This is a genomic window from Clostridium puniceum (genome assembly GCF_002006345.1).
Taxonomy (GTDB): Bacteria; Bacillota; Clostridia; order Clostridiales; family Clostridiaceae; genus Clostridium; species Clostridium puniceum.
The window spans coordinates 1-57671 of sequence record NZ_LZZM01000152.1 but is presented as its reverse complement, the minus strand read 5'-3'; the positions used below and the strand labels follow the sequence as shown (position 1 = coordinate 57671).

The window sequence follows — 57671 nt, the reverse complement described above, 5'->3', positions numbered from 1 at the left end:
AATGTAATAAATAATTGTTCTTCTTTGAGGGAAATTGCTGGTGAAGGTACTTGGATCACTGGTGATATGAAAAATGCATATATAAATCTATTTAAACATGATTATGCAATGAGTGTAGAAACATATGTTGGTGAAGAATTAGTAGGAGGACTATATGGAGTCAAAATAGGAAAGTGTTTTTTTGGAGAAAGTATGTTTTCTAAAGTAAGCAATGCATCTAAAATAGCATTAATTAAATTAGCAGAAAAATTAGCTGATGAAAATTTTATATTTATAGATTGTCAAATGCACACAGAACATCTAGAAACTATGGGCGGTAAGTATGTTTCTTGGGATGATTATAAATGTATGCTCAATAAAGGAATATATATATAAAATCAATTGTTTTAGTTATGATATTAAATTTTAAAAATAGTTAAAGTTTAATTCGTCAAAAGTCTCTTTCAATTTACTAAGATTACTTATATAGAATATTATCTATTGTATACCTCTATTCTTTGGTTTATAAGTAATATTATATTTGATTCTAAATATATTAATCTAAAAATTTCTACAAAAATAAAATATATTTTTATATTTAAAGGGCTATGAAACTCTATAGCCCTTTAAGTCATGCTATTAAATTCACAAGAAATTAAGATTTGTAAATTCTATTTCTAATGTAAATTAAAACAGAAAAATGAGTACTGCGATATTTACAAAATATTGAGCTCCTATTTAACAAATAAAATTTTCTAAATCTATCTAAAAAACATTGATCTGTGAATGAATATAAAATAATCAAATGCAGATAATAGCATTTATAAATGAAATTTTAATAAGGTATAAAAGGAGAGATTAAATACATGGAAAAAGTTTTGCTGATTACAATAATAAAAGGTGTTGGAATATATATTCTAGCAATATTCTTAACTAGGAACATTGGACGAAAACTCATATCACAAATGAACTTTTTCGATTTTATTATGGGAGTTTCAATGGGATCAATAGTTGCTAATGCAATTATTGATAAGGAATTTCCATCAATATCAGCTACAACTGCTTTAATATTATTTTCTATTCTCACCATTGTAACTGGATACTTAAGTATGAAAAGTGTTACAATCGGAAAATTAATAAATTCAGAACCAGTTACACTTGTTGAAAATGGCAATATTGTTGACAAGAATATGAAAAAAACTAAATTAACAATTAATGAATTAAAAATGAAGTTAAGAGAAAAAAGTGCATTTAGTCTGGCAGATGTAGAATTTGCAATTATGGAAACAGATGGGCAATTATCAGTATTACCTAAAGCTGATAAAAAGCCACTTACACCTTATAATATAAAAGTGAAAGTAACTAGTTCAGGTCTTGAAAAGGACATAATAATTGATGGAACCATAATAGAAGAAAATCTGAGAAGTGCTGGACTGGATAAGGAATGGCTAAAATCTGAACTTAATAAAAAAAATATAAAGGAGAGTTCAGATGTATTTTATGCTGGATTAGATAATAACAAGAAATTATATATATCAAAAAAGAGCCTTAACAAAAAATAAATAATAAATTTAAAAATACCGCATTATTTAGTAATTAACTATATATGCGGTATTTTTCTAAGTAATTTGTAAATCAATTTAGATAAAGACCGATAAGTTTCTGAAATATCAGAATTATAGTTAGAGCAATTTTGAATAAATAGACTATGTTGTGCATGTATTTTGACACCTTTGATATCTCCATAGAAGAGCTTATGTAAATATGTTTTAAATGGTGAAGATTAATCCATATTTGCTTTAAGGTGTATATTCATGATAAGGTATCTCAATCATACCTTCTGTATTAAATTTATAATTTGTACCTTCAAGTGGATCTCTATTGTAAATTAAATTTATGCCAACAGAATAAAGTGCATTAGCAAAGTCTTTAGGATCTTGAATAACAGTACTTGTCATAAAGCCTTTAGTAATTAGTTCCCGTGCTTCTGGGATGGCGTCAACTCCAACAACTGGAATAGTTTTTGTTTTATCCCCTTTGTTGTAGCCATAGGCTTGTAGTGCTTCAATAGCACCTATTGCCATAGCATCATTATTTGCAATTATTGCTTCTATTTTCCCACCATATTTAAGAAATAATGAATTAATTGAATCTTTGGCACAAGCTCGATCCCAATTACAAATTTTTAATGCAAGTTCTTCAGTTTTTATGCCATTATCATTAAGTGTTGAAATAGAATGAATAGTTCTGTTAATTGCAGCCGGATTATTAGTTTTACCTTGTAACATTATATATTGCAATACGTTATCATTATTTTTATCTATGACTTTATTATTATTCCATGAATCTACAAGAATTTTACCTTGCATAATACCTGAAAGTTTAGAATCAGTTGCTATAATAACAACTTTTCCGAAAGCTTTATTTGTAGGTATTGGTAATTCTGTATTAAAGAAGATTAGTGGTATATTTTTTGAATTCGCTTTATTGATAATGTTTAATATAGTACTTTGTTTTGTATCAACCAAATTTACTAATAAAAGGTCAACATTATTATTAATTAAGTTATCTATATCTGCATTTTGTATGGCTTGATTGTCCTTTGCATCATAAAAGGACAATCTAACTTTATCGGGATTTTCTTTTTCAATATTTTCTAGGTTTTGTTTAATGAATGAAATGTTTGGATCATTAAAATTAAATAATAGCACACCAACCTTGGGTGGATTTCCTATAGCATTAATTGAACTAATATAAAGATTATTTTGAATAGTACATATTAATGTAGTAATTACCATAAATGTAATCATAATAATGATTATTTTTTTTATAGTTTCATCTTAAACCTCCATGTTATGATAGCTTGATTTATATTATGTATAAATAGAAAACTTATTCTAATTATAATTGATGAATTTTAATTTTTTTCAAGCTTGAATAATTTAAATTTAAATTCCAAACAATAACTACAAAAAATGTTTATCATTTTAAAGGAGATTTCTATTTATGAAAAAAATATTCATTTTAATTGTTATTATAAATCTTATTAGAACAATAATTGGATGTGAGATATGTAATAGGGGCACTACGATAGCGAATAATTCAATAGAAAAAGATAGATTGGAAATAATAAAAGAAAAAGGGGTAATAACTGTTGCTGGACCACCAAGGGAAACACCATTTTTTTTCAAAAATTCTGAAACAAATGAGATAAATGGAATTGATGCTGATATCGTAACTGAAATTGCAAGACGACTTAAAATTAAGGAAGTTGAAATTAAGGAAGCAACATTTGCAAATTTATTAGAAAAACTTAATAATGATGATAGTGTAGATATAGCCGTTGGAGGTATATTTATAACTCCTGAAAGACAAAAGCTGGTATCATTCACTAGACCATTATATAAAGAAACAGAAGCTGTTATTGTACCAAGATTTTCAAAAATCAATTTTATGAATGATTTGAAAAATTCAGTAGTTGGAGTAGAGAAAGGAACAATATTTGAAGACTTAGCTAAAAAATGGAAGGAAAATAACGCAATAAAGGAAGTGGTGGTTTTAGAAAGTACAATTGAATTATTTAGCGCTATAAGTAACGGAGAAATTGATGCAGGGTTAGCTGATTCTATTATTGTAGACTATTATTTAATAAAGGAAAAAGAACCATTATTAAGACTGTTAAAAGACTATACTCCTGAATTACAAGGAGGCATTGGAATAGCAGTTAAAAAAAATGATATTTTCCTGTTAGATGCATTAAATAAAACAATTAATGATATGAAAGCAGATGGGGCACTATATAGTATTCTTGTAGAAAATGGATTGGATAAAAACAATATAATTGAAAAATAATGACATTACAGTTTATGGGAAAATATAGTATTTAAAAATTAGAAACATAGGGAAAATTGGTAAGAGTAAAAAATGAAATAAATAAAATTAAAGAAGACAAGTCTTTATTGGGCTAGGATCTGTTAGTGTTAGATTAGAAAAAACATAATAAAACTAATAATATAGCTATAAATTCTCTCATTTCTAAAATTACCTTTCATATTTATTATGCCTAGGAGATTTTATAATATGTATAAATATTAAATAATATCAAATATGCATATACAAGCTTTGGAGTAAAGTTAAAGGCAGGAGCTAGGAGCAATACGTGAATACTTCGGAATATAGTATAATCATTATAAATTTTTATTTTACTACTATATTTAATTTTCATTGATTAAAAATCTATAATTTCTTATACAATAAAAAAAGAGTTTAAATTTGTTAAATGAGTATATATAATGGTATTATTATGTGTATTCATTTAATTTAAAAATAAACAATAAGGTGTGTTGAAAAATGGAAGAATTAGAAAAAGCAATTGCTGAAATAATAAAAAAAGATATCATAAAATTAGTTATAAGTAATAAGATTAATAATAATGTTGAATATAATAAAATAATATTTATACTTAAAGAAAATAATAATAAACAATATTATCAAATAGAAAAATTCACTGATAAGCAGGTATTTCATGAAAATATTAGTATAGATATATTAGAAAAAAAAGTTCTAGAATATACAGCTTCAAACTATAAACAAATTTCAGCTTGGTCAAATACTGCTACTTTTAACGTGAAAATATCTAAAAAAGGTAAGGTTTTATTAAGTAAGAAAAAAAGTGATAATGTAAAACTTACAAACAAAGATCATAACAAAGGAAAAAATTATATTTTAAGAGAAGGTATGATTATTGAACCTCTTATAGATTTAGGAATATTCACAAAAGAAGGAAAGGTAATCAATTCAAAATATGATAAATATAAACAAATTAATAGATTCGTAGAAATTATTGATGATGAAATTAAAAAAAATGATTTTAAAGAACTTACTATTTTAGATTTTGGTTGTGGAAAATCTTATTTAACCTTTGTATTATATTATTATTTTGTTAAAATAAAAAAGATTAAAGTAAAGATGATAGGGTTAGATCTTAAAGTTGATGTTATTAAAAAATGTAATGATATAGCTGAACATTATAATTATGAAAATTTGCATTTTGAACTTGGAGATATCAATGGATTTAAATACAGCAATAAAGTTGATATGATAATTACATTGCACGCATGTGATACTGCTACTGATTATGCTTTATATAATGCTATAAAGTGGAATGCTAAAATGATTTTTTCGGTTCCTTGCTGTCAGCATGAATTTAATCAGCAAATGAAAACTGAAGCATTATCTATATTAACTAAGTATGGAATAGTACAAGAAAGAATTGCAGCTCTTATGACAGATTCAGTTCGTGCAAATCTTTTAGAAAGTGTAGGATATAAAACTCAACTTCTAGAATTTATAGATATAGCACACTCTCCTAAAAATATATTAATTAGAGCATCAAAAAACAATATATCTAAAGAGAAAAAACAAAAAGCTTTAACTGAAGTTAAAAATTTAATGAAACAATTTAACTTTAATCCAACGTTATATAATTTATTAAAGGAAGATACTTTAATTTGATAATAACTATTAGATTAACATGATATTTATAAATTAAAAAGTATAGAACAAAAAATAACCGCTCTGTTTAAAAGAGGTTATTTTTTGTTGTTGAAATTTTCATTATTTAAAAGTAGTACGATGAGAAGGTTCATTCTCTTCATATGGGCTATCTTCATTTGCTTTATTTTTAACTTGCTTAGCATAATTTCGTGTTGTTGGATCAGATGCATTTTTTTTAGATAATTTACTAGAATTATTGTTCATATTAAAGCCTCCTTAAGAATAAGTTAATCTCTATTTTAACTTATCCATATTTATAAAAAATATTATTCGTTTTATATAAATTCTAATTAAAATTGTATATAATTATTAAAGCTAAATTTAATTAAAAATATATGTTATTCACAAAAAAATTCATCTTAATATGCATTTTTTTGTGCATATTTTTAATAATACATAAGTATTTATATATCTATGGTAATATTCTTAAGAATAAATATGGTTTAGAATATATATGGTTTCAATTGTTATTCTTATTTAAATTCGATATAATACATTTGAATAAAGATTAAAAAATTAACATATAACTATGTGGTTTAAGCTTTACATAAAATGAAGTTATGTATAAAATGAAGAATAGAAAGGAGGGCATAATATTGAAAAGAATTAATATTTTAAATGAAGATACTGCCAATAAAATTGCAGCAGGTGAAGTTGTTGAAAGACCCTCTTCAGTAGTTAAAGAATTAGTGGAAAATTCTATAGATGCTAATTCTAGAAACATAGTAATTGAAATAGAAGAAGGCGGAACATCACTTATTAGAATTATTGACGATGGTGATGGAATTTATAAAGATGATATAGATAAGGCTTTTCTTCCTCATGCTACAAGTAAAATTAAAGAATCAGAAGATATTTATAATATCCACACTTTGGGTTTTAGAGGAGAAGCACTTCCGTCCATTGCATCTGTAGCTATGGTAAATTTAAAATCTAAACAAGAAAATCAAGAATTTGGTTATGAAATATCTGTTGAAGGAGGGAAAACCTCAAGTGTTACAGAATGTGGTATAAACAAAGGTACTATAATAGAAGTTCGTGATTTATTCTTTAATGTGCCTGCTAGAAAAAAGTTTTTGAAATCTGTATCTAAAGAAGGTTCATTAATAAATGATATAATAACTAGACTTGCTCTAGCTAATCCTAAAATCAGTTTTAAATTATATAATAATCATAAGAAAATCCTTCACACCTTTGGTAATGGTGACCTCAAGGATGTTATACGAACTATATACGGGAAATCTATAACTGATAATATACTTTATTATGATGATACCTCTGATCTTATAACTGTTTATGGTTATGTAGGAACAGAAGAAATAGCTAGAGGTTCTAGAAATAATCAAAGTATTTTTGTAAATAAAAGATATATTAAAAATAGGTCTATTGGAATAGCTGTTGAGCAAGCCTTTAAATCTTTTTCAACAGTAAATAAGTTTCCATTCTTTATACTATTTATAGAGGTATATCCTGAATATGTAGATGTTAATATTCATCCAACTAAGGCAGAAGTGAAATTTAATGATGAAAGAATGATTTTTAAAAAGATTTTTGGTGCAGTACATACTGCTTTAAAAAACGAAGTGTTTGAAAGTTTTGCTATAAAAGAAGAAGAAAAGACTCTTAAAGCTTCTACATCTCCAAGTTTTGAAGAAATAACTTTTAAAATAAAAGAAGAAGAGGAAAAAGTCAAAATTGCAAATTCTTTAGCCAAAACTTTAATTGAACAAGGGAAAGACTTAATGATTAATAATTCTTCAGCAGAAGATAAAAACATAAATACATATATTTCAAATTTAAATTACAATAATCATTCAGCTTCAAATTATAATGATAATTTATCTTCCAATGTTAATGGGTTATATTCAGATTATGACGCTAGTTCATTATCAAGCAGTAGTGATGAATTTAATAAAATAATAGTTGACATTCCCTTAGATTTTAAATCTAATAGGAATAGTGAGATTTTAAATACTGTAAATATAATTGAAAATCCAAGTTCTAATAATTTTATTAAAGAAGATTTAACTGAGAATGCAGAAGTTTTAGTTAATGATGGGAAATATCTTTATACAGAATCAAATGCTTTCAATTCAGAAACGAAAAAGGAAATAAATGTACCAAAGTCTGTTGCTAAGTTTCCACCTATAACAATAATTGGCCAATACAATAAAACTTACATATTAGGAGAATATGACGGAACTTTATACATGATTGATCAACATGCAGCCCATGAAAAAATATTATTTGAGAAGTATTTAAAAGAAATTGAAGAAGGAAATATTATAATTCAACCTCTTATGGTTCCAAGTATAATTGATTTAAGTATAGATGATTATTCTTATTTTGAGGAAAATAAAAATATCTTTAAAACTGCTGGATTTCTTCTTGAAGAATTTGGTGGGAATTCATTATCATTAAAGGAGGTTCCATATTTTTTAGGTAGATTAAACCCTAAAAAATTATTTTTAGATATACTTGATAATCTTAAAAATTTGGGTAATGGAAAAACAAGTGAAGTTAAACACAATGCTATAGCCAGTAAAGCATGCAAAGCTGCTATTAAGGGTAATGATAAATTAGAACTGAATGAAATGATAAAACTAATTGAAGACTTAAGATATATTGATGAGCCATTTCATTGTCCACACGGAAGACCAGTTATAATAAAATTTACAAGTGTTGATATAGATAAAAAATTTAGGCGGATAATGTAATTGATAACCTAATAATAGGCGATTACCTAAAAGAAATGTTTTCATGCCGTTTTATGTCTAGAGAAAGGAATGGATATAATTAATGAAACAAAAATTATTAGTAATTGGTGGTCCAACTGCTGTTGGAAAGACGGACCTTTCTATAAAACTTGCCAAAATACTAAATGGAGAAATTATTTCGGCTGATTCTATGCAAATTTATAAATATATGGATATAGGTTCTGCAAAGGTGACACAAGAAGAAATGGATGGAATTAATCATTATTTAATTGATGTTATAAATCCAGATGTTCCATTTTCAGTTGCAGATTTTAAGGATTATGGTAATAAAGCTTTAAATGATATTTTATCTAAGAGTAAATTACCAATAATATCTGGTGGCACTGGACTTTATATTAATTCTTTAACTTGTAATATGACTTTTACAGAAGCTGAAAAAGATGAACACTTTAGAAAGTATATAGAAAATTTAGCAGTGGAAAAAGGTAATGAATATATACATGAAATGTTAAAAGAATGTGATCCTATAAGCTATAAAGAAATACATTATAACAATAGAAAAAGAGTTATTAGAGCATTAGAAGTATTTAAACTTACTAATAAACCTTTTAGTTCTTATAATGCAGGTGAGGATTTTTATAATGGTGATTATGATGTATATTATTATGTTTTAACTATGGGTAGAGAAAAGTTATATGAAAGAATTAATAAGCGAGTAGATATTATGATGAAAAGAGGTCTTTTAGAAGAATGTATAAGACTAAAAGAAATGGGTTATACTTCTGATATTCAATCAATGCAGGGAATAGGGTACAAGGAAATTTTATATTATTTAGAAGATAAAATTTCTTTAGACGAAGCAGTTAATATGATAAAACAAGGCTCAAGAAATTATGCAAAAAGACAATTGACATGGTTTAGACGTGATAAAAGGTGCATATTTATTGATAAAGATATCATGTGCGATGATGAAATTTTGGATAAAGTTATTAATGACATAAGAAAAAACTAAGGTTATAATAATATTAAAGTTTCTTATGGAGGTGTTATGTTTTGGTCAATAAACAACAAAGCAACTTGCAGGATATTTTTTTAAATAATTCAAGAAAAAACAAACTACAATTAACAATACATTTAATGAATGGGTTTCAGTTAAAGGGTTTTGTAAAAGGGTTTGATAATTTTACTGTTATTTTAGAATGTGATAATAAGCAAATGCTTATATATAAACATTCAATATCAACTATAACGCCAATTAAGCCAATTTTATTTGCAGATAATGAATAATAGTAATGCTGAATTTAGGTGGGTGTAAAAATCCCACCTAAAAACTTTATGTGATATATTTCTTATAAGATATTGACTTAAATTACGCAAAACAATATATAAGATGGTTTATACATTTTTTAAAGTTACAATAGACATTAGTTTATTAATTTATACTAGCTTTTAAGGAGAAAATAGATATGCTAAAGAAAACAGAAGAATTTTTAATTGATAATTATAACATTGGCAAAAAAACATTTGAAATATATAGACAGGCTATTTTAGATACTGAAACTCAGTTTAAGGAATATGATGAAATTAGAGAATTTAATCAGCTTAAAGTTTTAAGAGCTTTTCAATTAGAAAAAATAAGTGATTCTCACTTTACTAATACCACTGGATATGGACTTGATGATTTAGGGAGAGATGCTTTAGATAAGGTCTATGCTAGAATTTTTAATACTGAAGCGGGACTTGTTCGTCCGCATTTTGTCAGTGGGACTCATGCTATTGGTTGTGCTATAGCTGGAAACGTAAAACCTGGTGATAAAATTCTTTGCGTGTCAGGACTTCCCTATGACACTTTACTTGGAGTTCTTGGATTATCAAAAAAGAAAAATCCTGGTTCTTTAGATGAATATGGAATTAAAACTGATATAATAGATTTAGATAATGAAGGAAAATTTCAATTTGATAAAATTAAAGAAGCTTTAATTACTGATAATAATATAAGACTTGTACATATACAAAGAAGCACAGGTTATGCTTCTAGAAAATCATTTTTAGTTTCAGAAATAGCTGAAGTAATAAAAAATATACGAGAGGTTCGAAACGATGTTATAATATTCGTAGATAATTGTTATGGTGAATTTGTTGAAACTATTGAACCTACAGAATTCGGTGCAGATATAATAGCTGGCTCACTTATGAAGAACATAGGTGGCGGAATTGCACCTGGCGGTGGCTATATTGTAGGAAAAAAGGAATATGTAGATGCGGCAGCGAATAGAATGACTGTACCTGGTGTAGGAGGGGAATATGGAGCTACTTATGGACTTATGAGAAGCTTTTATCAAGGATTATTTTCAGCGCCTCATGTATCTATAGAAGCAGTAAAAACTGCAGTTTTTTGTGCACGTGTAATGGAAATTGCAGGCTTTAAGGTATTCCCAACATCAAGTGATAAGAGAACTGATATAATTCAAGCAATAGAATTTGGTGATCCTAAAAAATTAGTCAACTTCTGCAGCGGTATACAAGCTGGTTCTCCGATAGATGCATTTGCAGTATGTGAACCATGGGCTATGCCTGGTTATGATAGTGAAATTGTTATGGCAGCAGGAGCCTTTATTTCTGGATCGACTATTGAATTATCTGCAGATGGTCCTGTTAGAGAACCATATATAGCTTATATTCAAGGCGGATTAAACTTTGATCATGGTAAAATAGGTGTACTTATAGGATTGAGTAAAGTATTAGATGTGCAATAAATATTAAGTGCGCTTAAATTATATTTATTAGTTTATTGTACATAATTTTAATTTAGCAAATTATTATTTTATTAATTTAAAGAAAAGAAAAAATATATATGAAAATAGACTATTTATAATTATCAACAAAATTTTTAAGAAGAAAATCTGATAATCTGAATAGTCTATTATTTGTTAAAGTTTTTTATCAGCAAACTTTATTTAAAAGATCTAAATATTCCAACAAGTTTACCTAATACTTTGCAATCATCTACTAAAATAGGATCCATAGCATCATTTTCAGGTTGAAGTCTAATATGATCCTTTTCTTTAAAAAATCTTTTTATAGTGGCACTCTCATCTATTAATGCTACTACTATATCACCATTTACAGCACGTTGTGTACTTTCTATAATAGCTAAATCGTTATCTCTAATACCTACATTAACCATACTTTGTCCTGAGACTCTGAGTATAAAAAGTTCATTATCATGTTTTATATAATCTAATGGTATAGGAAATGTATCTTCTATGTTTTCAGTTGCAAGTATTGGAAGTCCTGCTGTAATTTTACCTACAATAGGTATATTAATCATTTCCTTCTTTGGAGCTGAAAGTTCTGCTATTTCTAGAGCTCTTGGTTTAGAAGGATCTCTTTTTATCATGCCTTTTTTCTCTAATCTTTTTAAATGACCATGAACAGTTGAAGTTGATCTTAAAGATACAGCTTCACAAATTTCTCTTACAGAAGGTGGATATCCTTTACTTTCAGTATAACTTTTTAAAAATTCATATATTTCTGATTGCTTATCTTTTTCGTCTGTCATTGCAAACACCTCGCTATTCTTCTAATTAGTATAGCACATACTGTGCTATATAGCAAACTTATGTTCTAAAACTTTATAAATACACTTTAAAGTTTTAGATAAGCAGCCAAATCTAATAAATTATTCTTTATTTTCTATAATATAATCTTTGTATATTATTCTTCCCATATTATTAAAATAATAGTATTATATTTACTATAAATATTTAATTTTATGAAATTAAATTATAGTATTAATTTATATTCTTCATATTTTTAATTAAAACTCATTGAAAGAAAAGGTGATATAAATGTTTGATATAAATGTTTTTGAAAATTTAAGCGTGGAAAGCAAGTTAGATAACATGCTTGTTATGCTAGAAGGATTAGTGCAAGGCGAAGATTTACCAATAACCAAACTTTGCAACGCTTCGGCATTAATCAATGCACTTATAGGAAGAATAAACTGGTGTGGATTTTATTTAATAAAAGACAATGCTCTTGTACTTGGACCATTTCAAGGAATGCCAGCTTGTACCACGATAGAAATAGGTAAGGGTGTTTGTGGTTCAGCTGCATTAAAAAGAGAAACATTGCTAATTAAAGATGTACATAAATTTGAAGGACATATTGCCTGTGATGCTGCTTCTAATTCTGAAATGGTAATACCTATAGTTAAAGATGATAAACTTATTGGAGTTCTTGATTTGGATAGTAATGAATTTGATAGATTTACAGAATTGGAACAAAAGTATTTAGAAATTTCAATTAATATTCTTAATAAATATATAGAATGGGAACATATAATTTAAGATTTTTAATGCATATATTATTATTTAAATATTTTAGATAATAATTTTATCTACACTTTCAATTTGTAAATAAATTCAATTTTTGAATTTATAGTTTATAGTAGCAAAATTTGATTTAGTCAATTATTTTTGGTATAATAATAAGTCTAAAAAGAAAAATGAGGTGTTTTAAATGGCATATAAATATACAGATGATGATTATTGTGATATCTATGAAAATAAGATTTGTGATAATTGCGGAAAATGTTTAGAAATGGAAGGAATAGATACTAAAGCTATTAAAATAGAAGATATAGCAAAAACAAAAGAAGAAAACGAATTGTTAGAAGAAGAGTTTTTAAATGACTTAAAATCTTCTTTGAATGAAGATGAACTTCAAGAAATAGATGAAGATAAACTTGAATTAAAAGATATATACAATAAATTCGGAAATTCGCTTGATTTATCTGAAGGTTCTAATTTTGAAGAAGAAGATTACGAGGATGCTTTTAACCATGTAGAATATTTAGATGAAATAGGTTTAGCAAATGATATGGATATTGACGAAATGACAGAAGAACTTTATCCTGGAATTAGAAAGTTAAAAAAGTGAGTAGAGTAAAAGAAATGCATAGATTTTCGATTTTTTCACATAATAATCACGTAATATATTTTTAAAGAGAGGGTGGTTTATTATGAAACGAAAATCCATTTTAGCATTGATTTTAGTTACAGTTATTGTAGTTTCATTATCATTAGTTGGATGTGGTAGGAATCATTCAGGAACAAAGACGGATAATAATATTACTAGAAACAACGCCGTTGGTACTCCTAATACAGAAAATAACGCCACTGGAAATAATGCGGACGGAAGTCCGAATATAACAACTAATCCGGCAGGAACTCCTAATACTGATGCTTATGGCAACGCAAATACAAATGCAGGAAATAATGTTGGTGGAACTGCAAATAATTCTATTGGAACAAATGAAGCTAATTCGCAAGGCATTAGTGATTCATTGAAATACAGCGCTATTAATTTTAGAGATGATATTGTTAATGCAGGTTATAATCTAAAGGAAGCGGCTAATAGAACTAAAAATTATTTCACAGGAAATGAAACGGATTATCTAGCAGGAAATGACGTTGTAAGAGTTTATGAATACAATTCTGCACAAGACTTAGAAGGAGATATTAAAAGAATATCTCAAAACGGATTAACTATCAACGGAACTGATGCCAATTACACCAACAAGCCTTATTATTATAGAAAAGGAAATTCTCTTATAGTATATGAAGGAAATGATCCTGCATATGTTAATCAGTTTAAATCAATGTATGGTAATGCATTGATTCCATAATTATAATTTTATAAATTTATTATATATACTTTAATAAATTTATAAAATTATTATATATACTTTAATAAATTTATAAAATTATTATATATACTTTAATAAACAAACTACATATTGATTGATTATTATATATAGCTTTAATGTTTAAAATTAGTTCTAATTAACAAAATACATATAAATTATTACTGTACATGGCTTTTAGATGACAAATTAATTAGAACTTATATAATAAAAAATAAGTACTTTAAAAATTTGTTTATCAAACAGGGGAGGTTACTGGATATAAAATAAAATTCAGTAACCTTTTAGTCTTAAAGAAAAATATTCAAAAATTATAGTAGGAGAGTAGAGCTTTATAATTTTGAAAGAGGGTTTGATTTCACTGCATCTCTTAACGAATCATCATCTACATGAGTATAAATTTGTGTTGTAGATACATTTTCGTGCCCTAATATATCTTGGAGACTTCTAATATCTACATTTCCATACTTATACATAAGAGTAGCCGCAGTATGCCTTAATTTATGGGGGGTATATTTATCGTCAGTTAAACCCGCGTTTGTTGTGTGCTTTTTTATCATTATTTCAACAGTTCGTTTATTTATAGGAGCACTTCTAGAAGATAAAAACAAAAAATTCTTATTTCTTAATATAGCTTTAGATTCATCTCTGATTTTCAAATAATTTTTTATAGATTTGAGACAAGCTTCGTTTAAATAAACGGTTCTTTCTTTATTACCTTTGCCTATAATTGTAAGCGTATCTTCTTTTATTTTGTCTATTTGAATACTGCAAAGTTCTGATAATCTCATTCCACAGTTTAAAAACAATGTTAGAATACAATAATCTCTAGCGTAATGTTTGTTGCTTTTATCTAACGATTCCAACAGGTGAATACTTTGATTTAAAGTTAAGTATATCGGATGACGTTTATTTATTTTAGGAGACTCCAATTCTAACGCTGGATTCTCGTCTATATTTTTTGCTTTTACAAAAAGATATTTAAAAAATGATTTTAAAGTGGCGATTTTTCTAGCTCTAGCATAAGAACTATTATCTCTATACTTTTCTGCAAATGAAATAAATGCATATAAGTCTCTGAGCTTGATGCTTTTTAAAAATTCGCTATCAATATTGCTTATATCTATGTTTTCAAATTCAACTGAATCAGCTTTTACTTTTCCTCTATAAATTAATATAAATCTAAAAAACAAAACCAAATCAAATCTATAACCGTCAATGGTATTTTGGGAAGCGCTCTTTATTGTTTGGAGATAATTCAAAAAATCATTTAAACTTTCAGGAAGATTGTCATTTTGAAGAACTTGAATATCATATTTCATATTTTTCACCTTTTATATTTCATATTTTTTATCTAGCAAAGACATAAACTAAGTATTTTGCTACTTATGGACATGCTAATTAAATATATTATATCAAATTTATTTAATTAGCACAACAATTTCGCTAAATTTAGATTTAGCGAAATTGTTATACTAAAATTCCATTTGATTACTTTTAACAACACCTTTTCAATTGTAAAACAATAATTAATTTTAAACTCATTTCGTTTTTCATTTTTTTTAAATTCGAACTCATACACAGGACATATTTATTCACTTTCATTTGCTATTCAAATTCATTTCATCTGATTATTAACATTATTTGTTTTATGATATAATGTAACATGTATATATCAAACAGCTGAAATAAAATCTAAACTAATAATATATATATTATTGCTGACAAATCAATTCAATAAGAATTAAAGTAAACTTGATCTATGGAGGAAATCGAAAATTATGGCAAAAGAAAGTAAAACAAATGCTATGAGGATTTTATATACAAATAAAATTGAATATATAACTCATAGTTATGAAAATAAAGACAATAAAATTGATGGGATTGCAGTTGCTCATAAAATAGGCAAAGATACTGATTCTGTTTTCAAGACTTTGGTTACTCAAGGTAATTCCAAAGAATTTTATGTTTTTGTAATTCCAGTAGCTGAAGAATTAGATATGAAAAAAGCTAGCAAAATAGTTGGTGAAAAAAATATAGAAATGATACATGTTAAAGATATAAATTCAATCACCGGATATATTAGGGGCGGCTGTTCTCCACTTGGAATGAAAAAAGTTTTTAAAACATTTATCCAAGAAGAAGCTTTGCTATTTGATACCATAATATTTAGCGGAGGAAAAATAGGAGTTCAAATCGAGATGAAGCCAAACGATCTTGAAAAAGTTATAAAGTGCTCCTTTGAAGATATCATCAAATAATAATTTCCACATTGTATCTTTGATTTTACCATTCTACTCTCCTATTATAATTATACGTTTAAATAATGAGTATTAAATTTCAAACTTAAATAATGAAAAAAATGAATCTATAGCAATGTATGCATAGATTCATTATATTAAATATTATTTAACAACTTCACCAATTAAAGAAAATGAATTTGCTTTAATTATTTTTACATTAATTAATTTTCCTATTAGTTCTTCCCCACCTTCAAAATTCACAAGTCTTGAATTTCTAGTTCTGCCAGTTAATTTTGAATCATCATTTTTACTAGGACCTTCAACTAAAATTTCATATGTTTTTCCTACTGCTTCTTTATTCCCTTTTGCTATTCCTGCATTTGATGCTTCAACCAGTCTATTAAACCTTTCATGTTTAACTTCATCAGAAATTTGATTTTTCATTTTATCTGCTGGTGTGTAATTTCTTCTTGAATATAAATAAGTAAAAGCTGCATCATATTGAACTTCTTTAACTAATTCTAATGTCTCGTTAAAATCTTCTTCTGTTTCTCCTGGGAAACCTACAATTATATCTGTAGAAAATGTTACGTCTGGAATTTCATTTCTAATTGTTTTAGCTAATTCTAAATATTGCTTTTTAGTGTAATGTCTATTCATTTCTTTTAAAATTCTATCCGATCCACTTTGCACCGGTAAATGGATTTGCTCACAAACCTTATCGCAATCTCTTATAGCATATACTACATCTAACGTTAAATCTTTAGGATGAGATGTCATAAATCTAATTCTTTCAAGACCTTCTATTTCATTTATTTTTCTCAAAAGCTCTGCAAAAGTCATATTTTCTTCTAAGCCTTTTCCATAAGAATTAACATTTTGACCTAAAAGAGTTACTTCCTTATAACCATTAGATACTAATTCTTTTATTTCATTTTCGATATCCTCTGGTTTTCTGCTTCTTTCTCTACCTCTAACGTAGGGAACTATACAGTATGTACAAAAATTATTACAACCATACATTATAGTTACAAAAGCTTTTGCATCACTTTTTCTGTCTATTGGAAGACCTTCTACTATTTCTGTTTCTTTATCCATAATTTCTTTAATTTGAACACCTTCAGTTTTAACCCTATTTAAGTATTCAGGGAACTTATATGAATTATGTGTTCCAAATATTATATCAACATAAGGGAATCTTTTTAACATTTCGTCAGCTTTCCCTTTTTGCTGCATCATACATCCACATATTGCTATTATTAAATTAGGATTTTTCTTTTTTTGTTTTTTTAATCTTCCAAGATTACCATAAACTTTATTTTCTGCATTTTCTCTAACACAACATGTATTAAATATTATTATAGATGCTTCTTCATTATTTTCAGTACGTTCATACCCTATTCTCTTAAGCATTCCAGAAAGCTTTTCAGAATCCTCTTCATTCATTTGACAACCAAATGTGGAAATACAAAATAATTTTTTTTCTTCATTAATTTTTTCACTATTTAATTTTTCTATATCAAAATTCATTATTTTTTCCTCCGTTTTTATACAATGTACCTAATATTATAACAAATAATGATTATAAATAAAAGTCTATAACAAATGTATATTCTTATATCTAAAACAAATCTATATCTTTATACCAAGAAAAATTGAATTGTATTCTTTAAAACCAATCTTTTTATATAAGGATAAAGCATTTATGTTTTCTCTTTCAACTTTAATATATACATTTTTAATAGAATTTTTATAACAAAGCTCAATTAAATATTTTATCAATAGTTCTCCATAACCTTGATGTCTATATGGTTCAAGTATGCCTAAGTTAACTATTGTATGAGCATTTTTATTAAGGATAACTTGTCCATAACCAATAGCTTGTCCATTGTTTTTGCATATAAAAACACCAAAATCATTTATATAATATTCTTCATATTCTTCATCACAAATATCGCTTGTACTTAATGGAATTCTATTTTTATCATAGAAAACTGAATTTTGAATTTTGCATCTTAACTCTTCATCTTCGCCTTCTTTAAAATGCTTAAATATAACATTATTTTCATTTGCCATTTTATAAAAATCATCTGTTTTCATATGCATTAATATTTCTTTTTTAGTTACTTTGACTTTTAACTTATTTATAATGTAATAAATTTTTGATTCAGAGAATCTATAGACTTTAAAAGTATTAATATTAAAAAAAAATATTTTTTTGATATTAATACTTTTAATTAATGATATTTTTTCTAAAAAAGTCATAAATATTCCTCATTTCCCCATCGATAATTAAAGCATATTTTGGAAAATAATAAATTGGTAAGATAATAATAATTTTGTCGACTTATTATTTTCTTTTACATGGATAAATTATAATTCTTCTAAATGCTATAGTCAACCGATAAAATCATACTAAATGTAACATAAACTGTATTATGATTACTTATATAATTATACATATAAAAATGTTTCCTTCATAAATTATCGTTATGAAGGAAACATGAAATATATTTAATCCCAATACAATTATATACTTATTTTATACTTTTTATTCATTAACACCATTTACTTTTTGTTATTTGCGACTTTTTTATTTTACCTTCAAATCCTTTGACTGTATAATGCTCTGTTAATTGAGTTGGATCATATGAGATATATCCACCTTGAAAATCATAATATCCATCGTTCATATTATTTTCCTTAGAATAATTTTTATTTTCTTTACTCATAATAATCACTTCCTCTACTTTAGTATAATGTACTAGTTTCTTATTACCTTACTTATTACAAGAACACCATTGATTATTTGTAGCAGTTTTTTCATGTTCGTGACATGATTCTTCTTTGTCATAAGTTCTAGGAACTGAATTCCAATCATTACATCCTTCATTTTTTCTTTCTTTGTCAGTACCATATGAAATACTTAAAGGATTATCTTTATTATTTGATTTAGATTTGTTATTCACATTAAACACTTCCTTTCTATAAGATTATATTGTCCACTAAAGCGTACTTTTATCCGTATATTAATTATCCTAATTTCTCATTATTATCATCTTGTCGATTGTTTAGTATTTCTAATACTCTTAAAAAGCATTTCTAAAAAACATATATACTCAAGTTTTAATTCATAAGGAAACAATCACTAATTTTAATTTACATTATCTTTTTATATAGCAAAATAAATAAAAGGTAGACTAAGCATTTTTCTTAATCCACCTTTATTATTTTGTATAACGTAGAATTTTATAATATAATAGATTTGAAATATTTCTGAATACGCATTTATAAATCAAATTTTAATAATTAGATTTTAATTTAATTAAATATAAATAAATTAAAATACATACGATAATATAATTTTTATTATATATTATTCAACTGTTACTTTTTAATTATTTAAGAGATTAATTACATAACAAACTATCAATATAATTTTGCTTTTATACAATGTGAAAATAGCATTATCTGTTCCAAGGAATGAGGATTTACTAAATCCATTGCTATTTCCATTACTATAAGTAGATAAAAGCTTCTATAGGCTACAGAATTTATTGTTTAACTGTTTTTTTAATTTCTGTATCCTCAAGTCTATTACTACTCGAAATTTGAAGATCTCCAGGGATCAATAATTTATGGTGCAACAGTAAATTTTGATACAATTATTTTTATTTTTAGATGTAAAGTCACCTCCTTTTATTAGCAAACGTGCATAGTTCTAAAGCCAGAATTTTACATACACTTGTATCATATGTATGTTCACGTTTTCATTAAAACTTTAACATTTTAAGTATTTTTTTTCAATAGTTTTTCTCCTAAATAAATATCTTTATACTTAAATGATTATTATTAAGCAACTTTGCATTTTACGATAAAAATTCTAACATATTAAGATTTTATAATTTAGATCTATATAAATTAAGATAAAAAATAAATTCTCTAAGCATTTTTACTTATTTTCATATTAATTAACAATATATTGTATAAATGGATATGAGTTTGGAGAATTAAAGTCTAGAAATTTCTATAAAACTTTTGTTAATTCTCCAAAGTATTCTATATTATTAGGAACCTTAAAAAAATTCAAATCATATTAACTAATAAAAAACAATAATAAATAGAAAGTTACACTTCTAACGTTTTATAAACTTTAATGCATATTAGTTATTCATGTTTTTCACGCTCTAAAGCATTCAATGCTTCTAGAAACATATTATACATTTCTACCTTGTTATCTTCATTGTAAAGAATTTTAATTCCAAAACTCAAGACAAATACAACATATAAAATTAAAAAAAATGGTCCTAACTTTTTTATATAACTATCCATATATGAATAAATACCACTAGCAGTAAGTCCAGCTAGTAATGATGCACCAATTCCACATCCTCCACTAGTAAATGATCCCAGTTTAGTTTTTATATAAATTTTTTCTAAGCTTATATTTATATTTTTTTCTTCCTCATACCACTTCGATACTTTATTATACATTATAAACTTAGTTTTAATCTTATTATCACTCATTTTAAGTATTGTTTTAAATAATTTCTTATATTTTTCAATAATTTCTGGAGTATATATTTTATATTCATTTGTATTAGGTTTTATTATAGAAATTGTTTTTTTTAAATTCTTCATTGTTGATTTTGAAAATTTTATATTTTCCAAATTAAATATTTCCTCCAAATTTATTATGTACATATTTTGCAAGTATACTTCTAAAAACCTAGTCAATATATTAAAAATCTAAAAATTATTCTGTAATATATTTTTTAGTTTAAATAAAAGCAATAATATATTAGCATATCTACATTAATATAAAATATTCAAATTGCATAAAAAAATTGCAAATTAATTTTTTATTAATTCATTTATATTATTTTCATTTTTTATTCTTCTCAGGATTTTTTTTAGAGCAATTCGTATTGTCATCATTTCTAAGCCATGCATTAATTAAAGTTTCAGCTGCTCTAGAAGCTTGTTCTTCTGTAAGTGTTATTTTCTTTTTATCTAGATTATTGCTCATATTTAATATCTCTCCCTTATATATTAAATAAACTTTATGTTTTTATATATTATACTAAATATTTGATTGATATTTAATTTTTTAACATAAAAATAATTACTTAGCCTTTAAAAACCAACAGCTTTTTAACAGAGACTTTTATTAAAGATCTTGATTGCACTACGTGCTTTTTTAGTTGTAAAAAGATCTTAGTTGCACTACGTGCTTTTTTAGTTGTGCATATTTTCTATAAGTCTAATAACATAACTTAATGTATGAAATTCCTTATCAATCTCATATTTTATATAATTAAGGCCTTCCATCAAAGTTTTCTCATCAAAGTTTTCACTTAAAATCATTAAGGTTAATGTATTAATAGTTTTATCTTTTGTATCAAAAACTCTTGATTTTTTTATAAACTGATTTTCATTTAAACTTAAAACTAATTTTTCTAGTTCTTCACTCATTTGAAATTCTGGCATTGATTCAAAAATTCTTATGCCTTTATTATCTTCTTTTAAATTTTTAGCTTTATTTGTATCACAGCCTACGAAGATTGTATTTTTAAATTTTGCATCAATAAAATCTACAGCATCTAAATTTACGCCTTCAAATACTGTATCTTCGAATTTCGCTTCTTTGAATTTACAGCCTTTTAAGTTAGAGCCTATAAATTCAGCTCCTTTAAAATCACATCTAAAAAAATTGCATTTCTTAAAGTGAGCCCCTCTTAAACTTGCATAATCAAAGCTTGAATTTGAAAAATTGCAGTTATAGCATTTGCTTCTATTAAGGTTTTTATAAATGAAATTTTTATTAGTTTTTTCTGCATTATCATAATGAAAATTTTCTGGTGCACTTCTATTTATAGCCATAATTATTTTCCTTCCACTCTTAAATAAATAGTTATTTTAGTTTTATACTAATATATATTATCACATTTATGAATAATTATCACTATAACAAAATAGTCTAGCTTAAATTCATATTATCAATACAGATATTAATAATATGAAGAATTAGTTTTTATTTAAGATAAAAACAAAGATATCTCAAAAATTTTCAATAAATAGTAGATGTTTAAATATTAACTGTATATTGTTAATTATATATTAAATATTTTGAGATATCTAAAATTCTACATTAGCGCTTATGGTTAATTGTAATGTCTCTTCCTCTAGAGACTACTTTATTCTCAACATCTTCTCTTTCAACAAAAGACTTAACTTTTGATTGTGACATATCTCCAGATTTTAAAATAAGTTTTTCCTTTTTGTTTTTTGACAAGTAAATCCCCTCCTTTTTTTTATTTCAACAAAAGATTTCACTTTATATTATTGTTTTTCTAATAAAAGTTATACACCTAAAGTAAAAAATATAATCTATAGTTTGAAGTAAAAGTACAGTCGGTATATTTAAATGAAAATATACTCTGTTAACATAATATAAAATATAATTTGCTAAATAATATTTTAAGATGTAAAATATTATTAAATAATATCAATTATTATACAACGAGAGAGAAATTTAAACTAAAGGAGAGGTAAATATGTTAAGCGAAAAATTATTAAAACATCTTAATGACCAAGTTAATTTTGAAATTTATTCAGCATACGTATATTTAGGAATGGCATCTTATTGTGAATCTATTGATTTAAGTGGATTTGCTAATTTTTTCAAAGTTCAATCGCAAGAAGAATTGTTCCATGCTATGAAATTCTATGATTATATATTCCAAAAAAATGGTGTTGTAACTTTGGAACAAATAGAAAGACCTCATGTAAACTATGAAAATATAGTCAATGTTTTTGAAACAGGATATGAACACGAGCAAGTTGTTACAAGCAGATTATATAGAATTGCTGATATAGCAACTGAAGAAAAGGAACATGCAACTATTAGTTTACTTAATTGGTTTATTAACGAGCAAGTTGAAGAAGAAAATACTTTTAATACTATTATAAAGAAAATTAAAAGAGCCGAAAATAATCCTGCGGCTTTATATATGCTAGATGATGAACTTGCAGCAAGAGTATATACACCACCAACAACTAATGCTTAAAATTTAAATAAGAAAAAAGAAATAGAAGGGACGAAATTATCCTCTATTTCTTTTTTCCTATTTATTTACTTTTTAAAGTTCCTTCTAACCAATTTATAAATTGATTCGCTGTTCTTGGAGAACGTGCATTGTGCCATCTTACCCATTTTAATGCTTCAGCATGAAGATAGTTCATATCAACTTCAAGATTGCGAGACTCAACAATTCCATCTATTATCTTCAAATATTCTTTTTGATCTGGTGAATAGAAAGATACTGTTATTCCAAATCTATCCGATAAAGATAACTTTTCTTCTATTGTATCATTAGTATGCACATCATCTGTAGCTCTTTCGCTAAAAGTTTCTTTAACTAAATGCTTTCTATTTGTCGTTGCATAAATTAATATATTATTAGATCTATTTTCTACTCCGCCTTCTAAAATGGTCTTTAAAGCCGAATAGCTAGCCTCTCCTTCTTCAAATACCAAATCATCAACAAATATTATAAATTTCAAATTTTTATTTTTGAGAATCCTTATTATTTTTGTAAAATCTACAAGTTTACTCTTATCAACTTCAATAAGCCTTAAACCTTCAGTATAATATTCGTTTGTAATTGCTTTAACAGTTGAAGATTTTCCCGTTCCTCTAGAACCATATAATAATATATTATTAGCAGGATATCCATTTAAAAACTGTTTCGTATTTTCAATAATAGTTTCTTTTTGATCTTCATACCCAACCAAATCTTTTAAATTAATCGGATCTGGAGCATCAATTCCTCTAAGATATGTATTATTTTCTTCATGTTCCCAAACAAAGGCTTTATATTCACCAAAAATTCCTGTTCCATATTGTTTAAAAAACTCTATAATACTTTCTAAGGAATTCCCCCAATTATCACAACTTAAAATATTTAATTTCAATTTATCTATAGCTTTATATGAATCGTAATCTTCATCCGAATTAACTTCAAAGTCTATAAGTGAATTTATTATTTCTATTTCAAAGTCCTTTGCCTTGCCTTTATGTATTATAGCTTCTTTAAATTCATAAGAAGCTATACTTGTTATATTTTCAAGTGATTTAAGTTCATATTTTACTTGCTTTATAATATATTTATTGCTTAAATCTTCACGATCAATCATATTTGTAAAAGAATTGTTATCTAAGAAAATCATATCAATTATAAATTTTTTGAACGAAGTTCCATTAGCCTTCTTAAGAAGTTCATAGACAAAATCATTATAAAGAGTAATTCCTTTTTCTATGGAAATTTCTTTTTTGTTTAAATATTTTAATAATGCTTTATAATTTATTAATACATTATCTTGTTTAATATTTGTAAATATACATAGTGAATTTATAAGTATGTTTGCTTTTTTGATTTTTTCAAATTCTGTATTCACACTTGCCGCCCCCCTATAGAAATTAAATTTAATAATAGTTTACTACTATTGTTGCGCTTTTACCATGTTTTTTATCATATAATAAACAATTTATCATTATTTGAAGAAATTTAAACAAATGCTTTACCTTCCCATTTTCTATTTTTCCATCTAAATATTACAAGTACAGCTCTAAAACATTCATCGGAGGCTAGACCAATCCATATTCCAATTAATCCAAGACCACATTTTATTGAAAGTACATACCCAAGACCTACAGATATAACCCACATAGAAAATATTCCTATAACTACTGGAAATTTAACATCTCCTACTGCTTTAAGAGCACCTATTCCTACTACATTAGTAGCACGTCCGATTTCTAAAATTACATCTATTCCAATAACTATAGCCCCTAATTTTATAATTTCTTGATTTTCTGTAAATATTCTCATAAGTGGATGCCCAAGTATTGCGAATAAACCAGCCATACCTGTAGATAATAAAATAGCAATCTTTATTGAATATATTCCAAAGTTCAAAGCTGCCGTATTCTTCTTCTCACCAATTAAACGACCTACTATTATTCCGTTACCTTGAGCAAGTGCTGCTGAAAATAAAACTGCAAAACTGACTATATTATTAACATAACTTCTTGTTGTAACGGTCTCAACACTTATGGTATTAATAAAACTCATTAATGCAAGCTGAGCTAAACTATAAGACATATTTTCTCCAGCAGAAGGAATTCCTATAGTCATAACATTTTTTAAATGTTTAATTGGTAGTGGCCATAGTAACTTAATAGAATAACCTCTAAGTATTTTTACATATATAACCGCTCCTAAAATACATAATCCAATAAATTTACTTATAGTTGTTCCAAGAGCAGATCCGACGACGCCAAGCTCTGGTGCACCAAATTTCCCAAATATAAGAATATAATTAAGAATTGCATTTATAACATTTATAAGCAATGTTACATACATGCATATTTTAACATATCCATGTGGTCTTAATATTGCAGTAATTGTCATTGATATTGCTTGAATAAATATAAAGCCACCAACATATTTTAGAAAATCATTAGCTAAATATAATATATCACTAGATGTATTAAGTAATTTTAAGAATCCAATTCCAAAACATGATAAAACTAAACTTAATAGTAATCCAATTAAGGCATTAAATCCTATTGACATGCCGCAAAGCTGAAATATTTCATAATTTTTTTTTCCATCCTTATTAGCGCCTATATATTGTGCTACTAAAATTGAAGTTCCCGATGTTATTACTACAAATAATAAATTTATCATGTTTATTATTTGATTTGATACACCAACAGCTGCAACTGCACTATCAGAATATCTACTTACCATTAAAGTATCTACAGTTCCAAGAGTTGATAATAACAAACTTTCAACGAAAATTGGCCATGTTATTCTAAGTAATTTTTTCTTTATTCTTTTGTTTTCACCCATTTTTAATACCTTTCTAACTTATCTTTATTTAACAAAACTAATTATAGTCTCAATAAATTAATTATACTATTGTGAGATATACTAAAATGCAAATAAAGTTGAATATTAAATGATAAGCTCTATTTAAAAAATTAAGGTATATTGAAAAATCTTAGACTTATTATTTGTCTATATTTTTTCAATGTACCTTAATTTAATACTTATTCAATAAATAATTTTTCACCAAGCAATGAAAAGCTTTGAAGAACTAAAAAACATTTAATATCAAACTTTTCTCTTTTTTGTATAAGTTCTATAGCTTCTTCTTGAGAAATTAGAAGAGGTTCAATACATTCATCCTCCTCAAGATTTTCATCGCTTATTTCGCCTGTACAAGTACAAAAAACAAGTGCCAACGCTTCATCTGTCATCCCGGCTGAAATATAGACTTTATCTGCACACCTATTTTCTATAATATCCACTATTTCAAGGCCTGTTTCTTCCATTAATTCTCTTCCAATCGTACTTTTTTCATTTTCACCCGAGTCGATGAGACCAGCTGGTAGCTCATATACATAATTGTTAAGTGGAATTCTAAATTGTCTTATTATAACAAGTTTATTTTTCTCTTTATGATATGCTGCAATTATTACACCATCATTAGTATCTTCCTTATTTTCAAAGAATTGCTTTTGAAGTGTTTCATTATTTTTTCTTGATGCTATAGTCCAAGTTTTAATATTTCCAACTTTATTTTCATATTCAGCTTCATATAAACTCAAATATTGGGTCTCTTTTAATTGATTTATTTTAGTAACTTTATTTTGTTTCATAATGTATGTTCCCCCTAATCTATTTTTATATAGTAAATTTAAAATTAATTTACGTGTTAAATCTTTCTGTAATTTCAACTTCTAAATAGAATTATACTTCAACTTTTTATTTCTTTCATCTATATAAAGGAATTATTCAGTTTAAAGAGAACATATCTAGAAGATTGAGATATTCTTTATTAAAAAGTTTCACACTAAAATATTAAAAAAATAACAAGTTAGTATACTAGCTTATAAGTCAAATATCTAGATTTATTAAAATTTATGCTATATTAGCATATCTAGACACTTCAGCATATACGCATTGCATTCTCTAACTTGTTATTTTGCATAAATAAACTCAATTAAATATCTTTTATACTTAAGCTTATTCTCTTATTTTCTTCATCAACACTTAAAATTTTAGCTTTAATCTCTTGACCAATTTTTAATGCTTCTGATGGATGTTCTATTCTGTTATGTGATATCTTTGAAATATGAACTAAACCATCAACTCCTGGTTCTAATTCGACAAAAGCACCAAAATCATTTAGTCTTACAACTTTACCAAGAACTATAGATTCTTCAGGATATTTTGCCGCTGCATTATCCCAAGGTTTATCTTGAAGTTCTTTAATACTTAACGATAATTTTTTAGCTTCTCTATCTAATCCTATAATTTTAACATCAACGATTTGACCTTCCTTTAATACATCACTTGCATTTTTAACGTGATTCCAAGAAATTTGTGATAAATGTAATAACCCATCTATACCATTAATTTCAACGAAAGCACCGAAGCTTGTGAATCTCTTTACTTCACCACGTACTGTCTCTCCCAGGTTAAAGCTTTCCCAAGCTTTTGCATCTTCTGCATTTTTAACATCTTCTAATAATATTCTTCTTGATGCTACAACTTTTACTGGATTTTTTAAAGAAAAATCTATTAATTTAATTTCTAAATTTTTATCTACATATTCATTTTTATCTTCAGTAAACTTAATATCAATTTGAGATCCAGGAACGAAAACTCTAACTCCTTTATAGTCTCCAACTAACCCTTTTTCTTTAGCTTCTTTTATAATTATTTCAAAAGTCTTTCCTTCATTGAAAAGTACTTCTAGTTCTTTGAAAGCTTCTTCTCTTTCATATTCTAATCTTGATAAAACTACATATCCATCACTATTTTGTAACTTTATAACCTTAGCTTTTATCGAATCGCCTGTATTAAGTTTTTCAGCAAAAGTTATTGGATCTTCTTTTGCTGATAACTCTGTATAAGGAATGACACCATCAGCTTTATAACCTACAAGCGAAACTAAAATAGAATCTCTTGTTTTTGAAAGAATTTCTCCTTGTACTTCATCACCAATAGCAAACCTTTTATCTAGTTCATTCATTAATGATAATTGATCTTCAAAATTGTTGTTTTCTGTGTTCATAATATCAAGTACCTCCTTAATAATCCAATCTGGCGTAGATGCACCAGCTGTAACGCCTATTTTTTTTATATTATTATTTTTAATAAAATTAAACGGCAATTCTTTAGCATTTTCTATATGAATTGTACTTATGCAATTTTGCTTTGATATTTGATATAGTTTAGTAGTATTTGAGCTGTTTTTCCCCCCAATAACTATCATAGCATCTGCTTCTTTTGATATTTTATTTGTACTTTTTTGTCTAGCCTCAGTAGCTGAACAAATTGTATTAAATGCCAATACTTCTTTTACAGAACTTAAATTTTTCAAGGTATTTTCCCAATTTTTAATTTTTTCAGTAGTTTGAGCTACTAAACATATCTTTTGAGGAATTGGTTCTTCAAAAGTACCATCCTTAGTAATGATAGCTTTGTCTTCACACCATCCATTAATTCCTATTACTTCAGGATGGTCTTTATCACCTAATATTACTATATGATAACCTTCTTTTGAATATTTCTTAACCTTTTTTTGAATATTAGTTACAAAAGGACATGTTGCATCTAATACTTTTAATTGTTTTTCATTAAGTACATCTAAAACGGCTTGAGAAACACCATGAGATCTTATAACGATTACGTCATCAGAATTTAAAATGTGTATATTTTCTAATTCTATTGAAAATATATTATTTTCTTCCAAAAACCTTACTACATCATTATTATGTATTAAAGGTCCTAAAGTATAAATTTTTGAATTATGTTCTTTTTGAATTTTCAAAGCTTCATTTACAGCTCTTTGAACTCCAAAACAAAAACCTGCATTTTGGGCTAAAATAACTTCACTCATTATGCTCTCCTTATTTAAGTGTTACTTTCCTTTTTCTATATACTCATTAATGACATTTACGACTCCATTAATATCTAAATTAGTAGTATCGATTTCTATAGCATCATCAGCTTTTCTTAGTGGATCTGTAGCTCTATGAGTATCTTTGTAATCTCTTTCTATTATATCCTTTAAGATTTGATCATAAGAACATTCTAGATTTCTTTCTTGTAATTCTCTAAATCTTCTTTTAGCTCTTTCTTCTGGACTCGCTGTTAAGAAAAATTTAAACTCTGAATCTTTAAGCACTACTGTTCCAATATCTCTCCCATCCATTATTACATCAAATTTATTTGACATATCCCTTTGAAGTTTTACAAGTATAGTTCTAACTTCCGGAAGACTTGCATATCCAGATACAATACTGCTTATGCTCGGCATAGTAATTTTTTCTTGGATGTTTTCACCATTTAAAATCAAATCATCATTTTCAAAATGCATTTCCATACTGCTAATCAGATTACAAATTTCATCAACGTGTTCTGGCAATAAATTATTTTCCGAAGCTTTTAAGGCTACTGCTCTATACATTGCTCCTGTATTTATATACATAAGGTTATATTTTTCTCCAACCAATTTTGCGATGGTACTTTTACCAGCTCCTGCTGGTCCATCTATTGCTACTGAAATTTTCAAAATTTTCTCCCCATTTCTCAGCCTCATTAATTTTGTCTTCTATAAGATTATATAATTTTTTATCAATTCAAACAAGAAAATATTTATTTATTCATCATACTATATTAATCTACTATTTTTCTATAATTTTTATAATGATCGTATATGCAGCATATCTGCTTTTTTATAAAGTGTATATATTATTCCCTGCTATAAAACCAGTTGAAAATGCAATTTGAACATTATACCCTCCTGTAAAAGCATCTACATCCATTACTTCTCCAGCGAAAGAAAGATTTTCTATTATTCTTGACTTCATAGTAGAAGGATCAATTTCTTTTATATCCACACCACCAGCAGTTACAATACCTTCTTCTAATGGTCTTAAGCCTTTAATCTCAAAGGTTAAATTTTTAATTACATTTACCAAGTTTTTTCTTTCTTCCTTTGTTATTTCATTTACCTTTTTAGTTTCTGAAATTCCAGATAAATCAATAATCATAGGAATCAATTTTTGTGGCAATAATTCATCTAATGAGTTTTTAAAATCTTTATTTAAATACTTACCAAAATCTTTTTGAATTCTTTTATCTAATTCTCCTAAGTTTAATGCTGGCTTTAAATCAATATATAATTTATATTTTTTATCTTTTCTTATAAATCTGCTTCCACTTAATATAAGTGGTCCTGAAACTCCAAAATGAGTAAATAACATTTCTCCAAAATTCTTGTAAACTGCTTTTTTGTCATTTTCTTTAATTATAACTTCTACATTTTTTAAAGATAAACCCATAAGTTCTTTTGTTTTTGCATCTGTAACTTCTATAGGAACAAGTGCAGGTATCAAAGGTACTATTTTGTGTCCAAGCTTCTTTGCAAATTTTTGACCTTCTCCTCTTGAGCCTGTAAGTGGATATGATGCTCCACCAGTTGCTATAATAAAATAATCTCCATTTAAAATTTCATCATTATTTATTTCAACTGCTGTTATTTTTTTATCTTTAGATTTAATATCTGTAACTTTTGAATTTAATTTAATTTTTACTTTAGTCCTACTTAAGGCATTTGATAACCCTCTTATTATATCTGAAGATTTATCTGATTCAGGAAAAACTCTGTCGCCTCTTTCTACTTTTAATTTAACACCTTCACATTCAAAGAAATTAATAGTATCTTCATTAGTAAAACTATATAATGCACTATATAGAAAATGAGGATTACCTGGTATGTATTCAAAAAACTCAGATATATCTTTTGCATTAGTAACATTACATCTTCCTTTGCCAGTAATAAATAATTTCTTTCCAATTCTTTCATTACCATCTAATAGTATTACTTCATGTTTTTTTGCAGCTTGAAGTGCTGCCATCATACCTGCTGGTCCTGCACCTATAACAATAACTTTACTCAATTTTAAAAACACCCCTTAATTTAATTAAGAGTTATTAATTAAGAGTTATTAATTAAAGATGAAAGCCCTTAGGATTTTTCTCCTTAACTACTAACTCATAACTTTGAACTCTTAACTGTTCTGATTATCTGTTGTCAACTTTTTCTGGATACATATCGTGATTCATCATTCTGTAATTTGCCATTTCTTCAAATTTAGTACCTTTCATCCCATAATTACAATATGGATCTATACTTATGCCACCTCTTGGAGTAAATTTCCCCCATACTTCTATGTATTTTGGTCCCATAAGCTTTATTAAATCCTTCATTATTATATTTATACAATCCTCATGAAAATCTCCATGGTTTCTAAAGCTAAATAAATACAACTTTAAAGATTTACTTTCTACCATTTTTATATTTGGAATATAGCTTATATAAATTGTGGCAAAATCAGGTTGGCCAGTAATCGGACAAAGACTAGTAAACTCTGGACAATTAAATTTTACAAAATAATCATTGTCTGGGTGTTTATTTTCGAAAACCTCTAAAATTTCAGGATTATATCCATAATCGTATTTTGTTCCTTGATTTCCAAGAAGGCTGATTCCTTCAAGTTCTTTAGATTTTCTTCCACTTTCACTCATTATTTTTCTCCTCTTTAACAAATAATAAAATATTAAATATAGAATCTTATTATTAATAATAGCTATAATTGTTTAATATATATGTTGCGGTTTAAATTCTTCAGTTAAATTGAATTACTGCTGCATACTTGTATAAATTATTTTTAAAACAGATATATCATTTTAATAATTTAAATTTTATATATAAAAGTTCATAAATTATTGCTACTTGTTATTCCTACTTAACAAATAATTATCAAGACCTTTTTTTCTTAGAATACAAGCTGGACATGTTCTACATCCATCACCAATTACTCCATTATAACAAGTAAGAGTCTTTTCTCGTATATAATCTAATTTTCCAAAGCTATCTGCGAGTGCCCATGTTTCAGCTTTATCAATCCACATAAGTGGCGTATGAACTACAAAATCATAATCCATTGCTAAATTTAAAGTAACATTAAGAGATTTTATAAAAATATCTCTGCAATCAGGATATCCACTGAAGTCTGTTTCGCATACTCCCGTTACAATATGCTTTGCACCTTTCACCTTAGCAAGAACTCCTGCAAAAGTTAAAAATAGCATATTGCGACCCTCTACAAATGTTGATGGAAGCGAACCATCTTTACTCACCTTTATTTCTATGTCATCTCTAGTAAGAGCATTTGGTGCTAATTGATTAAGTAATGCCATATCCAATATATGATGCTCTAAACCTAATTCTTTAGCAATACTTGTTGCACATTCTATTTCTTTTCTATGCTTTTGATTATAATCAAAAGTAACCGCTATAACCTCTTCAAATTCCTTAAGAGCCCAAAATAAACATGTAGTGGAATCTTGACCACCACTAAATACAACAACTGCTTTTTTATTCATATTAAATTCCTCCCAATTTTCTAATTAACAAGTTATAGTATATAGTTAACAGTTTCAGAAACAAATCCAAAGGAGTTACTTAAACATATATCTTTTAAAACCCAAAGAGTTTTATTCCTTAACTCTTAATTCTAACTCATAACCGAGTTACCTATTTCATGATTAATAAAGCTTCCTGCCTTAACATATCATTAGACTGAAATTGTCCAGTAAATGTTGTTGTGGTTGTAAGTGTTCCAGGTTTCTTTATACCTCTAGAAGTCATGCATCCGTGTTCGCCTGTTATAAGAACACCAACATCTTCGCTGCCTGTAGCCATAGAGACAATTTCCGCAATATCACTGCCAATTCTTTCTTGAAGCTGAAGTCTTCTTCCAACCATATCTGCTATTCTTGAAATCTTACTAAGACCTATAATTTTTTCCTTTGGCATATATACTACAGTAACCTTCATATTATACATAAGCGCTAAATGGTGTTCACAGTAACTATGCATTGGTATATCTCTAACAACAACCATATTTTTATGAGTTTCCGACATAAACTCTTCATTTTCAAAAGTCGTTCCAAACATTTTTGCTATTTCTTCATTTGAAAGTGTCATACCTTCAAAAACTTCCTCATACATTTTAGAAACTCTTTTAGGTGTATCTAATAAACCTTCTCTATTTGGGTCATCTCCTAAGGCTATTATAATTTCTCTTATACATTCTTCTATTTTTTTAGTATTTATCTTCTTTTGCATATCCAATCCTCCTCATCTTTTTAAACTCCTCTTGCATTTTTATCCCAAATTATTTTATGAAGCTGTATTTGCAGCCTAACTTTATTTATTTTCTTTTCTTTCATGAATTCTACAATTTCTTCCATATCTATATTCCCCGAAACTGGACTTAAATACACTAAGCAATTAGACGCTAACTCATACTTAATTATAAGATCATAGGCCATTTGTAAATCTTCATTACTTCCTACAACAAACTTATAAACATCATTTTTTTTTACAATCTTTAAATTATTTAAATTCATTTTATCAGACATTTTGCTGCTTGGTAATTTAAAATCAATTATGTAACTGATATTATTTTTCTTATGTCTATTTTTGAAAGGTTCTATATCAACTGCTCCATTAGTCTCTATATGAATTTTCAAAGTATCATCTGAATTTAAAAGAGTTAAGAGTTCATCTATATTTTCTTGAATAAGAGGTTCTCCCCCTGTCAATGTAACATTGATTACACCTGTTTCCTTTATATAATCATAAATTTCTTTAGCATTTAATACTTCACAGATACTTTCCTTATCCCATGAATATGTAGTGTCACACCAAGAACATCTTAAATTACAACCTTGAAATCTTATAAAGGCAGCCAGTTCACCAGAACTTGGTCCTTCTCCATCTATTGATAAAAATTTTTCAACTATATTAAACATTTTTAAGCCTCCAACTAATCTTCTGTATATATGCAGCTATTTTTAGGTGTTTCAAATAATTCTACTTCACATACTGCTAATCCTTGAACTTTTAATCTATTAAAAATATCTCTAGACATTTCTTCTGCTGTTGGTCTATAATTTACAAAATATATATCAAAGTTATTTGGAAGTTCTTCAATTTTTTTTGCTAAAGCTTTTCCTTCACTATTATCTTCAATGATTAATTTATGGTCAAAAATATCTCCAATCTCTTTTAATGCATCCTTAAAATTAGAAAAATCGTCAACCATTCCTCTAAGCTGACCTTCTAAATGTAAAGTTTCTGCTTTTAATTTTGCAATTAACTTATATCTGTGACCATGAATATTAGAACACTTTCCATTATATCCGCTTAAATAATGTGCCATATCAAATTGTATTTCGCTCTTTATTGTAAACATATTTTTACTCCTTATATAATACATAGTTTATTTTTTGTAGTTTTAAAGTAATAGCTTATATTTAAAAATGCAAAGTTAATTTAAATTTAATATTTCTATGCATAAAAAAAGTTAATTTTGTTATCCTAAAAAACTAGCACAACAAAACTAACCTTAAATTTCCACTTAATTTAAAATTAAATTGCCTAGTTTTGTTTAAAGACAGGATGGTCTAACGAACTGTCTATTATTCAATTAATACACGTAATGATAACATATTTCATTTAAATATGCAAACATTCTGTCACATTCTAAATCAATGTGTTATAATTATCATTATTCATAATAAATATACATCAATTGAGGAGGTCTTTCTTTGAACACTAAAATGGGATTTAGGCACAAATTTGCATATAGCTTTTTTGATTTTGCAGCCTATAAAGAATTTTTAGTACAAGGACTTGGAAAAGCAATTTTATATATTTTCCTAGTCACTTTAATATTTTCTACTATAACTAACATGAATACAATAAATAAATTTATATCTGAAACGTCAGATATACAAACAACCTTTACAAAAACTGCTCCAAAATTTGAACTAAAAAATGGCTTATTTACTATAGATTCAACTGAACCTATTTATTATAAAAGTGATGGCCAAACACTTATTGTTGACACAACTGGTAAAACTAATAAATCAATTGTAGAATCCTATAGTGATGCTATATATATAGATTCAAATGAGCTTATATTAAAACAGAATTATAAAACAGTTCAGGTTATGAAATTTTCAGATATTCCTGAATTTAATGTAACAAACAAAACTATACAAAAGATGTTGTATTTATCGAAAATAATTATTCCAGTAATACTACTAATACTTGATCCAATAATTTCATTCATATTAAATTTAATTTCAGTATTTTTGATATTGGGTCCAATAAGTTTATCTATAAGTTCTTTTATGAATGTAAAATTAAATTATTCTAAAGTTTGCATTTTAAGTTTTTATTCTATGACAATGCCATTATTACTTCAAGCTTTATTGGATATATCCGGTATATTTTTGCCTGAATTTTCTATTATGTTCTATCTAATTACATTGATTTATTGTGGCTTAGCTATTAGAAAACTAAAAAATACAGACAAATCTAATTTAAATATTATGAACTAACCTTATTATATTAAAAGAGAGCCGCATTTTTAGATGCTGCTCTCTTTTAATATAATAAGGTTAGATACTATTTCAAGAGTTTCAGTTAAAATTTTTAGATCGGTATCCAATTAGAGTATTATATGGTCATTAAAAAAATCTTCTTATGAATATACTCTAATATTGATATTTTATTTCTGAGTAAATGTAAATACTGAAGTTATATGAAGTATGTCAAGCACTATAACTATATTTACACATGTTAAAATTCCACATAAGATATCTTCTAGCTTACTATTTGTTTTTATCTTACTTAAAGAAAATTTCTTTTTACTTAAAGGATAAAACCAAGGTAAACCGCCTACTGTAAAACTATCTAAAACTAAATGAGATAATATACCTAAGAACAATCCATTCAATCCAATTAATAATAGATTATTGGTAACCATTCCAAGCACTATTGAGTATAAGAACAAATAAAAAAGTGGTGCATGAAATAATTTTCTATGTCCTGCAAATTTATTTATTGCTTTAGATGCTGTTTTAACTTTTTTTCCAATATAACTATTTTTATGATCAATATCAGGAAGTAAACTTCCAACAAATGCTGTGGTTAAAAACATTCCTGTGGACATTAAAGATTTATTTGTCATTTGTATGGTCACATATAGTCCTACTAATATTCCTCCATTTATATGTGTTTTGTAATTCATTTTTTATACTCCTACTTAATTTTATCTTTTATTTGAATATGCCTATTATACTATATATTTGTTCTCTGTCAAAAATAAAGTCCATTTTTAATTTCAGTAAAAAATCTCATTAAAAACAAAAGCTTCTAATGAGATTTAAAATTAATTTGAATCATTATTTTTTTCAGAGCAACTATTTTTAGCTTTACAGAGGTCACATCCACAATTACATTTTCCATTTGAAGAATTTCTTACTGATTTCATTATTATAGCTCCAGCTAAAACAACTATTATAGAAGCAATTATTATTTCTATCATTTAAGCTTCACCTACCCATATTAATGAATTATAAAGGCAAATATATTGTAATTTATTACCAAAATATTAAGCTACCTATATTAAAAACTAAGAAAGCGGCAATCCAAGCTATAATTAGTTGAAAGAATATTGAAAATAAAGTTAATTTTATTCCATATTCTTTTTTCATGGTTCCAATTACAGATATACATGGAGTATAAAGTAATATAAACACTAAAAAAGCATACGCTGAAATATTAGTAAAATGTTCTGGTAAAATAACTGATAAATCTCCAGCAAAAATCACTTGCATGGATGCTAAAACTGATTCTTTAGCAAGCAAACCTGAAATAAGTGATACTGCTGATTGCCAGTTTCCAAAACCAAGAGGTTCAAATAATGGAGCTATTACACTACCTATAGATGCTAATATGCTTTCGTTAACTTCATTTACCATACCATGTATATTAAAGTTTGATAAAAACCATACCACTACACTCATTGCAAATATAATAGTTGCAGCTTTTTTTAAGAAACCCATAGCTTTATCTTTTGTTTGTTTATATATTGAAGAAAGCTTTGGCATTTTATATTCAGGAATTTCTATTATAAAAGGCTCTTCATCTTTTTTTAAATATGTATTTTTAAATAATATTCCGAGTAAAAATGCAACTACTACTCCAAGTAAATATAAAGATGATACTACAAGACCTCTATGTGATTCAAAAAATACTGCTGCAAAAACTGTATATACTGGCAATCTAGCATTACAAGACATAAACGGTACCAGTAACGCTGTTAATTTTCTATCTTTTTCACTTTCTAAGGTTCTAGCGGTCATTATTGCTGGAACAGTACAGCCAAAACCTATTATCATAGGTATAAACGCTTTACCCGAAAGTCCCATCTTTCTCATAAGGTTGTCCATCATAAAAGCCACCCTAGCCATATACCCGCTATCTTCTAAAATAGTTATGCACATAAATAATACTAAAATTATTGGTAATAATACGATTATACCTCCAACCCCTGAAATTATTCCATCTACAATAAGAGATCTAAACCAAGGAGAGGTGCTTACAAGTATGTTTTCTACACTAGGTATAAATGCATCATTTAAAAATCCGTCTAATAAATCTGATAAAGGTTGTCCAACCCATGAAAATGTTAATTCAAACATTAAAGACATTAGCAATATAAATATAGGATATGCTAAAATAGGATGTAATATCCACTTATCCAATTTTTCTGTTATGGTTTCTTGTATATTATCATGTCCCCTAACGCTTACACTTAATACTTTCTCAATAAATTTATAAGCTTCTTTTTCAGTAGAAAAATTATATTTATGAGAATCTAAAGGTGAATTAAAATTTCCTCTTTTTAATCTCTCTTCAATTATATCAAGACCTTTATTCTTACCTGCAATAATTGGAATTACTTCTACATTCAATTCCTTAGATAATTTCTTATAATCAATATTTATTCCTTTAGAATCTGAAATATCAATCATATTTAATGCTAATATAATTGGCTTATTAAATTGCTTAAGCTGAGTTGTTAAATATAAGTTTCTACTAAGATTAGATGCATCTACAATATTTAATATTAAATCTACATCTCCTTCTTCTAAAAAATTTTTAGATACTTTTTCTTCGTTTGAAAAAGTATCCATAGCATATATTCCAGGTAAATCTACAATTTTAATATTATTATCTAGAAATCCTTCCTTTTTATCTACAGTAACACCTGGCCAATTTCCCACATATTGATTAGAGCCTGTAAGTGCATTATACAATGTGGTTTTCCCTACATTAGGATTACCAAGTAAAGCTACATTTATCATAAATTTAAGTTTCTCCTATTCTCATTAATAATTTCGCTTCAATATAACTTTATTTAATTTCTTCGTAAGTCATATATAAATCTACTTATAATCTTAGTGATTTATTTTTTTAGCATTATATTCTTAGCATCATTTTTTCTAATAGCCAAATCAAAACCTCTAAAATTTATAATTATTGGATCTCCAAGAGGTGCACGCCTTCTAAGTTCCACTTCAGTTCCCTCTATACATCCTAACGCAAACAATCTTTTTATTAATTTTGAATCTCCATTAATGGATGAAATTATTCCTTTTTCCCCCAGTTTTAAATTGCATATACTCATAATGTCATCTCCTAATTGAAACTATTTATCATATAGTTAAGAATATCATTATTATATGTATTTATCAAGAAAAAAATGATACTTTTGGACACTGATACTTTTCCAGAATACAACGCATATCTAAAAAATAATCTTCGGCACTTTTTAACTAAAGAATATATTAATAGCAGACATAATTTAAAATTTTCTTTGAATAATACATACTTTATTTTTATAGCACTTAAAATTAAAGCAAATTAGTGAAGATCTATAATATGCTTTAATATATTTCAAGCCCACGTTGAAGTTATATTCAACGTAGGCTTTAGCTTTTGAAATTAATATTAATAGCTAACTTTTATTATCAGCTGTATTTTTGACAACAAGCAATCTATCATATTTATTTTGTATCAATTTTATAACTGGCACCCCAACCATTGTAACAACAACAAATTCACCAATTGCAACTTCTCCAATTGATACTATAAGTGGTAATTGATAAAGAAAGTTAAGCATATATCCAATTATTACACCATTAAAAATAGTAGGCCAAAGCGATGCTATTGTTAATGAAACCTTATTATTTTTAATAAACTTTCCTGTAAGTGAGATAGCATAAACACTAATAAATGTCGCTAACGTACCAAATATAGCATCAATAACTCCATTAGGTCCAACAATATTGGCGATAAAACATCCAAGGGTAAGCCCTCCAATATAGAACGGGTCAAAAAATGCTAGTAATATCATTATCTCTGACACTCTAAATTGTACTGCTCCATAACTTATAGGTGCTAATATAAGTGTTATAACTACATAAAGAGTAGCGATAATAGCTGTTCGTACTAATCTGTTCACTGTATTGTTATTGTTCAAATAAATTCCTCCATTTACTTAATGATATTATCAAAATTAATAATACCTCCCCAAATTTCCAAAGATTTTTTAATAAAAAAAATCGTAGGAAATATCCTACGATAAATAAATTCAACAAAAATAGAAGATCTTATTAATAAAAAATTAAATGAAATCTTTATTGACTATTTAACCGTAGTTTTATTTTAAGTCAGGAGGCTTTCGAACTGACTAAATATTAATTTTTATTCATAAAATTATATCAGATAGATAAAAATATTACAAGTTATACAGTTAAAAGATACTTAATACTAGTTCCGGATCATTGTCAACTTTGTGGATATAGATTCAACTAAGATTAGCAATGTACACCTAAAACGACGTTACAGTGGATGTATATAACTTAATTTTACATTTCTTTAAGTTTTTCAATGACTAATATATCTGCAGGTACCCACTTCAATTCATCTAGTTCTTCTAAAGCTGTCCATTTAGTATCATTATGAGCATTTAACCGTAATACTCCTCCACAGATGACACATATAAAACAGTGCATTTTGAGATGAAAATTTAAATAATCATAATCAATTGTTGTAAAATAACTTAATATATCAATATCTAATTCCAATTCTTCCTTGATTTCACGTCTAAGCGCTTCTCCTCGAGTTTCTCCTAGTTCCATTTTTCCACCCGGAAACTCCCACATATTTTTAAACTTACCATCACTACGACGAGTAGCCAATATTTTATCATCTTGCTTTATAATTGCTGCAACTACTTCTATTGTTTTCATCTTTCTCCCCCTTAGATTAATACATAATTATACTACAAATTTCTATAAATTAACATTCCTTTATACCTTACATCTGAATTCTTTCAATATGTTTGCATTATATATAGTAATATTTTTCACAAATAAATTCAAATTAAAAATAATATTTAGGCACAATTAAAAACCAGCAATTAGTTTATTAATTTAACTAATAAATCCTAACCCTTTGGTAAATTGAATTGGTTCTATATTAAATATTTTGAATATCAATATCATATTCCATTCTTTTAGCTGTAATATTGGCAATTTCTTTACCTAAGAGTTTCTTAATAATGTAAAATAACATATTATTCCAGTTGATATACCAGCTGAAGTAACGATAGGGTATTCATCAATAAACTTAACATTACGCTGAACATTAATTTTAGTATAATCCTTTTCTAACTTATTGATCTCCATCCAATGTGTTGTAGCTCGTTTTCCACCTAATAAACCAGCTTCAGCTAATAAAAATGCACCAGTACATACAGACGCCATTATATCAACATGATTCATACTATCTTTAATCCAGTTTATAATCTTTGGATTATGAATTTCAATTTCTTCTGCTCCATATCCTCCAGGTATAATTAAAATATCAAACTGTGGAGTGTCACAGAAATCATAATCAGGCTGAATTTTCAATCCATTACGAGCCTTTATTAAATTCTTTGTTTGAGTAACTGTATGTACTTTGAATGGTTTTTCATTACATCCGATATATGTAGTAATTGAAAACACTTCAAATGGACCAGCAAAATCTAACACCTCAACTTCATTAAAAAGTAAAATACCAATATTTTTTTGTTCTAACATTTTCTTATCCTCCATATATTTTTGACTTTAATTATATCTTCATATTAGCTCATAAAATTACGATTATTTATTAATTACAACATATTATGTGAATAAATTTCTGGATTTTGAACAAAAATAAGCAGTAGTGGATTACTCCTACCTACTACTTTCTAATAACTTTTTATATAAAATAAAAGGTAATGGAACGCGTACCATTTATTTAGTGCTTATTTCATCTTATATTTGGAATAAAACTAATCTGAATTACTTTAACATTTTTTATCTTTTGGTACATTTGTAGGATCTTCAATTAAAGTAGCAAAATAATAATCGTGGTCATGTCCAGCATCAAAAGTTGTTTCACCTTTTACTAAATGAATGTGTTTTCCACCTGGAAGAAAAAGAGCTGGACCAGTAGTATCGCAAATCTTATGAAAATGATCGCCAAAAGTATCTGTTAACACAGCTATTTTGTGAACATGCGATTTACCATATTCAATTGGAGGACCAGTTACACCAGCAATACGATGGTTGTGCACTACTCCTTCAAAGTAGTCTGTACTTGATTCGAATTCATGATTATGATTTTTTACTTTATAGTGATGTTCTTCATACTCATCATTCTCTTTAGAATAACGACTACATTTATCATAATTGTATCCCATTTAAATTTCCTCCTTAGTTATTTAGTATACTAATATACTATGTTTAGTTACATATTTATGTGAATAGAACAATTAATTATTTCAATATAATAGCCATTTGAGTATTTATTTTTTCTATATATGTTAATGGTGTATCTTCATAAATAGGAACATTTTGTATTACTGTCGTATCTATTTTAGTTTCTATTTTTCCTTCAGGAATTTCCACTTCTAAAAATTGAATACCACCTTAAGGTATTCTGTTTTCTAAGCCTCCTATTTGTAAATATATATAACCAGTGTTATAATATATTATCATTGTTTTCATATAATAACCTTATGCTGGCTTCTTTGTTTAAGTTGCTCATTTGTTTTTCACTCTTTCATAAATTGAACTTTATTCAACAAATTCCTTAAAGTTTTCAGCATACTTTGTTGGTTGGAATTCTACTACCTCATAATTGGCAATACTATTTCTATTAAAAGGATCTTCACTAATAATTTTCTTTACCTCTTCTATATTTTTTGCATTACATAAAATTACTCCACCAGTTCGAGGATTTTTTCGCCCTGAACAGACAAAATTGTTCCTAGCATAGTATTTATTTAAAAATATAATATGCTCCGCCAAATACTTTTCAACCTCTTCCAGTGGTTTAACATAAGTTAAATTTACTATAAACATCTGACTTACGGACAGTTATTTGTATAAAGCATGTTTATTTTCTAAATAGTTTACATATTTCATTATAATTACAATGGTAATTAATGAAATGAGAACCTTACAATCATATTTCTTTATAAATATGAAGTTTATTGAAGTAAAAATAGACATACGTCCCCTTTGAATCTTCAAAGGCACGATTTTCCAATTGAATAAATTATATATCGTAAAGTACAAAATCAAATCTGAGCTTGTACTTCTTGGCTGAAGAATCATAACATCTATTAAACCATTTAATACCCGAAGTAAATAAGCTATATATCCTAACAATTTTGTTCTTTATATTTTTTGTGGCTCCTATAATTTTACTTTTTTCCGTCCTAGTCAACAAAAAAAGATTTAAAATTTTTATCAATTCTCCTAATAAAAATAATCTTCATTATAATTCATTTATTATGGATTAGTTATAACATATATTGTAAATATCGCATTATTCAATTTTCAAAGAGCATTTTTTCATTATTCACTAAATCAAATTTACATATGATGTCTAAAAATTACTCCTATCTTGCAAGAAGTGGTACAAACATATTTTCCATTTTTACTCATTATAAAATTCCTCCTTAATTTTGATTTGTAATATTTACAAAATTTCTTTTTTGTTAACATGTAATAAAAACACTCTTTCTATTTCTTTTATTGCATGTTCAATTGTGATATCATTATATTCATCATTTAGAATAAAACTTAGTCCTTCTATTTGTTCATCAACTCCTAGTCCTGCATTAGCTGTAAACAATTCAGCTTCTAACTTATATTTTTCTAATATTTTATCTATATCTGATGTTATGGCTGAAACTTTAGAAACTGCTTTTGTAATTGTCTTAATTTAACCTTCATCTTATAAGGCATTTTATCCATTATATTTTCTCACCCTAATTAATGCGTCAATTATCTTTAGTGAGAGAGTGTATTATAAGTACCAAACTCTCACTAACACTAACTTTATTTCATACTAAACACTTTTCAGTGTTTACTATGTTATATTTCACTAATTTCTGATAATTTTTCGTATCTGTTCAAAAATATCTTGTTCTGTATACTCTTCAGGTTCGGGTTCTTCTCCCAACTTTTTAAGAATAAGTTTTTCTTGTTCTTTAGATATATTGAAACCCGATTTTTCTCTTAATCCTTGTATATATTCCTTGGTAGCAACCATAGTATCCCTCCTAACATCGCTTCATTTTTTCTAGGTTTTTTCTTAATTTTTTGTTTTCATCTTTAAGTTCTTCCATTTCGACTAATTGAATAATTAAGTTTTTCTTATCCTCTTTAAGTTTTTTTATTTCTTGGTAAAGTCTTTTTATCTTATCATCTTTAACCTGCATTTTATCCTTTGGAGTTATGATAATATCATCGTTATTGATACTCTTTTCAATGGCTCTAAGACTTAATATGCGTTCTTTAAGAATGGCATTATTATACAAAGTAACCTTAGATACGCCTGCTTCCTCAGCTACAGTTTTAAAGTTAATTTTCTTAGTTTTAGAACGCTTTAGTTTATCTATTATTCTATTAACTTTTTCAATAGTTTCTTGGTTCTTTTTTTCAGCAAATTCCTTTAAGCCTTCAGTATTTCTATTATGATTCCTTACCATCCATTTGCACCTCCAAACTATCTACAAGTGGTTTTAGATATTGCCATTTAACATATTGTCTTTGCCAATCTCTTTCTTTACCTAATTCTTTAAACCTTGTCATTTCTTTTTCCATAAGATCTAATTCTTGCTTTAAAATAGGGTGGAACTTGACCTCGGTAACGTAGTTAGGACAGTTATAGAAGAAACAGCCATCACCATCAGAACAGTTCCCCCTTCTAAAATCATATAGGCATACGCCTGTCGGTAATGGATTGAAACTCATAGATTTAGATAAATTAGATACAATATCATCAATCTCTTGCTCCGTTTTTCCACGAAACTGTTCATTAAGTTTATACTTAATTTCCTTTGCTCTAAGTCCAGCAATTTTAGAATCTCTGCTAAGTATCATATCTGAATATATTTCTTTAACTTCTTCCTCTTTCAAGGTAAGGTAGTGTGAAGTCATTTCAATAGATACGTGAGAAAATTGTTTCATAATATGTGCTATTGGAACCTTTTGCTTAATAAGTTCTCTGACAAATGTTGCTCTAAATTGATGAGATTTTAAAGAATACAAATTACCTTTTTCATCTCTTATATCCCATTTTTTTATAAAATTTTTCAATTTAACATTTGACCAAGCTGAAGCTTTTAAAACTCCAATTCCAGTTTTATGATTTTGGGATATGAATAACTCTTTTAGCTTACTCTCTTCTCTTAGATTTTTTGTGTGTTCCTCAAGTTCAGCAACAGTTTTCTTTACTAAGTCATTGATAAATACTTTATGAATTATAGGTTCACCCTTTTCAGTTTTTCCCAAAGCAACTTCAATATAATCGTATCCATCACTTGTTGCATGAACGCATCCCTGCCTTATAGATAATATTTCATTGATTCTTAAGCCCGTTTGACTTTGAATTATTATCCCCGCTTTAGTCAATATATTAGTTTCTTTATTAACTGCATGGCAAAGTATTTTATCGAATATATCTTCAGGTATAGGCTTGATTTTATTAATGCCAAGTTCTTTTTTATATTGCCATAATTCTAAAGAATTGATTGTTGCAAATATATCGCTTTTAGATACATTCCAACCTTTTATTTGCCCTATTTTTATTATTTGTTCAATGACTCTTAAATTAGCATATCCACTTATCGTAGCATATTTTCGTTCTTCTTTTAGCCACATATAATAATCTAAAAATACATCTTTATTAATTTGATTAAAACTTTCAATTCCATTTAGTTCTGCATATTTGATAAATACTGTTAATCTAGTATTTATATCTGTTACAACAGTCTGTGGTTTTACTATTGCAAGTCTATAATAAGCATATAATTTAGCAACCAGTCTCATATCTATGTTTTTAATATAATCAAATTGCAGTATTTTCCTACATTTGTTCAACGTTTTTTCTTGCATAAATGGTGATAAATCCCACACATCATCAATAAATTTAGAATTTCCGATTGTTATATTACTATAATCACTTTTAGTATTTACCGGTGATAATTGTAATTTAGTTATTTCCATATTACATTTCCTCCAATCTCTTCACAATTTCCTTTAGAATTTCAATTGTAGGGAGGAAATGCTCCGCATAATGATCGCCATAAATATTTTCTTCTAATTGCTTTTCTAACTCTGCTAAATTATTCTTATGAGCCTGTAAATACTCTGGAGTTGTAATATATCTACTGCAAGTATAGCATTTCTGTCTTTTTAATAATCTGTCGCATATCTTTCCATCAGTACAAGGCTTGGTGCAATAACCATCTTCCATTCTTGCTCCTTTATCCTTGTTTTCCTTGAACCAAATTAAATCTTGCTTATCTGATATAACTGTTTCATCAACTTTGTTGATGTTGCCGATAATACCTATATTCTTAAATATTTCAGCTCTTTCTTTGTCTTTAACATCTGCATAATATAATTTAGTAGTTCTAATATCAGAATGTCCTAAAAATTGTTGTATAACTTTTAAATTTACATTTTTCGAAAACATATCAGTAGCAATTGTTTTTCTAAACTGATGAATTTTTATTTTATACAATTCACCGTTTTCATCTCTAATATTATGCTGAAGTGAAAAATTGTTAATCCAACTTTTAAATGTTTCACATGAGATATTTGAGACTTTATTTTCCTTTATAAGATTTATCGATTTATAGATAAATAAGTATTTTTTTATATTTGATTCTGCTTCATATCTAATTTCATCTGTATATTCTAATAATTCTTGTATAGCATTGTAGCAATTATCATTTATAGGTAATGGCACTCTTTCTTTTCTATTTTTATGATCATACCAGGTTAATGTATATCCACTTATTAAATGCGGCTTAACGCTATCGATAGTTAATCTAAGCATATCTCCAACTCTCATACCGGTTGATTGAAGAATAATTATTCCACATTTAACATAAGGATTTTTTTCATTTCTTAAGGAATCATTTATTTTAATAACGATGTTATCGGGAATGAAATTATAAGTAATATTTCTTGAAATACGTGGAAAATAAACTTTTTCAAAAATCTCAGTTTGTGGACTATTTTTAGGAATATATATTCTTGTCCAATCAATTATTGATTTTAAACTAATAAAGTGAAGTCTTTGAGTCTTATAAGCATATTTCTTATTAGTTAATGGACTTATTAACGTTTTTAAATATGAAACAAAATTATCTATATCACTATTAGTAATTTGTTTTAGTGAATTTATATTATTTAAAACAAGAAAATTATTAACTACTTTAAAATCAGTTCTTACTTGACCATAAAGATAGCCTAATGTTTTTCGACTTTCTTTATAATTTCTCCAAGTATAAAATTTTATTATATTTTTAATTTCTTTACTTTCTATATAAGAGAAATCAAAATTATATTTTCTACCAAAATTTTGAGAGTTATCATCATTTTCTATTAACTCCCATACATCCTCATTAGGAATTTTATTTGCCACTAGCTCCACCTCCGATTAATATACTCTTACTCCAGTATTTACTCAAACTATCTTCAAGGTACTGATTGGAAATATGAGTATATTGCTGTGTAGTAGTAATATGTTCGTGTCCTGCAATAATCTTTACAACACTTATATCCATACCATTCTCAACTAAATGGGTTATATATGTATGTCGTAAATCGTGAAAATTAAATTCAATTCCTACTTTCCTTTTTATTGTATTAAATACTTCATATATTGCTCTATAAGTTAGTGGTTTACCTAAATTTTGCTTTTGTTGTGATATAAATATATAACTATGTTCTGTATCTGTATCATTTCGTTCTTCCATAATAAAATTGTCTATTTCTTCAAGCAAAACCATAGGAATATATAAATTTCTCCTTTTACCTTTGGATTTTATATTTTCTAATATTCCAATTTCTTTTGAAGTATCAGGATAAGGTATATCCTCAATTTGAAGTTCCAATACTTCACCTATTCTCGCCCCTGTAAGGTACATTATCTTGAAGATTAATTTATCTCTCCAAGTTAATAGATTATTTAAAATTTTTTCAGCAGTAGCATCTGATACAAGTTTAAATATGGTCTTACTTTCTTTAACTTTGAATATAGATTTCCTAGTCTTATTATTACTTCTTGTGTGGTATAACAGACTTTTAAACATATCAAATGGTCTATTAACATTTTCCATTATTATAGGGTTATTTATTTCTTTAATCATTCCACAATATTTATAAAAATTATAAACTGTACTAAGTATTCTATTTATAGTCTTTCCTGTGCGCTTACTTTCAATATATACGCTAACTACGTTGTCGGAAGTGTTAGGATCTCTTAAATATTCTATAAAATCACCAATTATATTTGGACTTATTTGGTCATAATCATAACCACTTTTATTTAAAAAAAACCAGTATATCTTTAGATCTCTTCCATTGGCGTTCAGTGTATTTAATGCTCTGTCTTTTAATCTTAAATATTTTAAATATTCATATACAGGCTTCACTACTCTCATGTTATCATCTAACAAAACAACAATATCTTTATCTCTATTTTTTAATATTTGTAATTCCACTTCTTTTGTTCCTCCATACTTGTTTTATATATTCAATAAGTTAACATCATTAGTATAACTAATGATTAGCCATATTATTTATGGCAATTATTTCTTATTAATATTCATATCAAGTATGGTACTTACTCTCTCTCAGCTATCCTCTTTCTATACTCTCTAATACTCCTATATAACTGTTATTTCTTATGCTTACATTAGTTATTACAATCTATACTATAATCACTAAAGATAACGTACTTTCTACATCTTGAATATTTATTTTTTTAATTCACATAATAATAATGTTTTTATGTTGAAACTGATCCTCTAATTTTGCCTTTTATTGTTTTTTTAATGCTTTGTTAGCATGATTAATTATATTTAGTATATTTCGATACAAACTTCTCAAAATATTATATAGCGAGGTGTATATAATGAAATTAAAAGCATTCATAATAATTTTTTTAATGTCAACATTGACATTTACAGAAATTCCAAAGGCACAACCTATATCAAATGTTTATAAGCAAGGTATATACACTGTTTCTCAAAAGGGTTCTTTCACTGCTACTGCTAGCCTCATAACACCAAACAACATCACAACTTTAATAGTAATAGATCCTAATAGTATCCTGAAACTCTATAAAAGATTTGATACTATAAACCAATCAGTAAACCTAGATACTATTGAATATGGAGACATTGCAATAATAGTTGGAAGTGGTGAGCTTTCTCTTCTAAACGTTAAATTATCCGGCAGTTAATTCATAGAATTTACAGTTCATCTAAATTTACTATATTTGCAGTATATGCAACATCTTGAATTTATTATATATTAATTTTATAGAAATATATGTGACTTAGAGACACATATATAATATAACTAAAAAGAAATCGTAAATCATTTTATAAAATTACTTCTTAAAACAAATAATAAATTATAAATCTTATATCATCAAATAAATAATATAAAAATATACATATTATTATAACTCAATTAATTTTAATAAAATTAGGGATAATTATTTAGATATTGAGAGTATTAATACGGAGGATTTAAATGGAATCAAAATATCCAACTCCAGACGATTTTTTGAAAAATCCAGATTATTTTAGTTATCTAGTTAAATATCAAGGAAATATTAAAGAGGAAGTTTCAAAATATGCTGGTTATTATGTAGTAATACTAAATGATACATATGCTATAGTCTGTGTACAAAGAGAAATTATAGCAAAAGGTATAGATATTAATACAGGTGCACCCTATTTTTCAACTATTGTTTATGTACAGCCAGCTGAATTTTTTACACTTCAGGAAGTTTCTCCTATTGAAGCTTCTGGTGTACAGTTTTTACAGCTAGAGTTACCGCTAGCACTAACTGGGAAAGGAGTAAATATAGCAGTTGTTGACTCAGGTATAGATTTTTTAAGTGATGAATTTATAGATTCTAATGGTCAAACACGAATTGAATGTATTTGGGATCAAACAATAAGCTCAAATAAAAAAGCTCAAAATAGTATGGTTAACTTTGGAACCTTATACACAAAAGATCAAATACAAGAAGCTATAAATGCACAAAAAGAAGGAAAGTTGCCATATGATATAGTTCCAAGCAAAGATGAACTTGGACATGGAACAAATATGTCTGGAATAATTGGAGCAACTGGCAAAAGTCCTAATTTAAAAGGAATTGCTCCAGACTGCAATTTTGTGATTGTAAAATTATTAATAGATCCCGCATTTAAAAAATGGTTTACTGTAGAAGTTCCAGAATTTAATATAACCAGTGTTTTTGCTGCTCTAGAATTCTTATATAGATATGCTTTAACAAATTATAAACCATTAGTTATATATCTTCCTGTTGGAAGTAGTTTAGGTAGTCATAAAGGAAATGGAATCTTAGAGCAGTATGTAGATTTTATATGCTTAAATAGTGGCATTGCAGTAGTTACAGGTGCTGGAAATGAATGTGTAAATGGTGGACATGCATCTGGTATATTATCTAGTGTTGATAGTACAAGTTCGATGCAATTAACAGTCTCCCCAGAACAAAAGGATTTATGGCTTGAAATTTGGATTGATGCTCCAAATATAATGTCCTTAGACATTATTTCTCCATCTGGTGAAAATACCGGCATATTAGCTGCTTTAATTAACGCCACTAATTACTATACATTCACATTTGAAAATACAAAAATTAAAGTCAATTATTATTTGCCTGAAGAAAATACTGGTGATGAATTAATACGCATTCGATTTTATGATTTACAACCGGGTGTATGGAAACTGAGACTAAGTGGAGATTCTATTTTAGATGGCAAATATAATGCTTGGATACCTCAAAAAGGAATATCAATTGGCGGCACTAGATTTATTCCATCAGATATTTATGGAACAAACACTAATCCAGCCACTTCTAATCTTATAATTACAGCTGCCGCCTATAATCAAAATAATAAAACTCTTTTAGATTATTCAGGTATGTCATTAATTGATAATTACGTTAATATAATAAATGTTGCCGCCGGTGGTGTAAATGCAATCACAGTAGCTCCTAATAATAATACTGCTATTGTTAATGGAACTAGTGTATCTGCTGCTATTGTAGCCGGTGCTTGTATTCTGCTATTTGAATGGGGAATTGTTGATGGCAATGACCGATTTATGTATTCTCAAACTTTAGTAACATATCTCTCAAGAGGAACTATCAGAAGAGTTGGCGATATATATCCTAATCCACAATGGGGATATGGAATGTTAAATATATTAACCATGTTTCAAAATATGAAATAGTATATTTTACTACACATTTTTATATTAAAAATTTTAATTGCATTCATTTTTATATTAAAAATTTTAATTGCATTCATTTTTGTGTTAATAACATTTGAAAAAATAAAAATAGAAGCATATTCTAACCAAGCTACATATGCTTCTATTTTTATCTATGTTCGTTTACAGTATTTCCTTTTTGTTCCTACATATGATCCCATTCCACCAGAGACATTTATAACATTAAAGCCTTGATTTATTAGGTTATTGCATGCTCTTAAACTTCTTCCACCAGATTGACACATTATGTAGTATTCTTTACTTTTATTTAAATATTTATCTGGATCATTTAAAAGTTCACCCATAGGAATATTTTTTGCACTTTTTATGCTTCCACCTTTATATTCATAGTCTTCTCTAATATCGATTAATTCAATTTCACCTATTAAACTATCAATATCATTAACATTTATAACTTTTTCACTATCTCCTTTTAAAAAATTAAACATATCTTATCCTCCTAAATTTTTAATTTAAATTTATTTAAGTTTTAAATTTTTCCTAAACTAGTGTTTGCCATAATAATTCAATTATGTCCTTATATTCCTATATTATATATTATTTTTCGCGAACATATGTGACTTAGTCACATATAGAATTTTAAATCATACGATTATTCCCCAATATTTATATTATTATATATGTTCTAAAAAATTTTGTTCATTAAGATTTAATTTCTATATTAGAGTGATTGGATACGACAACCAACTAAATTATGAACTTTCTTAATTAGAACTTATATACATAAAAAAGACTTAAAAATGATTAATGCTCACTTTAAGTTTCTCCTTTATCACTAAAAAATAAGCTGTCCAAACCAAATTTTTATTTCCAACTTTAGACAGCCTTACTATAATCTATTTTATATTTTTATATTCTAAGCTTGAAGAAGCAATTCAATTTGACTTTCTAGCTCTTCTTTAGATAGTACTCCTGCTGGATTATCTTTAAAAATATATCCATCTTTATCTATAAAAATTGTTCTTGGTATAGATGTTATATTATATTTATTCGCAGCATCTAATTTTGTATCGAATAAAAGTTTCATATCATAATTGTTGCTCTTTATATATTTTTGAGCTTTATTAGTTGTTTCTTGCTCTCCATCCGTTAAGTTTATCATTAAAATAGCTATTTTTTCTTTACTATATTTCTTTGACATTTCATTAAATCCCGGCATTTCTTCTTTACAAGGCGGACACCAGCTAGCCCAAAAATTTAATACTACAGGTGTTCCTATATAATCTGATAATTTCACTTCTTTAAGATTTTCATCATATATAGTAAAATCTTTTGCTTTAAGTTTTACTTTAAGTTTATTATTTTTTGAATTTTGATTTTGACTCTTCTCGCTTTCATTTATTATATTTTTATTGTTATATTTATAAGCTAAAGTACCATACCCTAAATATGCAGCAACCAAAAATATTGAAAAAGTCAAAAAACCCACTACAAGTATAATTAATTTTTTATTATTATTCATAAATTTCTCCTTATGTGTAGTATTTGAAAATTTTATATTTTTTCTAGAAATATATAAAAATATTGAGCTTAATATTTCTTTGAAATCTCTAAAATGTCAATATAGAAAGGAATTTATTTAAATGACCTGTCATAATTAAACTTCCTATAATAACAAGAATTATTCCCGATATGATATTTATAATCTTATAATTTTTCTTTATAAAATTTAATGTTTCTTTTAATTGTTCTATTAGGATGGCACATACTATAAAAGGTATACCTAGTCCTAAACTATAAATTAAAAGCATTATAGTTCCTTTAACAGTTTCTTGTGAGTTAACTGCAATCATTAAAGCAGTTCCTAGAAAAGTGCCAACACAAGGTGTCCATCCTATTCCAAAAATCATTCCAAATACAATTGATGAAAAAAATTTAAATGTTTTTATTTCAGTTTTTAATTTTAAACTTTTTTCAAAAAGCGAAATTTTAAATATTCCTACATAATTAATCCCAAATAAAATAACTATAAGCCCACTAAAAATATTTATAATGAAACTTTGTTCCTTTATAAAACTTCCAAAGGTTCCTGCAAGTGTTCCTAATAATGTAAATATTATTGTAAATCCAAGTACAAACCCTAATGAATTTATTAAGGTTCTATATTTAAATTTCTCATTATCACCATTTCCGCCCATAAAATATGATATGTATAATGGCAATAACGGCAAAATGCATGGTGATATAAAGGTTATAATCCCTTCTAAAAATAATAAAAGATATTGCATATATATCATTCCTTTTTTAAATCTAATTTTATAATATATTTTACTACATCAATTTGATTCCTGCACATACTTTCAATACAGAAATTTAATTAAATCTTATATATATTTTAAAGAATGCTCTATATAATTGTATGTTTGAATATTATAAATGATTTCTTAAAACAAATATGTGATTAAGTCACACATCAAACCATTTAGCGTTCTAATTGATAACTATTTTCATTTACTTTTTATTTTTCATATGTTATATTGTCTTTAGTTTTAATTTTATTGTAAAAAGATGTTTTTACAAGTGGCATGCATATCTAAATAAAACCTAATTTATAAATAAACTCACTTTATATATTAGGGATTTACAACATTTATAAATCTTTTTGTGACAATTTCAACTAAAAACTACATTATTTTAAGTAAAGGATTGATAAGATGATAATAGATATTGAAATATATCATGATATAATAGAAAGCTTAGCTGCAGCCTTGGATGCGAAAGATGTTTATACCTCTGGCCATTCTACTAGAGTTGGTAATATGGCATATGATTTAGGTACGCAATTAGGACTTGATGAAAATAGTTTACAAAGGATTCATATTGCTGGTCATTTACATGATATTGGCAAAATTGGAGTTCCAGATAATATATTGAACAAAAAAGATAAACTCACTTCTTCGGAATGGGAACTTATGAAAAGTCATCCTAAGATAGGCTTTAATATACTAAAAAAAGCGAATAGCTTAAAAGAAATTTCTCATATAGTTTTGCATCATCATGAAAAATGGAATGGTACTGGATATCCTAATGGCTTAAGTAAAGAAGAAATTCCACTAGGCTCTAGAATAATTGCAATATGTGATTCTATTGATGCTATGAGAAGTAACAGACCATATCGAAAAATAATCACTAACAACGATTGTTATAATGAAATATTGAACAATAAAGAAATAATGTATGATCCTAAAATCACTGATTGTATAATTGAAAACTGGACTAATATAGTAATTCCCTATTATTCTTAATAAATCAAATAAAATACTATAGAGTATAAAAAAATATTATTAGGAAATAAATATAAATAATACTTGACAAAATTAATCAGATATTGTATTCTCTAATTGAGAATGATTTTCATATTTATTCAAAGAATATAAGGAGTGGTAATTAAATGAAAATAGTATATTGGTCAGGAACAGGTAACACAGAGAAAATGGCTGAATTAATAAAAAAAGGAATTGTAGATTCTGGTAAAGATGCAGAAACAATATCTGTGTCTGATGTTAATGTAGAAGATTTACTAAAAGAAGAAGTAATTGTTTTAGGTTGTTCAGCAATGGGTGATGAAGTCCTTGAAGAGTCAGAATTTGAACCTTTCATAGATAATCTTTCAACTAAAGTATCAGGGAAAAAAATAGCTCTTTTCGGATCTTATGGCTGGGGAGATGGAAAATGGATGAGAGATTTCGAAGAAAGAATGATAGGTTATGGTTGTACTTTAATAGATGCACCATTAATAATTCAAAATGAACCAGATGATAATGAAGAAGATTGTATAAGTTTAGGGAAAAAAATAGCTCTTGCATAAAATAATTTTGGCGGTGATATGAATTGAGACATCTAGATTTTTATAATAAATTAAATTCAATGCATAGTAAAGAATATATAGAAACTTTTTTAGTATATAATTTATCCTTAGTAATTGCAGGAATCAAACCAGCTGTTACACTAACAATTAAAAAGAATAATCAGAAATTATATAATAGTTGGAATGATTTTGGTATTAGTTTTATTAATTCTACAGATTTAAAATTTATAGAATTAAGGGAAAGTAATGAATCAATTATAATTATGATTTATGATGAATTTATACTAAAAAAAGAATTATATAAAAAGTCTCACAAGAATTTCTTATTAAATATAGGATATCCTGAAAATGAATGCGTTAATGATTATATAAATGCTTTAAAATCTAGATATGAAAAATATCACTGTCCTCATGAACTTGGATTATTCCTTGGAATACCATTTAAAGATGTTAAAGATTTTATGGAATGTACTACAAAGAAATGTTTATTATGTGGATATTGGAAAGTATATAATGATAGTAAACAGGCAAAAAAAATTTTTACTCAATATGATAAAGTAAAAGAATATACGATGAAGAATATGCTCGAAGGGAATTCATCGCGTGACCTCGCTTTAAGCATAAAAAACTACTTCTATCAAAATTCTAAATGTATGTAGCTCCTCCAAATTATATATGTTTAGTTTAAGTATAAATAGATAATTTGCCTATTATTTTAAAAATATATTTACACACTACCATGAATATAAGTAATTAACCACCATAAATATTTTCAGTCCACACACGCTGAAAATAAAAAACAAATTAAACTTATTATTATAATTTTTCTAATTAAGCATAAAAAATACATTCTATAAAATTCATATAAATTGGCTGTTGCAATATTAAATTACTTAGTTATGCAACAGCCAATTATTATAATTTATATATACTAACTACTACTTTCTTCTCTTGATATTTTCCATAGCTTATCTAAATTTTTTAATTTAACTTTGTTGTCTATAAATGTGAATTTATCTTATTTGCTATATTTTGCTCCGGCATAAATCCTGCTAAGCTTTCTACTGGAACTCCATCCTTAAATATAATCATAGTTGGAACAGCAGATATTCTATATTTTTGAGCTATATTCATATTTTCATCTATATCTAGCTTAAAGAATTTAGCTTTGTCTCCCATCTTATTACTAATGCCTTCAAATACAGGTGATAGCATCTTGCATGGACCACACCATGTTGCAAAGAAATCAACAACTACAACCCCTTTAGTATTTTCAACATTTAGAATAAATTCATTACTATCTAATGTTTTAGCCATATTTAACTCCTCCTAATCATATTTTAATTATAATTTTATCTCTATACTATTTCTGTGACTTAGTCACTTGAATAGTAACTCCATTTGATTTTTAAAGTGTCCTTTATTGATTAACCATTAAAATTTCTTTTAAATTTTTAATTATTATTATTTTCCCTCTTTCTAATTTTATATATCCTCTTTTCTCAAGGCTTTTAAGTTTCCTACTTACAACTTCTCTAGCTGAATCAATTTCAAATGCTAATTCGCTATGGGTTCCATAAATTATATTACTATTTCTATTAATGAGCATTTTTACAAGTCTTGTTTCTAAAGATTCATGTATCCTTTCTTCTTTATTTTCTATAACTATATTAAATTTATTATATAAATCTTCATATATATATAATAAAAACTCATTATCTTTCATGAAATATAATCTTGCTATATCTAATGGTATTATACAGATTTCTGAATCTTGAATTGCTTTTCCTGTTATATTTAGTGATTCAAAATTTGATAAACAGCTTAATACTTCATGGCAAAACTCTCCCTGCCTTATATTATATAAATTAGTTTCTTCTCCTTCCACATTAACTCTCTGTATTTTTATAATTCCTTTTATTACAAATAAAATTCCAACACAAGTTCCTTCGGTAGATTTTATATATTCATCTGCATATACAGTTTTAAAAACTGCTTGTTTATTAATTATTTCATTATTTTTTTGATTAATTTTATTGAGTATAGGATAAGTTTTATATAAATGCTTTATCTTTTCCATTCTTTCATTGGCTTTTTGATTATAACTAGTCATTACTATTCCTCCATGCTATTATTCTATGCTAAAACTTTTAAATTTTGTGTAACTAAGTCACACACTTATTAATATTATTAGAATTTATATTTTTATAAATAAACTTTTAAGCACCTAATTACTATACTAAATTCCTGTCATCAATTAATATAGCAACTTATATATAATTTCCCATATTAATATAAAATTAAAAGATATAAAACCTTTTAATTTTAAAACGCTTTATATCTTTTAATAATATTAGGTTGTTGAATAACTAATTTTGACAAATAGTTATTTAAGAAAATATTCTTAGGAATCAAAGGTTCCAAGGATATTTTCTTGATTTTATTCCTTGCTGTTTTTTATTAAATTCATCTATTAAATAAGCTAATAAAACCCATTTTATATGACGTTCGTATCGGACTTGCCCATAGAGTCTTGGATTTTCTAAGTTATATAAACCTTTAATACGGAGAATAATTGCTCTATTTTCAATCTATTTTTATATAGGTTCACCCCTATAGGAGATTCGAAAAACAAAGCATTTTCATATCGTTTATCAATGAATTCCTCAATGCTTTTAGCTTTAC

63 protein-coding genes (1 of these 63 running past the window's edge) are annotated in these 57671 nt (G+C 26.5%); 19 read left to right on the top strand and 44 right to left on the bottom strand.

Annotated features, from left to right (window positions below):
* Positions 1 to 375 carry the 3' portion of a leucyl/phenylalanyl-tRNA--protein transferase gene (gene aat, locus CLPUN_RS11690; protein ID WP_077847454.1) on the top strand. It extends 279 nt beyond the left edge of the window, so the window shows 375 of its 654 coding nt (coding positions 280-654); its start codon lies beyond the left edge, outside the window; it ends in the stop codon at positions 373 to 375.
* A gap of 470 nt (positions 376 to 845) precedes the next feature.
* Positions 846 to 1541: a DUF421 domain-containing protein gene (locus tag CLPUN_RS11685; RefSeq protein WP_077847453.1), complete on the top strand. Its 696-nt coding sequence runs from the start codon at positions 846 to 848 to the stop codon at positions 1539 to 1541.
* Between the two features lie 237 nt (positions 1542 to 1778).
* Here the strand turns inward: CLPUN_RS11685 and CLPUN_RS11680 are convergent, their stop codons facing one another.
* On the bottom strand, positions 1779 to 2789 hold the full coding sequence (locus tag CLPUN_RS11680) for a galactose ABC transporter substrate-binding protein (protein WP_077847452.1): 1011 nt from the start codon (positions 2787 to 2789) through the stop codon (positions 1779 to 1781).
* Positions 2790 to 2985: 196 nt separating this feature from the next.
* On the opposite strand from CLPUN_RS11680, the gene CLPUN_RS11675 reads away from it, so the two are divergent.
* Together CLPUN_RS11675 and CLPUN_RS11670 are read left to right on the top strand one after the other, a co-directional pair.
* The gene (locus CLPUN_RS11675; protein WP_077847451.1) at positions 2986 to 3831 is read left to right on the top strand and encodes an ABC transporter substrate-binding protein; all 846 of its coding nucleotides are present in this window, start codon (positions 2986 to 2988) and stop codon (positions 3829 to 3831) included.
* A gap of 498 nt (positions 3832 to 4329) precedes the next feature.
* A complete protein-coding gene (locus tag CLPUN_RS11670) occupies positions 4330 to 5493 on the top strand; it encodes a class I SAM-dependent methyltransferase (protein WP_077847450.1) in 1164 nt (387 codons plus the stop codon).
* A gap of 102 nt (positions 5494 to 5595) precedes the next feature.
* On the opposite strand, the gene CLPUN_RS28055 is transcribed toward CLPUN_RS11670, so the two are convergent.
* Positions 5596 to 5739: a hypothetical protein gene (locus CLPUN_RS28055; RefSeq protein WP_198944324.1), complete on the bottom strand. Its 144-nt coding sequence runs from the start codon at positions 5737 to 5739 to the stop codon at positions 5596 to 5598.
* A gap of 392 nt (positions 5740 to 6131) precedes the next feature.
* Here CLPUN_RS28055 and mutL point away from each other — a divergent pair, with 392 nt between their 5' ends.
* From mutL to CLPUN_RS11650, 4 genes are all read left to right on the top strand, one after another.
* On the top strand, positions 6132 to 8252 hold the full coding sequence (mutL, locus tag CLPUN_RS11665) for a DNA mismatch repair endonuclease MutL (protein ID WP_077847449.1): 2121 nt from the start codon (positions 6132 to 6134) through the stop codon (positions 8250 to 8252).
* An 82-nt stretch (positions 8253 to 8334) separates the two neighbouring features.
* Positions 8335 to 9264: a tRNA (adenosine(37)-N6)-dimethylallyltransferase MiaA gene (gene miaA, locus CLPUN_RS11660; protein WP_077847448.1), complete on the top strand. Its 930-nt coding sequence runs from the start codon at positions 8335 to 8337 to the stop codon at positions 9262 to 9264.
* 41 nt (positions 9265 to 9305) lie between these two features.
* The gene (gene hfq, locus CLPUN_RS11655; protein ID WP_077847447.1) at positions 9306 to 9539 is read left to right on the top strand and encodes an RNA chaperone Hfq; all 234 of its coding nucleotides are present in this window, start codon (positions 9306 to 9308) and stop codon (positions 9537 to 9539) included.
* Between the two features lie 179 nt (positions 9540 to 9718).
* A complete protein-coding gene (locus CLPUN_RS11650) occupies positions 9719 to 11008 on the top strand; it encodes a methionine gamma-lyase family protein (RefSeq protein WP_077847446.1) in 1290 nt (429 codons plus the stop codon).
* Between the two features lie 197 nt (positions 11009 to 11205).
* Here CLPUN_RS11650 and lexA read toward each other — a convergent pair whose 3' ends face one another.
* Positions 11206 to 11814, bottom strand: a complete 609-nt coding sequence (gene lexA, locus CLPUN_RS11645) for a transcriptional repressor LexA (protein ID WP_077847445.1) — start codon at positions 11812 to 11814, stop codon at positions 11206 to 11208.
* A 289-nt stretch (positions 11815 to 12103) separates the two neighbouring features.
* On the opposite strand from lexA, the gene CLPUN_RS11640 reads away from it, so the two are divergent.
* From CLPUN_RS11640 to CLPUN_RS11630, 3 genes are all read left to right on the top strand, one after another.
* Positions 12104 to 12604 carry a GAF domain-containing protein gene (locus CLPUN_RS11640; protein WP_077847444.1) on the top strand — a complete coding sequence of 167 codons (501 nt, stop codon included), beginning with the start codon at positions 12104 to 12106 and terminating at the stop codon, positions 12602 to 12604.
* A 172-nt stretch (positions 12605 to 12776) separates the two neighbouring features.
* The gene (locus tag CLPUN_RS11635; RefSeq protein WP_077847443.1) at positions 12777 to 13196 is read left to right on the top strand and encodes a hypothetical protein; all 420 of its coding nucleotides are present in this window, start codon (positions 12777 to 12779) and stop codon (positions 13194 to 13196) included.
* 82 nt (positions 13197 to 13278) lie between these two features.
* A complete protein-coding gene (locus tag CLPUN_RS11630) occupies positions 13279 to 13944 on the top strand; it encodes a hypothetical protein (protein WP_077847442.1) in 666 nt (221 codons plus the stop codon).
* Positions 13945 to 14294: 350 nt separating this feature from the next.
* On the opposite strand, the gene CLPUN_RS11625 is transcribed toward CLPUN_RS11630, so the two are convergent.
* The gene (locus CLPUN_RS11625; protein WP_077847441.1) at positions 14295 to 15284 is read right to left on the bottom strand and encodes a tyrosine recombinase XerC; all 990 of its coding nucleotides are present in this window, start codon (positions 15282 to 15284) and stop codon (positions 14295 to 14297) included.
* Positions 15285 to 15743: 459 nt separating this feature from the next.
* Here CLPUN_RS11625 and ybaK point away from each other — a divergent pair, with 459 nt between their 5' ends.
* Positions 15744 to 16223 (top strand): Cys-tRNA(Pro) deacylase, encoded by a 480-nt coding sequence (gene ybaK / locus CLPUN_RS11620; RefSeq protein WP_077847440.1) that lies wholly within the window; start codon positions 15744 to 15746, stop codon positions 16221 to 16223.
* 144 nt (positions 16224 to 16367) lie between these two features.
* Here ybaK and miaB read toward each other — a convergent pair whose 3' ends face one another.
* The 8 genes from miaB to CLPUN_RS28040 form a co-directional block, all read right to left on the bottom strand.
* Positions 16368 to 17735, bottom strand: coding sequence for a tRNA (N6-isopentenyl adenosine(37)-C2)-methylthiotransferase MiaB (gene miaB / locus CLPUN_RS11615; protein ID WP_077847439.1), 1368 nt, complete (start codon positions 17733 to 17735; stop codon positions 16368 to 16370).
* A 102-nt stretch (positions 17736 to 17837) separates the two neighbouring features.
* Positions 17838 to 18470: a GNAT family N-acetyltransferase gene (locus tag CLPUN_RS11610; RefSeq protein WP_077847438.1), complete on the bottom strand. Its 633-nt coding sequence runs from the start codon at positions 18468 to 18470 to the stop codon at positions 17838 to 17840.
* 293 nt (positions 18471 to 18763) lie between these two features.
* Positions 18764 to 18937: a hypothetical protein gene (locus tag CLPUN_RS28050; protein ID WP_198944323.1), complete on the bottom strand. Its 174-nt coding sequence runs from the start codon at positions 18935 to 18937 to the stop codon at positions 18764 to 18766.
* A gap of 48 nt (positions 18938 to 18985) precedes the next feature.
* Complete coding sequence (locus CLPUN_RS11605) at positions 18986 to 19174, bottom strand: hypothetical protein (protein WP_077847437.1); 189 nt, start codon at positions 19172 to 19174, stop codon at positions 18986 to 18988.
* Positions 19175 to 20372: 1198 nt separating this feature from the next.
* On the bottom strand, positions 20373 to 20876 hold the full coding sequence (locus tag CLPUN_RS11600; RefSeq protein WP_242954118.1) for a hypothetical protein: 504 nt from the start codon (positions 20874 to 20876) through the stop codon (positions 20373 to 20375).
* Positions 20877 to 21090: 214 nt separating this feature from the next.
* Positions 21091 to 21234 (bottom strand): hypothetical protein, encoded by a 144-nt coding sequence (locus CLPUN_RS28045; RefSeq protein ID WP_198944322.1) that lies wholly within the window; start codon positions 21232 to 21234, stop codon positions 21091 to 21093.
* A 209-nt stretch (positions 21235 to 21443) separates the two neighbouring features.
* Positions 21444 to 22088 carry a pentapeptide repeat-containing protein gene (locus CLPUN_RS11595; protein ID WP_077847435.1) on the bottom strand — a complete coding sequence of 215 codons (645 nt, stop codon included), beginning with the start codon at positions 22086 to 22088 and terminating at the stop codon, positions 21444 to 21446.
* A gap of 268 nt (positions 22089 to 22356) precedes the next feature.
* The gene (locus CLPUN_RS28040; RefSeq protein ID WP_198944321.1) at positions 22357 to 22500 is read right to left on the bottom strand and encodes a hypothetical protein; all 144 of its coding nucleotides are present in this window, start codon (positions 22498 to 22500) and stop codon (positions 22357 to 22359) included.
* 262 nt (positions 22501 to 22762) lie between these two features.
* On the opposite strand from CLPUN_RS28040, the gene CLPUN_RS11590 reads away from it, so the two are divergent.
* On the top strand, positions 22763 to 23275 hold the full coding sequence (locus tag CLPUN_RS11590; RefSeq protein WP_077847434.1) for a ferritin: 513 nt from the start codon (positions 22763 to 22765) through the stop codon (positions 23273 to 23275).
* Positions 23276 to 23336: 61 nt separating this feature from the next.
* On the opposite strand, the gene CLPUN_RS11585 is transcribed toward CLPUN_RS11590, so the two are convergent.
* From CLPUN_RS11585 to CLPUN_RS11535, 11 genes are all read right to left on the bottom strand, one after another.
* The gene (locus CLPUN_RS11585; RefSeq protein ID WP_077847433.1) at positions 23337 to 24665 is read right to left on the bottom strand and encodes an ATP-binding protein; all 1329 of its coding nucleotides are present in this window, start codon (positions 24663 to 24665) and stop codon (positions 23337 to 23339) included.
* A gap of 110 nt (positions 24666 to 24775) precedes the next feature.
* Positions 24776 to 26125, bottom strand: coding sequence for an MATE family efflux transporter (locus CLPUN_RS11580; protein WP_077847432.1), 1350 nt, complete (start codon positions 26123 to 26125; stop codon positions 24776 to 24778).
* A gap of 200 nt (positions 26126 to 26325) precedes the next feature.
* Complete coding sequence (locus CLPUN_RS11575; protein ID WP_077847431.1) at positions 26326 to 26937, bottom strand: NUDIX hydrolase; 612 nt, start codon at positions 26935 to 26937, stop codon at positions 26326 to 26328.
* Between the two features lie 344 nt (positions 26938 to 27281).
* Positions 27282 to 29186 carry a bifunctional 4-hydroxy-3-methylbut-2-enyl diphosphate reductase/30S ribosomal protein S1 gene (locus tag CLPUN_RS11570; protein ID WP_077847430.1) on the bottom strand — a complete coding sequence of 635 codons (1905 nt, stop codon included), beginning with the start codon at positions 29184 to 29186 and terminating at the stop codon, positions 27282 to 27284.
* Between the two features lie 21 nt (positions 29187 to 29207).
* Complete coding sequence (gene cmk / locus CLPUN_RS11565) at positions 29208 to 29888, bottom strand: (d)CMP kinase (RefSeq protein WP_198944320.1); 681 nt, start codon at positions 29886 to 29888, stop codon at positions 29208 to 29210.
* Positions 29889 to 30024: 136 nt separating this feature from the next.
* A complete protein-coding gene (locus CLPUN_RS11560) occupies positions 30025 to 31251 on the bottom strand; it encodes a BaiN/RdsA family NAD(P)/FAD-dependent oxidoreductase (RefSeq protein ID WP_077847429.1) in 1227 nt (408 codons plus the stop codon).
* Positions 31252 to 31375: 124 nt separating this feature from the next.
* Positions 31376 to 31879 carry a preQ(1) synthase gene (queF, locus tag CLPUN_RS11555; protein WP_077847428.1) on the bottom strand — a complete coding sequence of 168 codons (504 nt, stop codon included), beginning with the start codon at positions 31877 to 31879 and terminating at the stop codon, positions 31376 to 31378.
* 204 nt (positions 31880 to 32083) lie between these two features.
* Positions 32084 to 32740 carry a 7-cyano-7-deazaguanine synthase QueC gene (gene queC, locus CLPUN_RS11550; RefSeq protein ID WP_077847427.1) on the bottom strand — a complete coding sequence of 219 codons (657 nt, stop codon included), beginning with the start codon at positions 32738 to 32740 and terminating at the stop codon, positions 32084 to 32086.
* 151 nt (positions 32741 to 32891) lie between these two features.
* Positions 32892 to 33485 carry a GTP cyclohydrolase I FolE gene (folE, locus tag CLPUN_RS11545; RefSeq protein ID WP_077847426.1) on the bottom strand — a complete coding sequence of 198 codons (594 nt, stop codon included), beginning with the start codon at positions 33483 to 33485 and terminating at the stop codon, positions 32892 to 32894.
* 20 nt (positions 33486 to 33505) lie between these two features.
* Positions 33506 to 34174 carry a putative 7-carboxy-7-deazaguanine synthase QueE gene (gene queE, locus CLPUN_RS11540; RefSeq protein ID WP_077847425.1) on the bottom strand — a complete coding sequence of 223 codons (669 nt, stop codon included), beginning with the start codon at positions 34172 to 34174 and terminating at the stop codon, positions 33506 to 33508.
* Positions 34175 to 34188: 14 nt separating this feature from the next.
* Positions 34189 to 34617, bottom strand: a complete 429-nt coding sequence (locus CLPUN_RS11535; protein ID WP_077847424.1) for a 6-pyruvoyl trahydropterin synthase family protein — start codon at positions 34615 to 34617, stop codon at positions 34189 to 34191.
* Positions 34618 to 34972: 355 nt separating this feature from the next.
* On the opposite strand from CLPUN_RS11535, the gene CLPUN_RS11530 reads away from it, so the two are divergent.
* Positions 34973 to 35770, top strand: a complete 798-nt coding sequence (locus CLPUN_RS11530; protein ID WP_143329039.1) for a DUF1189 domain-containing protein — start codon at positions 34973 to 34975, stop codon at positions 35768 to 35770.
* Positions 35771 to 35940: 170 nt separating this feature from the next.
* Here CLPUN_RS11530 and CLPUN_RS11525 read toward each other — a convergent pair whose 3' ends face one another.
* The 16 genes from CLPUN_RS11525 to CLPUN_RS11460 all read right to left on the bottom strand — a co-directional run bounded on the left by CLPUN_RS11525 (position 35941) and on the right by CLPUN_RS11460 (position 48345).
* Entirely contained in the window at positions 35941 to 36462 is a 522-nt protein-coding gene (locus tag CLPUN_RS11525) for a metal-dependent hydrolase (RefSeq protein WP_077847423.1), read from the bottom strand.
* Positions 36463 to 36603: 141 nt separating this feature from the next.
* Positions 36604 to 36759 (bottom strand): FeoB-associated Cys-rich membrane protein, encoded by a 156-nt coding sequence (locus CLPUN_RS11520; protein WP_077847422.1) that lies wholly within the window; start codon positions 36757 to 36759, stop codon positions 36604 to 36606.
* Between the two features lie 55 nt (positions 36760 to 36814).
* A complete protein-coding gene (gene feoB, locus CLPUN_RS11515; RefSeq protein ID WP_077847421.1) occupies positions 36815 to 38584 on the bottom strand; it encodes a ferrous iron transport protein B in 1770 nt (589 codons plus the stop codon).
* A 101-nt stretch (positions 38585 to 38685) separates the two neighbouring features.
* Positions 38686 to 38907: a FeoA family protein gene (locus CLPUN_RS11510; protein ID WP_077847420.1), complete on the bottom strand. Its 222-nt coding sequence runs from the start codon at positions 38905 to 38907 to the stop codon at positions 38686 to 38688.
* 330 nt (positions 38908 to 39237) lie between these two features.
* Positions 39238 to 39762 (bottom strand): QueT transporter family protein, encoded by a 525-nt coding sequence (locus tag CLPUN_RS11505; RefSeq protein WP_077847419.1) that lies wholly within the window; start codon positions 39760 to 39762, stop codon positions 39238 to 39240.
* Positions 39763 to 40150: 388 nt separating this feature from the next.
* Positions 40151 to 40534 (bottom strand): (deoxy)nucleoside triphosphate pyrophosphohydrolase, encoded by a 384-nt coding sequence (locus CLPUN_RS11500; RefSeq protein WP_077847418.1) that lies wholly within the window; start codon positions 40532 to 40534, stop codon positions 40151 to 40153.
* A 294-nt stretch (positions 40535 to 40828) separates the two neighbouring features.
* Complete coding sequence (locus CLPUN_RS11495) at positions 40829 to 41368, bottom strand: DJ-1/PfpI family protein (protein ID WP_242954117.1); 540 nt, start codon at positions 41366 to 41368, stop codon at positions 40829 to 40831.
* A gap of 251 nt (positions 41369 to 41619) precedes the next feature.
* A complete protein-coding gene (locus CLPUN_RS11490) occupies positions 41620 to 42015 on the bottom strand; it encodes a YmaF family protein (protein WP_077847417.1) in 396 nt (131 codons plus the stop codon).
* 76 nt (positions 42016 to 42091) lie between these two features.
* On the bottom strand, positions 42092 to 42223 hold the full coding sequence (locus CLPUN_RS29180) for a hypothetical protein (RefSeq protein ID WP_278281626.1): 132 nt from the start codon (positions 42221 to 42223) through the stop codon (positions 42092 to 42094).
* 168 nt (positions 42224 to 42391) lie between these two features.
* Positions 42392 to 42679 carry a YciI family protein gene (locus CLPUN_RS11485; RefSeq protein WP_077847416.1) on the bottom strand — a complete coding sequence of 96 codons (288 nt, stop codon included), beginning with the start codon at positions 42677 to 42679 and terminating at the stop codon, positions 42392 to 42394.
* 622 nt (positions 42680 to 43301) lie between these two features.
* Positions 43302 to 43457, bottom strand: coding sequence for a hypothetical protein (locus CLPUN_RS27655; protein WP_158078756.1), 156 nt, complete (start codon positions 43455 to 43457; stop codon positions 43302 to 43304).
* A gap of 252 nt (positions 43458 to 43709) precedes the next feature.
* Positions 43710 to 43877: a hypothetical protein gene (locus CLPUN_RS28035; RefSeq protein ID WP_198944319.1), complete on the bottom strand. Its 168-nt coding sequence runs from the start codon at positions 43875 to 43877 to the stop codon at positions 43710 to 43712.
* A 10-nt stretch (positions 43878 to 43887) separates the two neighbouring features.
* Positions 43888 to 44316, bottom strand: coding sequence for a DUF6262 family protein (locus tag CLPUN_RS11475; protein ID WP_077847415.1), 429 nt, complete (start codon positions 44314 to 44316; stop codon positions 43888 to 43890).
* On the bottom strand, positions 44300 to 45835 hold the full coding sequence (locus CLPUN_RS11470) for a tyrosine-type recombinase/integrase (RefSeq protein ID WP_077847414.1): 1536 nt from the start codon (positions 45833 to 45835) through the stop codon (positions 44300 to 44302). Before CLPUN_RS11470 ends, CLPUN_RS11475 begins: the two co-directional genes overlap by 17 nt.
* Position 45836: 1 nt before the next feature.
* The gene (locus CLPUN_RS11465) at positions 45837 to 47264 is read right to left on the bottom strand and encodes a tyrosine-type recombinase/integrase (protein ID WP_077847413.1); all 1428 of its coding nucleotides are present in this window, start codon (positions 47262 to 47264) and stop codon (positions 45837 to 45839) included.
* The gene (locus CLPUN_RS11460) at positions 47254 to 48345 is read right to left on the bottom strand and encodes a tyrosine-type recombinase/integrase (RefSeq protein WP_077847411.1); all 1092 of its coding nucleotides are present in this window, start codon (positions 48343 to 48345) and stop codon (positions 47254 to 47256) included. The genes CLPUN_RS11465 and CLPUN_RS11460 overlap by 11 nt, the downstream gene beginning before the upstream one ends.
* A 413-nt stretch (positions 48346 to 48758) precedes the next feature.
* On the opposite strand from CLPUN_RS11460, the gene CLPUN_RS11455 reads away from it, so the two are divergent.
* A complete protein-coding gene (locus CLPUN_RS11455; RefSeq protein ID WP_077847410.1) occupies positions 48759 to 49088 on the top strand; it encodes a hypothetical protein in 330 nt (109 codons plus the stop codon).
* Positions 49089 to 49384: 296 nt separating this feature from the next.
* The gene (locus CLPUN_RS11450; protein ID WP_077847409.1) at positions 49385 to 51118 is read left to right on the top strand and encodes a S8 family peptidase; all 1734 of its coding nucleotides are present in this window, start codon (positions 49385 to 49387) and stop codon (positions 51116 to 51118) included.
* A gap of 152 nt (positions 51119 to 51270) precedes the next feature.
* Here CLPUN_RS11450 and CLPUN_RS11445 read toward each other — a convergent pair whose 3' ends face one another.
* The 3 genes from CLPUN_RS11445 to CLPUN_RS11435 form a co-directional block, all read right to left on the bottom strand.
* Entirely contained in the window at positions 51271 to 51606 is a 336-nt protein-coding gene (locus tag CLPUN_RS11445) for a rhodanese-like domain-containing protein (RefSeq protein ID WP_077847407.1), read from the bottom strand.
* Positions 51607 to 52034: 428 nt separating this feature from the next.
* Positions 52035 to 52640: a TlpA family protein disulfide reductase gene (locus CLPUN_RS11440; protein WP_077847404.1), complete on the bottom strand. Its 606-nt coding sequence runs from the start codon at positions 52638 to 52640 to the stop codon at positions 52035 to 52037.
* Between the two features lie 88 nt (positions 52641 to 52728).
* The gene (locus CLPUN_RS11435; RefSeq protein ID WP_077847403.1) at positions 52729 to 53406 is read right to left on the bottom strand and encodes a cytochrome c biogenesis CcdA family protein; all 678 of its coding nucleotides are present in this window, start codon (positions 53404 to 53406) and stop codon (positions 52729 to 52731) included.
* Between the two features lie 426 nt (positions 53407 to 53832).
* Between CLPUN_RS11435 and CLPUN_RS11430 the strand changes: the two genes are divergently transcribed.
* The 3 genes from CLPUN_RS11430 to CLPUN_RS11420 all read left to right on the top strand — a co-directional run bounded on the left by CLPUN_RS11430 (position 53833) and on the right by CLPUN_RS11420 (position 55645).
* Positions 53833 to 54423, top strand: a complete 591-nt coding sequence (locus tag CLPUN_RS11430) for an HD-GYP domain-containing protein (protein WP_198944318.1) — start codon at positions 53833 to 53835, stop codon at positions 54421 to 54423.
* A gap of 146 nt (positions 54424 to 54569) precedes the next feature.
* A complete protein-coding gene (locus CLPUN_RS11425; RefSeq protein ID WP_077847402.1) occupies positions 54570 to 54986 on the top strand; it encodes a flavodoxin in 417 nt (138 codons plus the stop codon).
* Between the two features lie 23 nt (positions 54987 to 55009).
* Positions 55010 to 55645, top strand: coding sequence for a DUF3793 family protein (locus tag CLPUN_RS11420; RefSeq protein ID WP_077847401.1), 636 nt, complete (start codon positions 55010 to 55012; stop codon positions 55643 to 55645).
* A 340-nt stretch (positions 55646 to 55985) separates the two neighbouring features.
* On the opposite strand, the gene trxA is transcribed toward CLPUN_RS11420, so the two are convergent.
* A complete protein-coding gene (gene trxA / locus CLPUN_RS11415; protein ID WP_077847400.1) occupies positions 55986 to 56303 on the bottom strand; it encodes a thioredoxin in 318 nt (105 codons plus the stop codon).
* Between the two features lie 103 nt (positions 56304 to 56406).
* Entirely contained in the window at positions 56407 to 57099 is a 693-nt protein-coding gene (locus tag CLPUN_RS11410) for a Crp/Fnr family transcriptional regulator (RefSeq protein ID WP_077847398.1), read from the bottom strand.
* Positions 57100 to 57671: the final 572 nt, after the last annotated feature.

Bases quoted from the DNA above. Each gene is read 5' to 3' on its own strand.
- CLPUN_RS11685 (WP_077847453.1), top strand. From the start codon at position 846: ATGGAAAAAGTTTTGCTGATTACAATAATAAAAGGTGTTGGAATATAT.
- CLPUN_RS11680 (WP_077847452.1), bottom strand. From the start codon at position 2,789: ATGATTACATTTATGGTAATTACTACATTAATATGTACTATTCAAAAT.
- CLPUN_RS11675 (WP_077847451.1), top strand. From the start codon at position 2,986: ATGAAAAAAATATTCATTTTAATTGTTATTATAAATCTTATTAGAACA.
- CLPUN_RS11670 (WP_077847450.1), top strand. From the start codon at position 4,330: ATGGAAGAATTAGAAAAAGCAATTGCTGAAATAATAAAAAAAGATATC.
- CLPUN_RS28055 (WP_198944324.1), bottom strand. From the start codon at position 5,739: ATGAACAATAATTCTAGTAAATTATCTAAAAAAAATGCATCTGATCCA.
- miaA (WP_077847448.1), top strand. From the start codon at position 8,335: ATGAAACAAAAATTATTAGTAATTGGTGGTCCAACTGCTGTTGGAAAG.
- CLPUN_RS11650 (WP_077847446.1), top strand. From the start codon at position 9,719: ATGCTAAAGAAAACAGAAGAATTTTTAATTGATAATTATAACATTGGC.
- lexA (WP_077847445.1), bottom strand. From the start codon at position 11,814: ATGACAGACGAAAAAGATAAGCAATCAGAAATATATGAATTTTTAAAA.
- CLPUN_RS11640 (WP_077847444.1), top strand. From the start codon at position 12,104: ATGTTTGATATAAATGTTTTTGAAAATTTAAGCGTGGAAAGCAAGTTA.
- CLPUN_RS11635 (WP_077847443.1), top strand. From the start codon at position 12,777: ATGGCATATAAATATACAGATGATGATTATTGTGATATCTATGAAAAT.
- CLPUN_RS11630 (WP_077847442.1), top strand. From the start codon at position 13,279: ATGAAACGAAAATCCATTTTAGCATTGATTTTAGTTACAGTTATTGTA.
- CLPUN_RS11625 (WP_077847441.1), bottom strand. From the start codon at position 15,284: ATGAAATATGATATTCAAGTTCTTCAAAATGACAATCTTCCTGAAAGT.
- ybaK (WP_077847440.1), top strand. From the start codon at position 15,744: ATGGCAAAAGAAAGTAAAACAAATGCTATGAGGATTTTATATACAAAT.
- miaB (WP_077847439.1), bottom strand. From the start codon at position 17,735: ATGAATTTTGATATAGAAAAATTAAATAGTGAAAAAATTAATGAAGAA.
- CLPUN_RS11610 (WP_077847438.1), bottom strand. From the start codon at position 18,470: ATGACTTTTTTAGAAAAAATATCATTAATTAAAAGTATTAATATCAAA.
- CLPUN_RS28050 (WP_198944323.1), bottom strand. From the start codon at position 18,937: ATGAGTAAAGAAAATAAAAATTATTCTAAGGAAAATAATATGAACGAT.
- CLPUN_RS28045 (WP_198944322.1), bottom strand. From the start codon at position 21,234: ATGAGCAATAATCTAGATAAAAAGAAAATAACACTTACAGAAGAACAA.
- CLPUN_RS11595 (WP_077847435.1), bottom strand. From the start codon at position 22,088: ATGGCTATAAATAGAAGTGCACCAGAAAATTTTCATTATGATAATGCA.
- CLPUN_RS11590 (WP_077847434.1), top strand. From the start codon at position 22,763: ATGTTAAGCGAAAAATTATTAAAACATCTTAATGACCAAGTTAATTTT.
- CLPUN_RS11580 (WP_077847432.1), bottom strand. From the start codon at position 26,125: ATGGGTGAAAACAAAAGAATAAAGAAAAAATTACTTAGAATAACATGG.
- CLPUN_RS11575 (WP_077847431.1), bottom strand. From the start codon at position 26,937: ATGAAACAAAATAAAGTTACTAAAATAAATCAATTAAAAGAGACCCAA.
- CLPUN_RS11570 (WP_077847430.1), bottom strand. From the start codon at position 29,186: ATGAGTGAAGTTATTTTAGCCCAAAATGCAGGTTTTTGTTTTGGAGTT.
- cmk (WP_198944320.1), bottom strand. From the start codon at position 29,888: ATGAGGCTGAGAAATGGGGAGAAAATTTTGAAAATTTCAGTAGCAATA.
- queF (WP_077847428.1), bottom strand. From the start codon at position 31,879: ATGAGTGAAAGTGGAAGAAAATCTAAAGAACTTGAAGGAATCAGCCTT.
- queC (WP_077847427.1), bottom strand. From the start codon at position 32,740: ATGAATAAAAAAGCAGTTGTTGTATTTAGTGGTGGTCAAGATTCCACT.
- folE (WP_077847426.1), bottom strand. From the start codon at position 33,485: ATGCAAAAGAAGATAAATACTAAAAAAATAGAAGAATGTATAAGAGAA.
- queE (WP_077847425.1), bottom strand. From the start codon at position 34,174: ATGTTTAATATAGTTGAAAAATTTTTATCAATAGATGGAGAAGGACCA.
- CLPUN_RS11535 (WP_077847424.1), bottom strand. From the start codon at position 34,617: ATGTTTACAATAAAGAGCGAAATACAATTTGATATGGCACATTATTTA.
- CLPUN_RS11525 (WP_077847423.1), bottom strand. From the start codon at position 36,462: ATGAATTACAAAACACATATAAATGGAGGAATATTAGTAGGACTATAT.
- CLPUN_RS11520 (WP_077847422.1), bottom strand. From the start codon at position 36,759: ATGATAGAAATAATAATTGCTTCTATAATAGTTGTTTTAGCTGGAGCT.
- feoB (WP_077847421.1), bottom strand. From the start codon at position 38,584: ATGATAAATGTAGCTTTACTTGGTAATCCTAATGTAGGGAAAACCACA.
- CLPUN_RS11510 (WP_077847420.1), bottom strand. From the start codon at position 38,907: ATGAGTATATGCAATTTAAAACTGGGGGAAAAAGGAATAATTTCATCC.
- CLPUN_RS11500 (WP_077847418.1), bottom strand. From the start codon at position 40,534: ATGAAAACAATAGAAGTAGTTGCAGCAATTATAAAGCAAGATGATAAA.
- CLPUN_RS11495 (WP_242954117.1), bottom strand. From the start codon at position 41,368: ATGTTAGAACAAAAAAATATTGGTATTTTACTTTTTAATGAAGTTGAG.
- CLPUN_RS11490 (WP_077847417.1), bottom strand. From the start codon at position 42,015: ATGGGATACAATTATGATAAATGTAGTCGTTATTCTAAAGAGAATGAT.
- CLPUN_RS11485 (WP_077847416.1), bottom strand. From the start codon at position 42,679: ATGTTTATAGTAAATTTAACTTATGTTAAACCACTGGAAGAGGTTGAA.
- CLPUN_RS28035 (WP_198944319.1), bottom strand. From the start codon at position 43,877: ATGGTTGCTACCAAGGAATATATACAAGGATTAAGAGAAAAATCGGGT.
- CLPUN_RS11475 (WP_077847415.1), bottom strand. From the start codon at position 44,316: ATGGTAAGGAATCATAATAGAAATACTGAAGGCTTAAAGGAATTTGCT.
- CLPUN_RS11470 (WP_077847414.1), bottom strand. From the start codon at position 45,835: ATGGAAATAACTAAATTACAATTATCACCGGTAAATACTAAAAGTGAT.
- CLPUN_RS11455 (WP_077847410.1), top strand. From the start codon at position 48,759: ATGAAATTAAAAGCATTCATAATAATTTTTTTAATGTCAACATTGACA.
- CLPUN_RS11450 (WP_077847409.1), top strand. From the start codon at position 49,385: ATGGAATCAAAATATCCAACTCCAGACGATTTTTTGAAAAATCCAGAT.
- CLPUN_RS11445 (WP_077847407.1), bottom strand. From the start codon at position 51,606: ATGTTTAATTTTTTAAAAGGAGATAGTGAAAAAGTTATAAATGTTAAT.
- CLPUN_RS11440 (WP_077847404.1), bottom strand. From the start codon at position 52,640: ATGAATAATAATAAAAAATTAATTATACTTGTAGTGGGTTTTTTGACT.
- CLPUN_RS11435 (WP_077847403.1), bottom strand. From the start codon at position 53,406: ATGCAATATCTTTTATTATTTTTAGAAGGGATTATAACCTTTATATCA.
- CLPUN_RS11430 (WP_198944318.1), top strand. From the start codon at position 53,833: ATGATAATAGATATTGAAATATATCATGATATAATAGAAAGCTTAGCT.
- CLPUN_RS11425 (WP_077847402.1), top strand. From the start codon at position 54,570: ATGAAAATAGTATATTGGTCAGGAACAGGTAACACAGAGAAAATGGCT.
- trxA (WP_077847400.1), bottom strand. From the start codon at position 56,303: ATGGCTAAAACATTAGATAGTAATGAATTTATTCTAAATGTTGAAAAT.
- CLPUN_RS11410 (WP_077847398.1), bottom strand. From the start codon at position 57,099: ATGACTAGTTATAATCAAAAAGCCAATGAAAGAATGGAAAAGATAAAG.